We start from the raw sequence: 57671 nt of genomic DNA, 5'->3' as shown, positions 1-57671 counted from the left end.
CGGCAGGGATCCGGACGGAGTTCACGGTGACCGACGGCTGGCGTGCCGAGCACGCCTCCCGGCGGGCCTTCGTCCTGCTCTGGCGGCATCTCGTCGGCGTCTGGGCCCAACCATGGATGCGGTCAGAGGGCGACGAGACGGCGCGCCTCGCCGGCCTGCCGCCGTTCCGCGACGACACCGATCCCGAGGCCGTCTACGACGCGGTTGCCGCCCGGCTGGTCGACGACCCGGTCTATCCGCGCCGGGTGCTGGCGGCGGCCAACCTCGCCCGGTTCGCCACCAGCGACGATCCCGCCGACGACCTCTCGGCGCACCGCCTGCTGGCCGAGGACCCGTCGTTGTCAGGTCGGGTCGTGCCGACCTTCAGCCCGGACCGCTACCTCGACCCCGGCCACCGCGGTTGGCGCACCGACGCCGATCTGCTGGCCGAGGTGACCGGCATCGGTACGGAGGATCTCGACGGGTTCCTCGACGCCCTGCGCCAGCGTCGGCGGTACTTCCTCGACCGCGGGGCCGAGGCATCGGAGCATCACAGCAGCGACGTAGCCATCGCCAGGCTCGCGCCGTCCGACGCCGTGCGCCTGTTCGGCCTGGCCAGATCGGCGGAGCTGCTGCCGGCCGAGGCCCTTGCCCTGCAGGGCCATCTGCTGGCCGAGACGGGGCGGATGGCCGCCGACGACGGTCTGGCGCTACGGCTCTATCCTCCGGCCGGCTTCTCCGCCGGAACGGTCGACCGGCCGGCAGCCGACCGCGGCATCGTGGACCGGATCGGCCCGCTGCTGGCCGACGTCGGGTCGGCGCCCGGCTTCCGGCTGCAGCTGTTCACCATCGACACCGAGGCGTACGCGGCGGAGATGGTGCCCGCCGCGGCCGAGCATCCGGCACTGGCCGCGGTGCCGCCGACCCGGTTCGCCGACGATCCGGCCGCCCTGCGCGCGATCCGGGTGGCGGCGATCGGGGCCGAGGGGCCCGGCCGCTCGCTGGGGGTGGTGGACGACATGAGCGCGCCCTTCGCGCTGCCGGCGCGGCATCGCCTCGGCCGCCGGCTGGACGCGGGCGCGCTGGCGGAGCTCATCGTGTCGGGCCGGCTGACCGAGGACCAGGCGCATACTGCGCTGTCGGATGCGGTCGCGCAGAAGGGTGCGGTCGCCGACACCGGTGCGGTCGTCCGCAGCGGTTCGGGTCGTCCGGGCGGACCCTGAACCGGCCCGCCCGTTGCCGCCATCAGGCCTTGTGGTCCGGGGTGATGAAGTCCTCCGCCTTCTCGTCATGCTCGGTGAGGAGGGCGAGCTTGCGGGCCTCGGTCTCGTTGCGGATCTGCTTGAACCGGGCGTCGGTCAGCGGGTACCGGATGAAGATCAGCATTGCGATCAGCGCGGCCGCGGCGGGTAGCAGCCCGATGGTGGCCTTGATCGCGATGATCGCACTGTCGGGCTGGACCGGGCTCGGGTTCGCCGCGCTGGCGGCGATGTAGCCACCGATCGCCAACGCCCACGCACCGACCGCCCCGCCGATCGACTGGGTGACCTTGCGGGTGAAGGAGAACAACGCGTACGTCGCACCCTCGCTCCGCCGGCCGGTCTTCCACTCGCCGTACTCCACGGTGTCGGCCTCCAAACCGAACATCACCGTGTTGATCAGGCTCGCCCCGATCCCCTTGATCGCCAGCGTCACCAGCACCAACCAGAACAGGTTCGCCGGAGCCAGGAACAGACCCACCCCGCCCACGATCGTGAACAGCCCGCAGTACTGGAACACGTTCTTCTTCCCGAACAGATCGATGATCTTCGGAATGAACGGCGTGATCACCAGCGAGATCCCGGTGTTCACCAAGGTAATGATCCCCACCAACCCGATGTTGCCGAGCACGTACTGGGCATAGAACGCGGTCGTGCCACCGACCGCGAACACACCGATCAGATAGAAGAAACTCGACCCGCACAGGTACGCCAACGGCTTGTTCGACCGCAGCGTGCCGAACGTCTCGGCGATGCTGATCCGCGGCTGGGTCCGCACCACCCGCTCACGACACGCCCAGGCGGTGAAGAAGAACGCGATCGATCCGACCACGATGAACGCCAGCGTGACCTTGGTGAACACACCCTGCACCGCGGCCTGGTAGGCGACCAGATCCTCCGGACCCTTGATCAGCGCCTTCTGCCCCCGCAACTCACTGATGAAATGCCCCACCACGAACGTCAGCACCACACCCCCGATACCGGCGCCGAAAGCCCGAGCCGCGACCAACTTCGCCCGCTCGTGCACCGACTGCGTCACCGCCGACGCCAGCGAACCATACGGAATGTTCACCAACGAGTAGACCAGACCCAACACCGCATACGTCGCATACGCATAGAGCAGCTTCATCCCCGCGTCGAAGCTGGCCGGCACATGGAACACCAGGAAACTCATGAACAACAACGGCACCGCCCCGAACATGATGAACGGCCGGAACTTGCCCCACCGAGTCATCGTCCGATCCACCAACCGGCCCGCCAGCAAATCCGCGAACGCATCCCACAACCGCACCACCAAGAACATGGTGCCCACCGCAGCAGCCGAGATACCCGCCACATCCGTGTAGTAATACAACAAGAACGAGGTACTCAGACTGAACGCCAGATTGAACGCGAAATCACCGGCACCATAACCAGCCACCGTCCTCAACGGCAACCGCTCCATCGACCGGAGCTCTTCCACAGCAGCAGGGTTCGTCATCGATGCTCCTCAGGTATTCATGGCCGCTGTCGCTCGGCCCTGATGGAGGAAGTCAACGACCGGGCGGGCGGTCCGGGCGAGCACTTGCCACCTGTTGCCAAAATCGCCGGAGCGCCTGCCGCGTCACGGTCAGCCGGTACGGGGGCCGGTCGAGCCGCGCAGGACGAGCCGGGCCGGCAGCAGCACCGGTTCCCGTTGCTCGCTGTTCTGCGCCCGCCGCGATGCCAGGCGGGCGACCGCGGTCGAGCCGAGGCTGACCAGCGGAGCGGCGATCGAGGTCAGCCCGGGCTCGACCAGCTCGGCGTCGACGATGTTGTCGAATCCGATCACGCTGACATCGCGCGGCACGCTACGACCGCCCGCGATCGCCGCCTGCAGGAAGCCGATCGCCATCAGATCGTTGTACGCGATCACCGCGCTCGTCGGCCGCCCCAGCCAGTGCTCCGCCGCGTCCGCGCCGCCGCGCATGGTCGGCAGGAAGGGTCCGATCCGGCGGACCCGCAGATCGAGCTCGACGCCGGCCTCCTTCAGCCCGCGCCACCGCATCCCGTTGGCGTACGAGGCCTCCGGCCCGGCGAGGTAGCAGATCGAGCGGTGCCCCAGTCCGACCAGGTGCTCGGTCGCCTTCTTGATCGCCCGGACGTTGTCGCTGACCACCGACGCGACCTCGCCGACCACGCGGTTCAGCACGACGACCGACTTGCGCTTCGCCAGGGTCCGGATCGCCTGGTCCGGCAGCCGCGACGAGGCCAGCACGAACCCGTCGACAGTAGGCTCCAGCCGCGAGATCGCCCGCTCCTCTCCCTCCTGCGACTCTTGCGACTCCACGATCGCCAATGTCAGGCCGTGCTGGCCGGCCTCCCGCTCCGCTCCGCGGATCATGCCGACGAAAACCGGGTTGGCGATGTCCGCGACGATCAGGGCGACGACCCCGGTCCCGCGGGTCGACATCGGCAGCTCCATCCGCCCGGAGCGGTAGCCCAGCTCGGCCGCGACCCGGCGGACCTGCTCCGCCGTCCGGAAACTCACCCGGCCCGGCTTCGAGAGCGCCCGAGAGACCGTCGACGGCGCGACCCCGGCGGCCCGGGCGACGTCGTAGATCGTCGGCTCCGATCTGCCGGCGTCAGCCATGTCAGCCTCCTTGGCCGAAAACTAACAACTTCCGGCAACAAGTCGTTCGCCACCCGCCGCCGATGCATCAATAGAGCCAGCCCATCGAGCCCGAAACCGACGAAGGAGCCACCCCATCATGCTGCGGCCACAAGACACCAGCACCCGTGAGCGCAAGAACCTGAACGGGCTGTGGCAGTTCGTCCTCGACCCCGACCGCCGGGGCCGGGCGGCGGGCTGGCAGAGCGCCGCTCTCGTCGCGGCCCGGGGGATGCCGGTGCCGGCCAGCTACAACGACGTCGCGGCCGACGCGGCCGTTCGCGACCACGTGGGTCCGGTCTGGTATCAGCGCACCGTCTGGGTGCCGGCCGGCTGGGCCGGCCGGCGGATCGTGCTGCACCTGGAGTCCGCGACGCACCGGGCCACCGTCTGGGTGAACGACGCGGAGGTGGTCTCGCACGAGGGCGGCTACACCCCGTTCGAGGTCGACGTCACCGACCACGTGACGCCGGGCCGCCAGTCCCGGATCACCGTCGAGGTCGACAACACGCTGACGTTCCAGACCATCCCGCCGGGGCTGGTCGAGGAGACCGACCACGGCAAGCGGCAGCGCTACTGGCACGACTTCTTCAACTACGCCGGCCTGCATCGCTCCGTTTGGCTCTACAGCACCGATCCGGCCCATCTCAGCGACGTCACCGTGGTCACCGACCTGGACGGGACCGACGGCGTGATCCACTACGACGTGACGGCCGAGGCCGGTCCCGACACCCGGGTCACGGTCGTGCTCCACGACGCCGAGGGCAACCAGGTCGCGACCGGCGAGGGCGCCGACGGCACACTGACGGTGCCGCAGGTGCACCGGTGGGCACCCGGCGACGGCTACCTGTACGACCTCGAGCTCTTGCTGTGGCGAGGCGAGGATCTGCTGGACAGCTATCACCAAAGCGTCGGGGTGCGGACCGTCCGGGTCGACGGCATCCGGTTCTTGATCAACGACGAGCCCTTCTACTTCACCGGCTTCGGCAAGCACGAGGACGTACCGGTGATCGGCAAGGGCCACAACGACGCCTACCTGGTGCACGACTTCGAGCTGCTGGACTGGATCGGCGCGAACTCGTTCCGGACCTCGCACTACCCCTACTCCGAGGACGTGATCGACTACGCCGACCGGCACGGCATCGTGCTGATCGACGAGACGGCGGCGGTCGGCCTGAACATGGGGCTCGGCGGCGGGATCTTCGGCGCCCAGGGCTACACCACCTTCTCGCCGGAGACCGCCAACGAGGTCACCCAGCAGGTGCACGCCCAGGCCATCCGCGAGCTGATCGCCCGGGACAAGAACCATCCCAGCGTGGTGCTGTGGAGCATCGCGAACGAGCCCGAGTCCGAGACCGAGGCCGCGGAGCACTATTTCCGGCCGCTGTTCGACGTGGCGCGGGAGGCGGATCCGACCCGGCCGGTCGGCTTCGTCAACGTGATGCTGGCCCCGTACGGTACCTGCCGGGTCTCCCAGTTCGCCGACGTGTTGATGCTGAACCGCTATTACGGCTGGTACGTCCAGACCGGCGACCTCGACGCCGCCGAGGCGGCCTGGGAGGCCGAGCTGCGGGGCTGGGCCGGCGAGAACAAGCCGATCATCATCACCGAGTACGGCGCCGACACCTATCCCGGACTGCACTCGGTGGTGGCCAACTCACCGTGGACCGAGGAGTACCAGGTGGAGTACCTGGACATGAACCACCGGGTCTTCGACCGGATCGACGCCGTGGTCGGCGAACAGGTCTGGAACTTCGCCGACTTCACCACCAGCTCCGGCATCATGCGGGTCGGCGGCAACCGGAAGGGCGTGTTCACCCGCGATCGCCAGCCCAAGGCCGCCGCCCATGCCCTGCGCCGGCGCTGGCGCGGCGGCCGATGAGACCCTCCCGAGTCGTCAGTCGCTCCGTACCGGATCCGGGGCCGGACGGCTGGCAGCTCGCTTCCGGTTCCGGCTGGTCCGGTGCCGGATCAGCCAGGTGGACAGTCCGGTGATCGCCAGCAGCAACGGCGACAGGGCGAATGCGAGCCAGATCAGCCGCCACCAGCCGTTGACGATGTAGCCGGTGTGGACCGGGAAGTTGAAGGAGTCCCAGATGACCTGGGCAGTGGACTCGCCGGAGCTGCCGTAGACGACGGTCGCCGCGGCGGTGTGCCGCTCGACCACCACGCCCCGGTCGCCGGGATACTCCATCCGGCCGTACGGGTCGAAGCCGGCGCTGAGCCAGATGTAGTAGACACCGGTCGGATCGTCGGCAGCGGGAAGGTCGACCGACACCACCGGGTCGCCCGGCGAGACGCGCTGCGCGGCCGCGACGGCGGCGTCGATGCCGATGTCGGGCTGCTTGCTCTCGACCGAGACCGGGTCGGGTCGCTCCGGCACCGGACTGCCGGGGGTGAGGGCGTACCAGGCCTTCTGCACCGGCTCGAGCTCGAAGCCGGCGCCGGTGATCGCCCAGACCAGCAGCAGCGGGATGGCGACCATCCCCGCGACCTTGTGCAGATCGGTGTCGCGGGCGAACCGGCCACGCTTCCAGCGCACGGTCATCGACGACCGCCACCGCCGCGGGCGCGGGAACCACAACCACAGACCGGTCAGCGACAGATAGAGCAGCAACAGGCCGAGGATGCCGAGGACCAGCGAGCCGTAGGTGACCGCGCTGCCGTCGAAGCCGAGCCAGCCGGTGCCGGGCACCTCCGCGTTCAGGGCGGACACGAAGCCCGGCATTCCTTCGCAGGAGAGGAAGCACTCGTGGAGATTGTCCAGCCAGGCGATCGCGGTCGGTGTCTTCTCGACGTGTCCGAGGATCGCCCCGGTACTCGGGTCCACGGTCCAGAAGTCCTCGTAGTCCGCGTTGTGCACCTTGAGGATGCCGCTCTCGGCGACGACACCGGTCGGCGCGAAGTCCGGATGAGCCTCCCTCACAGTCTCGAACGCCCGGCTGAACGACACCGTCGCCGGCCCGCCCGAGGGGGAATAGGCCGCCGCGTTCAGGACATGGGCCAGCTCGGGCCGATAGAGCAGGAGGGCCCCACTGGTCGTGATCAGCAGCAAGACGAGGCCCAAGAGCAGCGAGGTCCAGCGATGCGTGACGATCATGAACCGCCGGACCGGTCTGCGATGCGTCCGCGTCCGCAGTCGCCGCGATCGCTGCGGCGCGGGCGTGCCGGCCACGCCGGCCTCGCCGGCCTCGCCGACCCTTACCTCCTTCTCGGGAGCATCGGTGGTCATCGGAGGACTCCCATCAGACAGCGGACGAGGGACGCCGCGGCGGCGAGCGTGACGGCGCCGGCGACGAACGCGTAGACGAAGCGGGCCCGATGGCCCAAGGACCACAAGGTGCGCGCACCCGATGTCGCGGTGATCGCGCCCAGCACTTGCAGCACCAGGCCGACCGGGCCGACGAACAGTCCGAGCGCACCGGCCGCCGGCGCGACGACGTAGGTCAGGAAACAGCGAGTGGCCGAGATCCAGATCCCGAGCCTGACCGCGGCGACGGCGTCGGCCGCTACCGGGGCCGACGGGAGCTCCGCGGTTGGGTCCCCGCGGTCGGCGGCCTGGTTCAACATGTAGGTGAGGCTAAGCTAACTAGAGCTTCTGCGGGAGATCGCGTCTCGGATGGAGAAACGCCATTCTGCAGACGGCGGCACGCCCGCTTCCGGGGGCGGTGGCCGGCTCAGATCGAACTACGCTGGTAGGGACACGGTTCCTGAGACTCGCAGCCGCGCGCCGGAGCCCTCAGGACCATGGTCCCTTTCCAACTGTTGCACCTTGTGCGATGCTGTGCAGGGAACGCAACGCGCATGAGGGTGTGGGGTTCGTGCGATCGGCACCGCACGCGACCGTCCCACCGCCTGAGGTTCGGGCGGCGGCCGTCGACACCCGTGGAGAGGACGGAATGACCCTGACGAACTCCGAGACCGGATCGAACCTCCAGTCTGTCGACCGCGCCCTGCAGGTGCTGGAGCTGCTGGCGGTGTGGGGGTCCGGTGGCGTGAGCGAGCTCGCCAACGAGATCGGGGTGCACAAGTCGACGGCGTTTCGGCTGCTGGGCGCCCTGGAGGCGCGGGAGATGGTGGAGCAGCTGAACGAGCGTGGCAAATACCGGCTCGGCTTCGGCTTGGTGCGCCTTGCCCGTCGGGTGAACGTGCAGCACGACCTCGCCGAGCAGGCCCGACCGTTGACCGACAAGCTCGCCGCGCTCGTGGGCGAGTCGATCAATGTTGCCGTGCTGCGTGAACACTTCGCCGTCAACATCGTGCAGTCGCGGGGTCAGGCCTCGGTCGTCAGCCAGAACTGGATCGGACAGCTGACCCCACTGCACGCCACCTCCAGCGGCAAGGTGCTGCTGGCCTACCTCGACGCGGGTCGTCGAGACGACCTGCTGGCGCGCGGCCTCGACCGCTACACCGGCGACACCCATACCGACACCGATGCTCTTCGCCGCGAGCTCACCCAGATCGCCGATCTGCGGTATGCCGTCAGCTTCGGCGAGCTCGAAGCCGGGCTGAACGCCGTCGCCGTCCCGGTGCGTGGCGAGGACGGTGCGGTGATCGCGGCCTTGAGCGCTTCGGGTCCGGCGTACCGGCTCGGCCCCGAGCGGGTGGACGAAGTGGTACGTCGACTGGACAGCGCCGCAGACGACCTGAGCCGACGAATGGGCTACTGGGGCGAGGACGGCTGAGTCAGCCGCGCACGGCGTTCAGCAGGCGGGACCGCCAGGCCTCGGTCTCGGCGATCTGGTTGAAGGTGAACACGTGCAGGCCCTGGACGAGACCCGGCGGAGTCTGCGTGGCGGCGCAGTCTCGGATGAACCGATCACCGGTGAAACCACCCGGCGTGGCCAGCCTGGCGAACAGGCCCTTGTTCTTGGTCAGGAAGCGGGTCGACTCCCCCACCCCGATCTTGGTCGCCATCGTCAACAGCTTGGCCCGCTCGGCCGGCCCGGGCACACCCAACAGCACCGGAGTCGTCACCCCGCGAGCCCGGAGTCGCTCCAGCCAGGCGCGAACAACTGCCGGGTCGAACGTCAGATTGCTCACGATGTGGGTGGCATGGACGCGCTTGTCCCACATCGCCTGAATGGTCACATCGTCGTGGATGCTGGGATGTGACTCCGGGTAGCCCGTGATGCCGACCTGGTCGAACGGGGCGCCCAGCATCCCGAGGTCGCGCAGGAGCCCGAGCGCATCGACGTAGTCGCCGACCGGGTCGGCGTCGCCGGCGGGCACGAAGATGCGGGTGACGCCGCTGCCCACCAGCCGATCGACCAGCTCCGCCAGCTCGGCTCGGTCACGGATCATGCGGGCCGCGAGGTGCGGCACCACCACGTAACCGGCGGTGGCGAGTCGCTCCGTCAGCGCCATGGTTGCCTCGAGTCCCTTGGCCGGCGAGGCGGTGATCGTGATCACCCTGTCCAGCGGAAGATGCTGCCGGACGAGCTCTTCGACGTTGCGGGTCGGGAGGATCTCGAAACGCGCACCCTGCAGCCAGGAGAGTTCGGTCTGTGTGGTGTCTCCGGGAGTCCGGCCCCGCTGCACCACCTCTAGGCCAGGTATTCCGGTTGCGGATGGCTCTTGTGAGCGTCATCGGCGCGGAGCGGCCGCTGGGACGCATCGAGCGCGGGCGGTGAGCCCATGGGCACCAGCTGGATGATCACCGACTTCGACGTGGGCGTGTTGCTGCCCAGCGCGGTGGAGTCCAGCGGAACCAGCGGATTGGTCTCGGGGTAGTAGGCGGCCGCCGTCCCCTGCGGAGTCTCGTATCCGATGATGCGGAAGGACGGGGCACGCCGCTGGTGCCGGTCGCCGGGCCAGTGGGTGACCAGGTCCACGACGTCACCTTCCTCGAAGCCGAGCCGGACGATGTCGGCCGGATTCACCAGCACCACCCGGCGGCCGCCGTCGATTCCTCGGTAGCGGTCGCTCAGCCCGTAGATGGTCGTGTTGTATTGATCATGGCTGCGCAGGGTCTGCAGCACGAGGTGGTTCGGCGGGATCTGCAGGGCCTGGATGCTCGAGGTGGCGAACTCGGCCCGGCCCGACGCGGTGTCGAAGCGCCGTTCGTCGCGGGGCGGATGGGGCATCACGAACCCGCCCGGCTGGGCGATCTTGGCCTCGTAGTCCTCGCAGCCGTGGACGACCTTGGAGATGTGGCGGCGGATCACGGCGTAGTCGTCGCGCATCGCGGCCCAGTCGATCCCGTGACGGCCGCCGAGGGTGGCCTCCGCGATTCCGGTGACGATGGCGACCTCGGACCGCAGCTGCGGGCTGGCCGGCGCCAACGGCCCTCGCGAGGCGTGGACGCTGCACATCGAGTCCTCCACCGTGACGACCTGCGGGCCACTAGCCTGCGCGTCTGTCTCGGTCCGGCCGAGCGTGGGCAGGATCAGCGCGGTCCGACCGCAGACCAGATGGGAGCGATTGAGCTTGGTGGAGACCTGCACGGTCAAGGATGCCTTGCGCAGTGCCGCCGCCGTCACGTCGGTGTCGGGTGCGGCCTGCACGAAGTTGCCGCCCAATCCGATGAACACCTTGGCCTTGCCGTCCCGCAGTGCCCGGATCGCATCCACCGTGTCGTAGCCGTGCTCGCGTGGTGGCTCGAACCCGAACTCGGCTGCCAGCGCATCGAGGAACTGTTCGGGCGGCCGTTCCCAGATGCCCATCGTCCGGTCGCCTTGGACGTTGGAATGACCTCGGACCGGAAGCAACCCCGCACCGCGCTTGCCGATGTTGCCCTGCAGGAAGGCCAGGTTGCACACCTCCTTGATCACCGCGACGGAGTTGTGGTGTTGGGTCAGACCCATGGCCCAGCAGTACACGGTGCCGGTCGAGCCGGCGATCATCTCGGCCGCCGCCACGATCTGGTCGCGGTCGAGCCCGGTGGTCTCGGTCACGAAGTCCCAGTCGAGGTTCTCGATGTGGCGCCGCCAGGACTCGAATCCTGTCGTGTACTGCGCGATGAACGACTCGTCGATCGCACCCCAGCTCACCAGCAGATGACCGAACGCCTGGAACAGGGCGAGGTCGCCGTTGATCTTGACCGGCAGGTGCAGGTCGGACAGGTCGGTGCCGTGCCCGACGACGCCGCGGGCGAGCTGTGGGTTACGGAAGTTGACCAAACCCGCCTCGCGCAGCGGGTTGATGGTCAAGATCTTGGCGCCCTTGCGTTTGGCGATCTCCAGGGCGCTCAGCATGCGCGGATGGTTGGTGCCGGGATTCTGGCCGGCCAGCACGATCAACTTCGCGCTGTAGATGTCGCTCAGGGTGACCGACGCCTTGCCGATGCCGATGCTCTCGGCCAGGGCGACGCTCGTCGACTCGTGGCACATGTTCGAGCAGTCGGGCAGGTTGTTGGTGCCGAACGCCCGCACGAACAACTGATAGGTGAAGGCCGCCTCGTTGGAGGTCCGGCCCGAGGTGTAGAAGAGCGCCTGGTCGGGGCTGGCGAGGTCGTTCAACTCGGCCGCGATGACGGCGAACGCGGCGGACCACTCGATCGGCTCGTAGCGGGTAGCGCCCGGTCTCTTGATCATGGGGTGGGTGATCCTGCCCTGTTGACCCAGCCAGTGCTCGCTGCGAGCATCGAGATCGACGATTCGATAGCGCTCGAAGAACTCCGGCGTCGCCCGGGCCGTCGTGGCCTCCTCGGCCACGGCCTTGGCCCCGTTCTCACAGAACTCCGCCGTGTGCCGATGCTCCGGATCCGGATCCGGCCAGGCGCAACTCATGCAGTCGAAGCCGTCGGCCTGGTTCAGCTTCAACAAGGTCCGGGCGGTGCGGGCCGGACCCATGTGGTGCAGCGCCCGGCCCATCGAGACCGCCACCGCTCGCACGCCCGCCGCGTGATCTTCCGGCGCCGTGACGGTCAGCTTCTCTTCGTCGACGTGATCGCGATGTGCTGGGTAGTGCCGCTTGGCCATCCAAGGACCTCTTCTTTCTCCTCGCGTGGGCCGTGAGGTCACCTGGGCCACCGTGAGGCCCCCGGTCCGGTTCGGCGCGGTCTCAGCTGACGTTGGCGCGTTCGGCGCCGATGGTGGTGTCGTCGCCGTGCCCGGTCTTGACGACCGTCTCGTCGGGCAGCGACATCAGCCGCTTGTTGATGGAGGTCACGATCAGGTCGTGGTCGCTGAACGAGCGGCCGGTCGCACCGGGCCCACCGTTGAACAAGGTGTCGCCGGTGAACACCGCCCCGAGGTCGGGAGCGAAGAAGCAGACCGCGCCCGGAGCGTGTCCCGGGGTGTGGATCACCTGCAGCGTGACGTCGGCGACCGGGATCTGCTGCCCGTCGGCCAGTTCACCGTCCGGCGGCGTGTCGTGGGTGAGCCGCCACACCGGCAGGTCGGCCGGGTGCAGCAGCACAGGTGCCTCCACCGCCCGGCCGAGCTCCGGCGCGACCCGTACGTGATCATCGTGCGCGTGGGTGCACAGCACCGCCACCACCCGGCGACCACCGACGATCTCCACGATGGTCGCGATGTCGTGCGGCGCGTCGATGATCACGCACTCCTCGTCGTCGCCGATCACCCAGACGTTGTTGTCGACGTCGAAAGTCTGCCCGTCCAGGGAGAACGTGCCGGAGGTGATGGTGTGATCGATCCTGGCGCGAGTCCGGGCGGTTGCCCCGGGCATCAGAGCTTCACCACGGAGCGGAGCACGTCTCCGCCGTGCATCTTGGCGAATGCGGCGTCGATGTCGTCGATGCCGATGATCTCGGTGACGAAGGCGTCCAAGGGCAGCCGGCCCTGCAGGAACAGGTCGATCAGCAGCGGGAAGTCCCGGCTGGGCAGGCAGTCGCCGTACCAGGACGACTTCAGCGACCCGCCGCGGCCGAACACGTCGAGCAGGGGCAGCTCCAGCTGCATCGCCGGGGTCGGCACCCCGACGAGCACCACGGTGCCGGCGAGGTCGCGGCCGTAGAACGCCTGCTTCCAGGTTTCGGGCCGGCCCACCGCGTCGATCACCACGTCGGCACCGAAGCCACCGGTGAGGCTCTGGATGCCCTCGACGGCGTCGACCTCCCGCGAGTTGATGGTGTCGGTCGCGCCCAGCTCGACGGCCTTGGCCAGCTTCCGGTCGTCGATGTCGACCGCGATGATGGTGGCGGCGCCGGCGAGCCGAGCACCGGCGACCGCTGCGGCGCCGACCCCGCCGCAGCCGATCACAGCGACGCTGTCGCCCCGCCCGACGTTGCCGGTGTTGATGGCGGCACCCAGACCGGCCATCACCCCGCAGCCGAGCAGACCGGCGACCTCCGCCGGTGCCGCCGGATCGACCTTGGTGCACTGGCCGGCCGCGACCAGCGTCTTGTCGATGAACGCACCGATGCCCAGGGCCGGAGAGAGCTCGGTGCCGTCCTCCAGCGTCATTCGCTGGGTGGCGTTGAAGGTGGCGAAGCAATACCACGGCCGGCCCCGCTTGCAGGCGCGACAGCTGCCGCACACCGCGCGCCAGTTCAAGATCACGTAGTCGCCCGGCTCCAGGTCGCGGACGCCGGCACCGACCGACTCCACCACGCCGGCGGCCTCGTGACCGAGCAGGTAGGGATAGTCGTCACCGATGCCACCCTGGACGTAGTGCAGGTCGGTGTGGCACACCCCGCACGCCTGGACCTTGACCACCGCCTCGCCCGGACCGGGATCGGGCACGTTGATGGTCACCAGCTCGACGGGAGCATCCTTGGCTCGCGAGATGACTCCCTGGACCTGCTGCGGCACGTTCTCCTGCTTTCGTCGGATGAGATGGGTATGGGGGGCGGACGCGGCTCAGCCGGCGATGGCCGACGCCGTCCAGTTCTGGAAGTCGGCGATGTGGTGCTCGCTGGGCACCAGGACGCCGCCGTGCTCGTACTTCTTGGAGTTGGTCACCGACTGACACAGCTCACAGGCTTCGAAGTCCTGCCGGTTGACCAGGTCGAAGAGCTTGATCGACTTCTCCAGGTCGACCCCGGACTCGACCACCTCCGGCAGGAACAGCCAGTCGCACTCCACGATCGTACGGTCATGGGCGACGGGGAACATCCGGTGGAAGATGACGTGGTCGGGAACGAGGTTCACGAACACGTTGGGACGGACCGTGACGGCGTAGTAGCGACGGTCCTGGTCGTCGGTGACACCGGGGATCTTCTCCACCCCCTCGGACCCGTCGACGGTGAAGCCCTTGACCTCGTCGCCGAACACGGCGCCGTGGCCGACGAAGTACTGCGCGGCGAAGCCGTCGGCGAACTCCGGCAACACCTCGGTGAGCTCGGGGTGGATGGTGGCGCAGTGGTAGCACTCCATGAAGTTCTCCACGATGAGCTTCCAGTTGGCCTTGACGTCGTAGACGATGCGCTTGCCGACGACGAGATTCTCGACCTGATAGTGATCGATGGACTCGATGTCTCCGAGCCGGCTGCGCACCGCGCCCATCACCGTGTCCTCGAACGACGGAGGCTCGTCGGCCAGGCACACCCAGATGTAGCCGAGCCACTCGCGAACGTGCGCCTGGTGCAGGCCGTACTCCTCGCGGCCGACGTCCGGCATCTTGGTGAGGTTGGGAGCGGCGATGAGCTTGCCGTCGAGGTCGTAGGTCCAGGCGTGGTAGGGGCACTGGAACGAGCGCTTGCCGCTACCGCTTTCCTCACTGCACACCCGGGCCCCGCGGTGCCGGCAGATGTTGAAGAAGGCGCGCGGCTCCTTCTTGCGGTTGCGACTGATGATCAGGCTCTCCTTGCCGATCTGCACCGTCTTGAAGTCACCCGGCTTGGCGAGGTCGCTGCCGCGCGCGGCGCACAACCACATCTTCTCGAAGATCTTCTCCTGCTCCCGGGCGAAGATCTCCGCAGACCCGTAGGCGTCGCCGGGCAACGTCCGCAGCAGACTGTCGGAGATGTGCTCACCGGCGGGCTCGAAGATCGAGGGGTCCGGCGTCGGGGCGTGGTCGTCGGTGAGAGTGCTCATGCGGAAGCTCCTTCGGCGGGGGTGGGTACGGCGACGGAAACGAGCCGGCGCCGGACGGCGGCGAACTGGCGCGGCTGATCCAGTGACAAGACGGCGACGGGGTCGCCGGAGCGGCGAAAGACCGCGGTGAAGCTGCCGTCGCCGATGCTGCCGGAGTCCAAGGTGTGTTCCGGGCCCGGTGGATGGTCCGCGAGGTCGCGGTAGCCGGCCAGCTGGAGCTTCTTGCCGTAGAGGTCGGACCACACGTACGGCGGGCGACACGTGGGGATGCGCTCGGCGTCCAGCAGCCGCGCGGCCACTACGGCACCGCGTTCCTTCGCGGACGTCCAGTGCTCGATCTGGTAGTGGTACCCCAGTCCCGGGCTGTGCCAGGCGGCGCAGTCGCCGACGGCGTAGACACCCTCCAGATTGGTTGCTCCGTGCTCGTCACAGCGGACGGCTTCCGCGCCGGTGCCGAGATCGATGCCGGAGTCGGCGAGCCAGCCGACGGCGGGTACGGCGCCGATCCCGACCACGACCGTGGCGGCGGGGATCTGGTCGCCGCTCTCCAGGATGACCTCCAACCCGGCGGCGCCGCCGCGGACAGCCTGCACCCGGGCGTTCGCGCGAACGGTCACGTCGTGGGCGGCATGGAGGTCGGCCACGGCGTCGGCATACGGCCCGAGCGCCGCACGCAGCGGCACGTCGTCGGGCACGACCAGCGTCACCCGACAACCCAGCTGGCTGGCGGTGGCCGCGACCTCGGAGCCGATGAAGCCGCCTCCCACGACGACCACGGGCCGTCCGCTGGCGACGGCGTCGTGCAGATCTCGTCGCAGCCGCACGGCGTCGTCGAGGGTTCGCAGCAGGTGCACCCCCGGCAGCCCCAGGCCTGGGATCCCGCAACGGGCCGAGGCACCGGTGGCGATGACCACCCGGTCTGCGCTGACCGTCCCGCCGTCCTGCAGGTGGATGGTCGCGCCCCCGTCAGGGCGATGCTGCAGGCTGCTGGCCCGCTCGCCCAGCCGCCAGGTGACGTCCAGGTCCTCGCCGTCGGCCTCCAGCGAAAGCTCGAGCTGGTCGGCGATCGAGGCGAGGAACTCCTTGGACAGGGGCGGTCGGTCGTAGGGGCGGTGGACCTCGTCGCCGATGACCGTCACCTGGCCGGTGAAGCCCTGGCCGCGGAGGGCTCGAGCGGTGGAGAGCCCGGCCAGCGAGGCGCCGACGACGACCACGTGGTGGGGAGTCGTGCTCATGCGAGAGCGCCCGGGACGACCCCGGGAGGCAGGTTCGGCACCTGGTCGGACATCGTCACGAAGACGGTGTCCGCGCTCACCGTGACCGCGTGGGTGCGGATGGGACGCTTCGCCGGCGGTGCGTCGACCGCTCCGGTGCGCAGGTCGAAGCGCGAGGCGTGCAGCGGGCATTCGACCTCACACCCCTCCAGCCAGCCGTCGGCCAGCGAGGCGTCTTGGTGGGTACAGGTGTCGTCGACGGCGAAGAACTCCCCGTCCTCGGTCTGGAAGATGGCGATCGGGACACCCGCGGTCTCGGGACCGTCGAAGCGCAAGGCTTCACCAGGCTCGATCGCCGATCGCGGACAGGCGGCGAACATACGGAGGCTTCTCCTCGGGTCGAGTGGGATCAGCGTGCCTGTGGACGCATGAACCCTCGCTGCTTGATGGGGATCAACGATGAAGGATCGTTGCATCAGATGCAAGAGTGTGCGCTATGCGCAACTCTGACGCAGAGGTGCCGATGCCGTCAAGAGCGTTCGAGGATTGTCACCGAGCGACGTCGAGCAGTTGACGGATCTCCTCCCCCGACGGTAATCTCCGCTGATATATCAATCCGATATGACTCATCCACTAGGAGTGTGTGTTGTCTGCCGTCGACTCCGCCACCGAGCCGTTCGCCGTGTCGGCGCCGCGCTCCGCCGATGCTGGCGTCCACACCCGCGGCGCACGCGTCCGGTCACTGGGCGTGCTCACCTTGACCTGCCCCGAACGCCCGGGCATCGTGCAGGCGGTCACCAGCTTCTTGCTGGCCCACGGGCTCGACATCGTGGAGCACCACCAGTTCGACGACAGCGAGCGGGAGGTGCTGTTCCTGCGCACGGCGTTCGCCGCCGAGCAACCGTTCGACCTGGACCGGCTGATCGCCGACTTCTGGGCCACCGCGGAGCAGTTCGACATGAGCTTCTCCTTTCATGACGAGTCCCAGCCACGGCTGCTGGTGATGGTGTCGAAGTTCGCCCACTGCCTCAACGACCTCATCTTCCGCTGGCGAGCCGGCACCCTCGCCGGCCAGATCGCGCTGGTCGTGTCCAATCACGAGGACCTCCGCCAGATGGCCGAGGCTGCGGGGCTGCCGTTCATCCACGTGCCGGTCACGCCGTCCACGAAGCCCGAGGCCGAAGCCCGCCTGCTGCAGCTGGTCGACGAGTACGACATCGACCTCGTCGTGCTGGCCCGCTACATGCAGGTGCTGTCCGATGACCTGTGCCGGCAGCTGGAAGGACGGGCGATCAACATCCACCACTCCTTCCTGCCCGGCTTCAAGGGCGCCAAGCCCTACCACCAGGCCTACCACCGCGGCGTGAAGCTGGTGGGTGCGACGGCGCACTACGTCACGGCGGATCTGGACGAGGGTCCGATCATCGAGCAGGAAGTCATCCGGGTCGACCACACCTACCACCCGCGCACCCTGTCCACGGTGGGCCAGGACGCCGAGTGTCTCGCCCTGTCCCGCGCGGTGCGCTGGCACTGCGAGCACCGCATCCTGCTGCACGGTGCCAGCACCGTCGTCTTCCGCTGACCGCCCGATCCACCGAGAGGCATCCCCATGGGCTCCACCCAACGTGTCGTGATCATCGGCGCCGGCATCGTCGGCGTCAATCTCGCCGACGAGCTGGCCTCACGCGGCTGGTCCGACATCACCGTCGTCGAGCAGGGCCCGCTGGAGATGCCGGGCGGCTCGACCTCGCACGCACCCGGCCTCGTCTTCCAGACCAACCCGTCGAAGTCGATGACCCTCTTCGCCAAGTACACCGTGGAGAAGCTCCTGTCGATCGACTGTTTCAACCAGGTCGGAGGTCTCGAGGTCGCCACCACCCAGGCCCGGCTGGCGGAGCTGCAGCGCAAGCACGGCTGGGCCACCTCGTGGGGGATCGAGACCCACCTGCTCGACGCGGGAGAGTGCCTCCGCCGCTATCCCCTGCTGGACCGCGACATGGTGCTCGGCGGTCTGCACATCCCCACCGACGGCCTCGCTCTGGCGGCGCGAGCCACCCAGCTGCTGATGCAACGCAGCGCGGCCGCGGGCGTCAGCTACCTGGGCAACACACCGGTCGTCGGCATCGACCGGGCCGACGGGCACGTCACCGGCGTGGTCACCCCGACGGCCACCATCCCGGCCGACATCGTCGTCTCCTGCGCGGGCTTCTGGGGAGTCGAGGTCGGTGCCATGGTGGGCCTGACCGTTCCGCTCGTGCCGCTCGCGCACCAATACGCCAAGACCTCCGTCGTGCCCGGACTCGCCGGACGCAACGAGCTCCCCAACGGAGCAGGTCTGCCGATCCTGCGGCACCAAGACCAGGACCTCTACTACCGCGAGCACGGTGACCGGTACGGCATCGGTTACTACGGTCACAAGCCGATGCCGATCGTCGCGGCCACGCTCGGCGTCACCGGCGACCACGTCGACGAGCACAACATGCCGTCGCGGCTGGACTTCACCCCCGAGGACTTTGCCACCGGTTGGAAGGCCTCCCAGGAGCTGCTGCCCGACCTGCGTGACTGCGAGATCGCCGATGGGTTCAACGGCATCTTCTCCTTCACCCCCGACGGCGGCTCGCTGGTCGGCGAATCACCCGAGGTGGCGGGGTTCTGGGTTGCCGAAGCGGTCTGGGTGACCCACTCCGCCGGCATCGCCCGCGCGCTCGCCGAGGTGCTGACCGACGGTCGCTCGCAGATCTGCCTGGCCGACTGCGAGATCTCCCGATTCGAGGAGATCCAGTTCGCGCACAGCTATGTCCAGGAGACCTCCCAGCAGAACTTCGTGGAGATCTACGACATCCTGCACCCGCTGCAGCCGAAGGAGTCCCCTCGCAACCTGCGCGTCAGCCCCTTCCATGCGCGTCAGCGAGAGCTCGGCGCGTACTTCCTGGAAGGAGGCGGCTGGGAGCGGCCCTACTGGTACGAGGCCAACGCCGGCCTGCTCGACCGGCTGCCCGAGGAATGGCGCTCCCCCGAGCGTGACTCCTGGTCGGCGCGGTTCTATTCCCCCATCGCTGCCGCGGAGGCCTGGAAGACCCGCACCGCCGTGGCCATGTACGACATGACCCCGCTGCGTCGCCTCGAGGTGTCCGGGCCCGGCGCGGTCGACCTCTTGCAGCGACTCACCACCGGCGACGTGTCCAAGAAGCCCGGCGCGGTCACCTACACCTTGCTGCTCGACCACGCCGGCGGGATCCGCAGCGACATCACCGTCGCCCGGCTCGACGAGGAGACCTTCCAGGTCGGTGCGAACACCCCGGTCGACCTGGTCTACCTCAGCCGCGAGGCCGATCGGCTGCGGCACGAGTCGCCGCAACGGTGGGCGCAGGTCCGCGACATCACCGGCGGCACCTGCTGCATCGGGCTGTGGGGACCCCGGGCCCGCGACGTGCTGAGCTCGATCAGCAGCGACGACTTCAGCAACGACGGCCTGCGTTACTTCCGCGCCAAGAGGGCCACCATCGGCGGCGTACCGGTGACCGCGATGCGGCTCTCGTACGTGGGCGAGCTCGGCTGGGAGATCTACACCGGTGCCGACAACGGCCAGCGGCTGTGGGACGTGCTGTGGGAGGCCGGTCAGCCGCACGGCGTGATCGCCGCCGGCCGGGTGGCGTTCAACGCGTTGCGGTTGGAGAAGGGCTACCGCTCCTGGGGGGCCGACATGTCCACCGAGCACGATCCCTACGAGGCCGGCGTCGGCTTCGCGGTGAAGCCGGCCAAGGAGGACTTCGTGGGCAAGGCGGCCCTCGAGGGTCGCTCGGAGGCGACCGCCAGCCGGCGGCTGCGCTGTCTCACCGTCGACGACGGACGCTCGGTCGTGCTGGGCAAGGAGCCGGTGCGCTATGCCGGCGAGGCCGTCGGCTACGTCACCAGCGCCGCCTACGGCTACACCATCGGGCGGCCGATCGCGTACGCGTACCTGCCCGCCACCATCGGCGAGGGCGACCACGTCGAGATCGAGTACTTCGGCCGCTCGATCGCCGCCACCGTCGCCGCCGAGCCTCTGGTCGACCCCGAGATGAAGCGGCTCCGCGGGTGATTGCCAGCCAGTCGGTCGACCGCTATCTGGACCGGCTCGCCTCCGGCGACCCGACCCCCGGGGGCGGCGCCGCGGCAGCACTGCATGCCGCGCAAGGCGCCGCCCTGGTCGCGATGGTCGCCCGCTTCACGACCGGCGCCAGGTTCGCCGACCGGCATGACCAGGTGGCCGAGATCACCGCTGCCGCAGACGACCTCCGGGCGCGCGCCATCCAGCTCGCCGACGCGGACGAAGCCGCCTTCCAGACCGTGATCAGCGCCTACCGCCTGCCCAAGGCGTCCCCCGAGGAGAAGGCGAGCCGCTCCAGCGCGATCCAGGAGGCGCTGGCGACGGCCGCCGGCCCGCCGCAGGACCTGGTCGTGATCGCCGCAGCCGTCGTCGCGTTGGGTGACCGGCTCGCCGGTATCGCCAACCCCAACGTGATCAGCGACGTCGCCGCCGCCGCCGAGGCGGCGCGAGCCGCAGCGACCACCGCCCGGGTCAACATCGAGATCAACCTCGCCGGACTCACCGACCCCGAACGGACCGCACCGTTGCGGCAGTCGGTGAACGACGCCGGCACCGTCGTCGACACCGCCGACGCCCTGGCCGCAACGGTCCGACGACAGATCAACCGATGACCGCCACGCCCTTGCCAGGCGGACGCCTGGCCGCCGAGATCAAGGCGCAGGTTGCCGCGCTCGCGGAAGACTGGCGCCGCAGCGGCCGGCAGGCCGTGCTGGCGGTCGTCGTCGCCACCGCCGACGAGTCGACGCTGTGGTACGTCCGTTCGCTCGTCGCGGCGGCGGACAAGACCGGGATCGACTGCCGGCTGGTCGACCTCGGCGCGACGGCGACCGAACCCGAGATCGCCCGGCACCTCGACGACCTCAGCGCCGATCCGCAGGTGCACGGCATCTTGTTGCAGACGCCACTGCCGCCAGGGATCGCGGCGGCGCGGCTGGTCGAACGCATCGTCCCCAGCAAGGATGTCGACGGGGCGAACCCGAGCAGCCTCGGACGTCTTCTCGTCGGACAGCAGGCCTTCGCGCCGGCCACGGCGCGCGCTGTCGTGGAACTGCTCGACTACCACCAGATCCCGCTCGCCGGCCGGCACATGGCTGTGGTGGGCCGGTCGGCGGTGGTCGGCAAGCCCTTGCTGCATCTGCTGCTGCACCGCGACGCCACCGTGACGATCTGCCACTCCGCCTCGAAGCCTCTGGCGCGGTTCACCCGGCCGGCCGACATCGTCGCCGTCGCCGTCGGCCGGCCAGGGCTGATCACCGCGGACCACATCGCGCCCGACACCGTCGTGGTCGATGTCGGCACCAACGTCGCCGAGGACGGCCGTCTGGTCGGTGACGTCGACCCCGACACGGTGGCCCCGGTGGCGGCCGGCCTGACCCCGGTACCTGGCGGCGTGGGTTCGGTGACCACGGCACTCCTGCTCTTGCACACCCTCGACGCCGCGCGCGCCAGCTTCGCTCGCGACGCCGTCGCGATCAGCTGACCCGCCGACGACCCGATTGCCCGGCGGCGCCGGCAGACGGCCGCCGGGCCCGGGCTCAGCACTCGATGACGTTGACGGCCAGTCCGCCGCGCGAGGTCTCCTTGTACTTGATCTTCATGTCGGCGCCGGTCTCCCGCATGGTCTTGATGGCCTTGTCCAGTGACACCTTGTGGCTGCCGTCGCCGCGAATCGCGATCCTGGCGGCGTTGATGGCCTTGTTGCTGGCCATGGCGTTGCGTTCGATGCAGGGGATCTGCACGAGCCCGCCGACCGGGTCGCAGGTCAGGCCGAGATTGTGCTCGATGCCGATTTCGGCAGCGTTCTCGACCTGCTCAGGGGACCCGCCGAGCACTTCGCACAGCCCACCGGCCGCCATCGCACAGGCCGATCCGACCTCGCCTTGACAGCCCACTTCGGCGCCGGAGATGGAGGCGTTCTCCTTGAACAAGATCCCGACGGCGGCCGCGGTCAGCAAGAAGCGGACCACACCGTCGTCGTCGGCGCCGGGGATGAACTTGTCGTAGTAGTGCAACACGGCGGGGACGATGCCGGCGGCGCCGTTGGTGGGGGCGGTGACGATGCGGCCGCCGGAGGCGTTCTCCTCGTTCACCGCCAACGCGAACAGGTTCACCCAGTCCATCGCCCGGATCGGATCGGTCTCGTCGTCGGTGGCCTCGAGGGCAGCCAGCAGCTTCGGCGCTCGCCGAGGCACTCGCAGCCCGCCGGGCAGGACCTTCTCGGTGCGCGTGCAGCCGTTGTGCACGCACTCCTTCATCACCGCCCAGATGTGCAGCAGCTCGGCTCTCAGCTCGGCCTCGGTCCGCCAGGACAGCTCGTTGGCCAGCATCACGTCGCTGATCCGCAGGTTCTCGCGCCGGCAGATGGCCAGCAGCTCAGCGCCGGTGGTGAACGGGTAGCGCACCGGCGTGGAGTCCTCGACGATCTTGTCCACCCCGGCGGCGTGCTCGTCGACGACGAACCCGCCCCCGACCGAGTAATAGGTACGCTCGCGCAGCAGCTCGGTCGCCGGGCCCAAGGCCCGGAAGACCATCCCGTTCGGGTGCGCGGGCAGGCTGCGCCGACGATGCATAACCACGTCGTCGGCGCGGGAGAAGTGGATCGCGCGGCCGCCGGCGAGGACGAGCCGGCCCGTCTGCGATGCCACCCGAACCTGATCGTCGGCGGTCGCGGTGTCGACGGTCTCCGGCCGGTTGCCCTGCAGCCCGAGGATGACGGCCTTGTCGGAGCCGTGTCCGTGACCGGTGGCGCCGAGCGAGCCGAACAGCTCGACCTGCACCCTGTCCACGGAATCCAGCAGCCCGGCCTCGCGGAGCCCCTCGGCGAACTGCACCGCGGCTCGCATCGGCCCGACGGTGTGGGAGGACGATGGACCGATCCCGACCGAGAACATGTCCAGCGCACTGAGAGCCATCAGACCTCCGCGACGGTCGGCCGCGGGGGCCGGGACGTCGGCCCTGCCAGCCCGGACGTCGTCCGTTGCGGCCGGGACGGGCGGTCGTTGGCCACGGTCAGGGAACCTCGGGGGCGGCGAACTCGGCCATCGCGTCGATCAGCCAGCGGCCGAGGAAGTCGGCGAACGAAGAGCGAGGCAGCACCCGGTACGTCTCGGGCCCGGTCTTCCACAAGATGACCGGCACCGCCCCGACGTTGGTCACGAACGCGGCGCCGGTCTGGAAGCTGCGAGGATGCAGGTCCAGCGGGCAGCCCTTCTCCAGCACGGCGCGCGCCGAGGGACCGGCGAGCTCGAAGGTCGTCCGGTTGGCCGACAGGTCACTCACCGACCCTGGCTCCGCGTCCAGCGCGTCGACGAGTTCCGCGACCAGCCCGGCGGCCGGCCGGTCCGCAACGATCAGGAACTCGTCCGGGGACAGCCAGACGATGTGCTCCCCGCCGCCGCTCTCGATCACGGAGCCGCACGAGGTCGGCAGCGACGCCGCGAGTCTCGCGGCGATGCGCGCCCCGGACCCGGAGGCCGGCGCCACCCGGATGCCGATCATCGGCACGAAGGGGATCTCACGAAGGCGCACGCCGCGCGGCCCGGCGACCTCGGCCGCGGCGAAGCGGTCGGCGAGGTGGGCGGCGGGACTGACCGCTCCGCGAGCGGCCGGGCTGGTGGGCGCCTCCGGCGACCAGGTGAGGGCTGACTCAACCATCGCGGCGGCTTCCTTCGGGGTCGTAGAGGACGGTGTCGGCGACCACGACGTCGACCAGCTGGTCGTCGAACGCTGCGGTCAGGGTCTGTCCGATCAGGTTGCGGCCGTTCTTGATCAACGCCAGGGCGAACGAGCGACCCAGGGCGGCGCTGTGGTAGCTCGACGTCAGGTGACCCAGCATCGGCACCGGCCGAATGCCGGCATCGACCCCTCCGGCTCCGTCGGAAGGTGCCGTCTGGCCGATCAGCTGGGCCCCCTCGGGCAGCCGCAGGGTGCGGTCCACCGGCAGCACCGAGACCAGGTGCTTGCGGTCGGTGCGCGCGGTGTCGCTGCGCAGGTAGGAGCGCTTGCCGATGAAGTCCTTGACCTTGGAGACGACCCAGCCCATGCCGGCGTCGTCCGGGGTGACGCTGCCGTCGGTGTCCTGCCCGACGATCGGGTAACCCTTCTCCGCCCGCAGGACATGCATGGTCTCGGTGCCGTACGGGGTGATGTCGAGCTCGCGGCCGGCGTCGTGGATGGCTTCCCACACGGCCTGGCCGTACCAGCCGGAAACGTTCACCTCGAAGGCCAGCTCACCGGAGAAGGAGATCCGGCAGATGCGAGCAGGGATGCCGCCGGCCAGGACCGTCTCGCGGAAGGTCATGAACGGGAACGCCTCGTTGGTCACGTCGAGATCGGGGGCGATCTCGGCGATCACGGTGCGCGCCTTCGGCCCCACCACGGCGATCGTGGTCCACTGCTCGGTGACCGAGGTCATCGCGACGTCCAACGCCGGCCACTCGGTCTGGTGCCACTCCTCCAGCCAGTCCAGCACCCGGGCCGCGCCGCCGGTCGTGGTGGTCATGAAGTAGCGGCCCTCGTCGAGCCGGAGGGTCACGCCGTCGTCGAACATCATCCCGTCCGGCGTGCACATCACCCCGTAGCGGGCCGACCCGACCGGCAGCTTCTTGAACGCATTCGTGTAGATCCGGTTGAGGAACTCGCCTGCATCGGCGCCCCAGATCTCGATCTTGCCGAGCGTGGTGGCGTCCATCATCCCGACCGAGGTGCGCACCGCGACGCACTCACGCCGGACCGCGTCGTCGAGCGACTCGCCCGCCTGCGGGTAGTACCAGGGCCGCAGCCACTGCCCCACCAACTCGAACTCCGCGCCGTGGGCGACGTGCCAGGGGTGGATGGAGGTCAATCGAGCCGGATCGAACAGCTCGCCTCGGTCGCGTCCGGCCAGCGCGGCGAACGCGACCGGGGCGTAGGGGGCGCGGTAGGTCGTGGTGCCGACCTGGCCGGGTGTCGCGTCTCCGTTCAGCGCGACGGCGATCAGTCCGATGGCGTTGACCGCCGACGTCTTGCCCTGGTCGTTGGCGGTGCTGATCGAGGTGTACCGCTTGATGTGCTCGACACTCCGCATCCCGGCATCGGTGGCGCGCAGCACGTCGGAAACGGTCTGGTCACGCTGCAGATCGATGAAGTGCCGGTCCAGACCGGCAAGCTCGCCGTCGGCTCCGGGCACCACCCACAAGGCACGGGTGTCGCCGTCCGGTCGGGGATCGGCCGCCGGCGCGGACAGAGCGTGGTCGCCGCCTCGACTGATGAATCCGGCATAAAAAGAGGCGACGGCACCGGCCCGCGAGCCCTCGGCCAGGCAGCCGTCGAGGGTGTGGGTGCCGCGCGCGGAGCCGACGATCTGTTGACCGTCCACGGCATCGGCCGGTACGAACGCGACCAGGCGGTCATCCCAGCGCAGCTTCCCCTGCCGCTGGCTGTGCAGGTGAACCACCGGACTCCACCCGCCGGACACGGCGACCAGGTCGCAGTCCACCCGAGTGGGCTCGGCGATCGGGACACCGGTCTCGTCGATCACGGCGACGAAGGCCGCACTCACCCGGGGGTCTCCGGCGGTGCCGACCACGGTCGTCGAGGGCACCACCTCGATGCCAGCACCCTGGGCTGTGCGCGCGGCAGACGACAGCGTCGTACGGGCGTCGGCCACCAGGGCGATCTCGACCCCGGCTCTCTGCAACTCGGCCAGCATCGGATAGACGCTGTCGTTGGTGGTGGCGACCACGACCCGGCTTCCGGCAGCGACACCGTAGCGGTTGAGGTAGGACCGGACCGCGGAGGCGAGCATGATGCCCGGCCGGTCGTTGTCGGCGAAGACCAGCGGCCGCTCGTGGGCGCCGGTGGCCACGATCACCTGCTGGGCTCGGACGTGCCACAGCCGTTGTCGGGACACGCCGGCCAGCTCGTCGGCGGCCGAACCGAGATGGTCGAGCCTGCTCTGGAGGGCGATGAGGTAGTTGGCGTCATAGCTGCCGAAGGCGTTGGTGCGGGTGAGGATCGTGACCTCGGGACGGCTGCGGAGCTGGGCCTCGATCCGGCTCAGCCACTCGCTGGCCGGGATTCCGTAGACGGTGGCTGCGGGATCCGACAACAGCGAGCCACCGAGCTCCGGCTGGTCGTCGATGACGATGACCCGGGCACCGGTCGCCGCCGCCTCCCAGGCGGCGGTGAGACCCGCGGGGCCCGCGCCGATGACCACGACATCCGCGTGGACGTACTTCTTGTCATAGCACGACGTGTCCTCGGCCGGATCCAGCTCGCCGACCCCGGCGAGGAACGTGGCGTGGAGCCCGTCGACCAGCTCGACGGTGGTCGCGGGCACCATGGGCTCGACGACCGACTGTCCGGGTCGGCGCAGGTTGACCAGCGCGTTGGGTTCCTCGACACCGGCGGCCACGATGCCGCGCGGTCGGCCCATATAGATGGAGGGTCCGCACTCGATCCGACCGGCGGCGAGCAGCGCCGACGCCAGCGTGTCTCCCGGATGCCCGACGTAACTCTCGCCGTCGACGGTGAACGTCAGTTCGGTGGCGCGATCGATGCGGCCGCCGCTCGGCAGGCGGCGTGGCTGGCTGCTCACTGGGGTGCTCCCGGGGTTGGGGCAGGCGGTGTCGGGGATGGGGGCCTAGGCGTGGGGGGCGGTGTCGCCGTCGTCAGGCTGGGTCGGGGGTCGTCGAGCCGGTAGACGGTGTCGATCCGGTAGGTGGCGGTGTCACGGATGACGTTGAACCACTTCCGGCAGCCGCCGGAGTGGACCCAGCGTTCGGCGAACAGCCCCTTCGGGTTGTTGCGGTAGAACAGGTAGCGGCCCCACTCCTCGTCGCTCAGCGCGGCCGGGTCCTCCGGGTAGGCGACGTGGGCCTCACCGCCGTAGTGGTACTCGGTCTCGTCGCGCGGACCGCAGTTCGGGCACTGGATCAAGATCACTGGAACGTTCCTCTCGTGCTACGTCTCAGTGGGCCACACCGGCGGCGCCGTGCTCGTCGATGAGCGCTCCGCTGACGAACCGTTCGAGGGAGAAGGGGGCATTGAGCGGGTGCGGCTGGCCGGTGGCGATCGTGTGGGCGAACGTCCAGCCGGCGCCCGGTGTGCCCTTGAACCCACCCGTGCCCCACCCGCAGTTCACGTACATCCCCTCGACCGGTGTCGAGCTGACGATCGGCGACGCGTCCAGCGTGACGTCGACGATGCCACCCCAGGTCCGCAGCAGATGGGCCCTCGCGAAGATCGGGAACAGCTCGACCGCGGCCGCCATCTGGTGCTCGATGACGTGGAAACCGCCGCGCTGCCCGTAGCCGTTGTAGGAGTCGATCCCGGCGCCCATCACCAGCTCGCCCTTGTGAGCCTGCGACACGTAGACATGCACGTGGTTCGACATCACCACCGTCGGGTGGACCGGCCGGTGCAGCTCGGAGACCAGTGCCTGCAACGGGTGGGACTGGATCGGGAGATCGAATCCGGCGAGCTTGGCCAGCACGCTGGAGTGACCCGCCGCGGACAAGCCCACCCGTTCGGTCGCGATCCGACCACGGCTGGTCTCGACCCCGACGACCCGGTCACCGTCTTTGACGAAGCCGGTGACCTCGCAGTTCTGGATCAGGTCGACACCCAGCTCGTCGGCCTTGCGGGCGAAGGCCCACGCGACGTGGTCATGCTTGGCGATTCCGCCGCGGGGCTGGAAGGTGGCACCCAGCACCGGGTAGCGGATCGAGTCGCTGATGTTGATGATCGGACAGAGCTCCTTGACCTGCTGCGGGTCCAGCCACTCCGCGTCGATCCCGTTCAGCTTGTTCGCGCTGACCCGGCGGACCGAGTCCCGCACATCTTGCAGCGTGTGCGCGAGATTCATCACCCCGCGCTGGCTGAACAAGAAGTCGTACTCCAGCTCGGCCGGCAGGCCCTCCCACAACTTGAGCGAGTGCTCGTAGATGGCCGACGACTCGTCCCACAGGTAGTTGGAGCGGATGATCGCAGTGTTGCGGGCCATGTTGCCGCCGGCCAGCCATCCTCGCTCCAGCACAGCGATGTTGGTCAGCCCGTGGTTCTTGGCCAGGTAGTAGGCGGTCGCCAGCCCATGGCCGCCGGCTCCGACGATCACCACGTCGTAGGAAGGCTTCGGGTCGGGGTTGCGCCACAAGAAGTCGGGGTGCTCGGGCAACAGGTCGGCCATCAGCGGGACCCGTGGCTGTCGAGATCGGGATACAGACTGTCGAGATCGGGATACAGACTGTCGAGGTCGGGGTACAGGGGGAACCGATCGGCCAGAGCCGCCACCCGCTTGCGCAGGAGGTGCTGGATCTCCTCGTCGAAGTCGGCCTTCAGCGCGGTGGCGATGATCTCGGCGACCTCGGCGAACTCGTCGTCGCCGAAGCCGCGGGTCGCCAAAGCCGGCGTGCCGATGCGCAGTCCGGAGGAGACCATCGGCGGCCGCGGGTCGAACGGCACCGCGTTGCGGTTCACGGTGATGCCGATCGAGTGCAGCCGGTCTTCGCCTTGCTGGCCGTCCAGGTCCGAGTCACGCAGGTCGACCAGCACCAGATGCACGTCGGTGCCACCACTGACCACCGATACGCCGGCCGCCGCGACGTCGTCGGCCAGCAGCCGCTCGGCGATGATGGTGGCGCCGCGCAGCGTGCGCTGCTGCCGCTCCCGGAAGTCCGGCTCCGCGGCCAGCTTGAACGCGACCGCCTTGGCTGCGATCACATGCTCCAGCGGGCCGCCCTGCTGGCCGGGGAACACCGAGGAATTGACCTTCTTGGCAATGGCCGGGTCATTGGTCAGGATCACCCCACCGCGCGGACCGCCCAACGTCTTGTGGGTGGTGGTGGTCACCACGTGGGCGTGCGGCACCGGGTTGGGATGCAGGCCGGCGGCCACCAGCCCGGCGAAGTGCGCCATGTCCACCATCAGATAGGCGTCCACCAGGTCCGCAATCCGCCGGAACTCGGCGAAGTCGAGCTGGCGGGCGTACGCCGACCAACCGGCGATGATCACCTTGGGCCGATGCTGTAACGCCAGCCGCTCGACCTCGGCCATGTCGACCAGCATGTCTTCCTTGCTCACCTCGTACGGGACGACGTCGTAGAGGCGGCCGGAGAAGTTGATCTTCATGCCGTGGGTCAGGTGGCCGCCATGGGCCAGAGACAGGCCCAGGATGGTGTCGCCGGGCTGCAACAGCGCGAACATCGCCGCCGCGTTGGCCTGGGCGCCGGAGTGAGGCTGCACATTGGCGAAGCCGGAGCCGAACAGGGTCTTCACCCGGTCGATGGCCAGCTGCTCGATGACGTCGACGTGCTCGCAGCCGCCGTAGTAGCGGCGCCCCGGGTAGCCCTCGGCGTACTTGTTGGTCAGCACCGAGCCCTGCGCCTGCATCACCGCGAGCGGAGCGAAGTTCTCCGACGCGATCATCTCCAGCGTCGACTGCTGGCGCCTCAGCTCGGCGACGATCGACTCGTGCACGTCGCTGTCGGCGACTGCCAGCGGTTGGTTCAGCACCTGGGTCACGTCTCGTCCTCTCCTCGGTCGCATGGTATGTCACTAATATATCAACCGAGGGTCAGTAGTATCCTGATTGCGTGTGACGATGTCAACCTGCTAGCGAGGGAGAGCACCGTGGTCATCGACCAGGTACAGACCGCAGCCGACGAACGCGGCCAAACCGCGTCCCTGGCGTCGATGGCCTATCAGCAGATCAAAGACCGTCTCATCATGCTCGACATCCGCCCCGGTGAGCCGATCAACGACGTGGGACTCGCCGCCGAGCTGGGCGTCGGCCGCACACCGGTGCGCGAGGCGCTGAAAAGGCTCGAGACCGATCATCTCGTGGTCTCCTACCCGCGACGCGGGACCTTCGCGACCGTCGTGGACGTCACCGAACTCGGGTCGATCTCCGACCTCCGGCAGTTGCTGGAGCCGCACGCCGCCCGCCGAGCAGCCGAGAACGCCACCCCGGCGGCTCGTGCGGAGCTGCGCGAGACGGCTGCCGCCATCCGTCACCTGCGGGTCGTCGACGGTGACCGCACCACCTTCATCGGCGAGGACATGGCGGTTCACAAGCTCATCTACCGCTGCACCGGCAACGCCCACCTGGAGGACGTGCTGATCCGCTACGACAACCTGGCCACCCGGATCTGGTGCCTCGTGATCGACAAGCTGCCCGATCTGGGCGACCACGTCAAAGAGCACTCCAGCCTTCTCGAGGCGATCGCAGACGGTGACGCCGAGACCGCCGCCGGCCTCGCGCGCGACCACGTCATCGGCTTCGAGCAGGCCATTCGCCGGGTCCTGTAGACCTGCCGCCCGGTCGACCGCGCTGCTGCACACGGCAAGCTCGACCGCGTCGGGCGGTGCACCGACGCCACTTCGGACGGCGTAACAACTTCGTCACGTCCGACCCTTGACGCCTACGGGACTCTCGGTGCATTGTTCTTCACAGCACATCTTGTCGCGCTATACGCAACAGAGGAGAGTCCTCTGGGCGACACCGTCCGGTGGCTCACCTGGCCGAGTCACCAGTTCGCAGACCCCCACCCGCCAGGCGCCCTGAGAGATCCCGCCCGTCACCGCCGGTGACCGGGCGAGCCCACCAGGCGGTCGCCTTCCCACCACCACGGGAGCGACCGGCGCCGACCACCACAGGAGGGAGGCCGTCCCCAGCGATGGCCGAAGACGTCAAGCCGGCAGGCGCCGCCCACGGGAACGAACATCCGGGCGGCGGAGCCGCTCCCCCGTTCGAGCCACCCTCGATCGCGAAATACTCCGACGAGCACTACCACTTCCCCACCGACAAGGTGGTCTTCGGCATCGCAGCAGCGCTCGTGCTCGGCCTCCTCGCCTGGGGTCTGATCAGCTCCAAGACCCTCACCGCCGTCGCCAATGCCGTCCTGGCCGGTGTCATCGCCGGTGGCGGGTGGGGCTTCGTCCTCGCGGCCAGCGCCTTCGTGCTGTTCGCCTTGTGGCTGGCCGTCAGCAAGTACGGCAAGATCCCGCTGGGGCGCGACAACGAGCGTCCCGAGTTCCGGACGGTCTCCTGGATCGCGATGATGTTCAGCGCCGGCATGGGCATCGGCCTGATGTTCTACGGTGTCGGCGAGCCGCTGGCACACTTCACGTCCCCTCCCCCGGGCACGGTCGAGGCCGGCTCCCCGCAAGCCATCGACGTCGCGATGGCCACCACCTTGTTCCACTGGACGCTGCATCCGTGGGCGATCTACGCCGTCGTCGGTCTGGCCATTGCCTACGGCACCTTCCGGAAGGGGCGTCGACAACTCATCAGCTCGGCGTTCCAGCCGCTTCTCGGCGCCAAAGGGACCGAGGGCGTCTTCGGTCGCGCGGTCGACATCCTGGCCATCTTCGCGACCCTCTTCGGATCGGCCGCATCACTCGGGCTGGGCGCCCTCCAGATCGGTGGTGGGCTGATCGCCGGCGGCTTCATGGACTCGGTCGGGACCACGTTCCTGGTGGCCATCATCGCCATCCTGACCATCGCGTTCGTGGCGTCCGCGGTGTCGGGCGTGGCCAAGGGCATCCAGTGGCTCTCCAACATCAACATGGTGCTCGCCGCCGTCTTGACGGTGGTGGTCTTCATCGGCGGACCCACCATCGTGATCCTCAATCTGATCCCGGCCATGATCGGCGACTACTTCAGCCAGCTGACCGAGATGGCGTCGAGGACCGCCGCCACCGGCGGCGACGGCACCGCTGCCTGGCTGTCCGGTTGGACGATCTTCTATTGGGCCTGGTGGATCTCCTGGACGCCGTTCGTCGGCATGTTCATCGCCCGGATCAGCCGCGGCCGCACCGTCCGCGAGTTCGTGTCCGGCGTGATCCTGATCCCCAGCACCGTGACCCTGATCTGGTTTGCGATCTTCGGCGGCGCGGCGATCACCGCCCAGCAGAACGGAGTCGACCTGGCGTCTCGTCCGATCGAGGGCCAGCTCTTCGGCCTGTTGCAGACCCTGCCGCTCGGTGGGCTGCTGGGAGTCATCGCGATGACCCTGGTGGCGATCTTCTTCGTCTCCGGCGCCGACGCGGCATCGATCGTGATGGGCACCCTGTCACAGCGCGGCACCATCCACCCCTCCAAGCGGATCGTCGTGTTCTGGGGCGTGATGATGGGCGCGATCGCCGCCTTGATGCTGGTGGTGGGCGGCAGCGACGCGCTGTCGGGTATCCAGAACATCACGATCATCATGGCCGCGCCGTTCGTGATCGTCATGGTGATCATGTGCGTCGCGCTGTACAAGGATCTGAGAAGCGACCCACTCATCCGGCGGGGTCAGCGCAGCGAGGTGGCGCTGGAGCAGGCCGTCGAGTTCGGCACCAGGACCTATGGCGACAAGTTCTACGTGCCGGTGAAGCCACACAAGGAGAACGCCAACGGCAGCAGTCACGCCTCGACCGTGGCGACCAACGGACATCGGACGGATCCACCCCTGGAGACTGCCGCCTCGACGCCGGCGGACGAGCCCGCCGGGCAGCCTGCTCCGGCAGGCGAACAGGCCTAGGAGCGAAACCCGGTGGTGTGCCGCCGATCGGAGGCACACCACAGGTCCGCGGGCCCAACACGCCCGAGGTCGGTACCTGCCCTTTCCACCCGGCAGGCGTACGGGAGGCAATGACCCACCGCTATGGATGTTCATCTGTACACCTGGATCTGCACCGTCGTCGTGATGATCGCCGTGCTCGGCGTCGACCTGTTCGTGATCGGACGCAGGCCGCACGAGCCCTCGATGAAGGAGGCCGGCATCGCGGTCGGCATCTTCGTCGGACTGGCCATCGTGTTCGGGCTGGGCGTCTGGGCGACGTCGGGCCCGAAGTACGCCGGAGAGTTCTTCGCCGGCTGGCTGACCGAGTACAGCTTGTCGATCGACAACCTGTTCATCTTCGTCATCATCATGGGCGCGATGAAGGTGCCGCGGCACCTGCAGCAGTTCGCGCTGATGGTGGGCATCGTCCTCGCTCTGGTCTTCCGCGGCATCTTCATCGCGCTGGGCGCCGCGGCCATCAATCGCTTCACCTGGGTGTTCTTCCTGTTCGGCGGCTTCCTGATCTACACCGCGATCAAGCTGGTCATCGACTACCGCAACCACGACGACGAGTCCGACGAGATGCCGGACAACGCGATGATGCGGTTCGCTCGGCGGCGGTTCAACGCGGTCGACGAATACCACGGCACCACGTTGACGCTGAGGATCGACGGTAAGCGGGTGATCACGCCGATGCTGATGGTGATCATCGCGCTCGGCTCGACCGATTTGCTGTTCGCGCTGGACTCGATCCCGGCGATCTACGGTCTGACCCAGGAGCCGTACCTGGTGTTCACCGCGAACGTGTTCGCGCTGATGGGTCTTCGACAGCTGTACTTCTTGATCGGCGGACTGCTGAAGCGGCTGGTGTACCTGTCGCTCGGTCTGTCGGTGATCCTGGCGTTCATCGGGGTGAAGCTGGTGCTGCACGCGCTGCACCACTACCACCTGGCCGATTGGGCGCCGTGGGACGGTGAGATCCCGATCTGGGTGTCGCTGACGGTGATCGTGGTGACCCTGGTCGTCACCACGATCGCCAGCCTGATCAAGAGCCGGTACGACGATGATGCGGCCCGGCAGGAGCCGGGCGCCGAAGAAGCAGACGGGCGCGCCACAGTGCCGGGACCCGGCCGCACCTGAACCCGCCCGGGACGCACCCGGTATCCCACCACTTCGAGAACGGAGGCTTGTCATGAGCATCGTCGTCGGGCTCCAGCCCTCGGCCATCGGTCGCTTGGCCGTGCAGGAAGCAGCGCATGAAGCTCACCTTCGTGCGACGTCCCTGCTGGTGATCCACGTGTCGGAGGTCGTCGATGTCGACCTGCTCGCGCAGCAGGAGGCGAACCTGCGGGAGGAAATCGCCGACCTGCTGTTCGAAGCCGACCTCGGCGAGGTCGACTGGACCCTCCAGGTCACCAACGGCGCCGACGTCGCCGAGGAGATCCTCCACCTCGTTCCCGACGATGCGGACCTCCTGGTCATCGGCGCCCGTCGACGCAGCCCGGTCGGAAAGCTGATCCTCGGCAGCGCCACTCAATCCCTGGTCCTGCGCGCAGAGCTGCCGGTGCTGGTGGTCAAGACAGCGCCGCGGACCGGTCCCAAACCGTCAGCGCCGACCCGGCCGAGCACGCGCTAGCCAGCGCCTCATGACCATGGATCATCACCCGACACCCGGCGAACCCGAGGCAACCGCTCTCGGTCGTCCAACGCGCAGCGCTACGCGCACCAGTCCCGCGGTCTAGGACCGCCTCACCCGAAGGAGATGCGATGGGTGCACCCACCACAGAGTTGAAGAAAGGCCTCAGCCAGCGACATCTGACGATGATCGCCATGGGTGGGGTCATCGGGGCCGGACTGTTCGTCGGCTCCGGAGTCGTGATCGGCGAGACCGGGCCGCCTGCTTTCATCAGCTACGCCTTGGCCGGATTCTTGGTGATCATGGTCATGAGGATGCTGGGCGAGATGGCGGTGGCCAACCCGTCGACGGGCTCCTTCGCCGATTATGCCCGCACCGCTCTCGGCGGCTGGGCCGGGTTCTCGGTGGCGTGGCTGTATTGGTACTTCTGGGTGATCGTGATCGGCTTCGAGGCCGTGGCGGGCGCCAAGGTGGTCCAGTTCTGGCTGCCGGACGTGCCACTGTGGCTGCTGTCGCTGATCCTCATGTCACTGATGACGGCGACGAATCTGTTCTCGGTCTCCTCGTTCGGTGAGTTCGAGTTCTGGTTCGCGGGGATCAAGGTGGCCGCGATCATCTTGTTCCTGGTCCTCGGGGTGCTCTTCATCTTCGGCCTGTGGCCGGGTCGCTCGATGGACTTCAGCAACCTGACAGCCTATGGCGGGTTCTTCCCCAAGGGTGTGGGTGCGGTCTTCGCCGCGATCCTCGTGGTGATCTTCTCGATGACCGGGGCCGAGGTCGCCACGATCGCTGCGGCCGAGTCCGAGGACCCGGGTCGGGCCATCCGCAAGGCGACGAACTCGGTCATCGGTCGGATCGCGATCTTCTACGTCGGCTCGATCTTCCTGATCGTGACCATCGTCCCGTGGAACTCCAGCAGTCTGGCGGCGTCGCCGTACGTGGCGGCTTTCGAAGCCATGCACATCCCGTACGCCGATCAGATCATGAACGCCGTCGTGCTCACGGCCGTGCTGTCCTGCCTGAACTCAGGTCTGTACACCTCGTCGCGGATGCTCTTCGTGCTCGCGGCCCGTCGAGAAGCACCCATGGCTTTGATGCGAGTGAACAAGAAGGGAGTCCCGGTCGGCGCGATCCTGGCGTCATCGGTGGTCGGTTTCCTCTGCGTCATCGCGGCCGCGATCTCACCCGACAAGGTCTTCTTGTTCCTGCTCAACTCATCCGGCGCGATCATCATGTTCGTCTACCTGCTGATCTGTATCTCGCAGATCGTCCTGCGCCGTCGGACCCCACCGGAGAAGCTGATCGTGAAAATGTGGCTCTTCCCCGTGCTGTCGATCCTGGTGGCCGCCGGAATCCTGGGGATCCTGATCCAGATGGGATGGCTGGAAAGCTCGCGATCGCAACTGATCCAGAGTCTCGGCGCATTCGGCTTGGTCGTGGTGATCTACTTCATCACCACCCGCTTCCGCGAGCGGACCCCCGCCGTCGTGCCCGTCGTCGAGCCGAAGGCCCCGGTCACGAAGGTGCTCGTGCTGGCCAACGAGACAGTCGAGGGCCGAGAGCTGTTCGACGAGCTGCGATCGATCCAGGGGGCAGGGCGCGCCTCGTACTACGTCTGCGTGCCGGCCAATCCGATCGATACCGGAGCGGCGATGCACAAGGGTGCCGTGTACATGTGGGACGAGACGGCCAAGGCGGCCCAGCTGCGCCTCGATCGAACCCTGACGCTGCTCCACCAGGAGGGGTTGGAGGCAACGGGCGCGCTCGGCAACTACAAGCCGATGCAGGCACTTGCCGACGCGGTCGAGCAGTTCGGCCCGGACCAGCTCGTCATCTGCACGCTTCCCGAGCAGCAGTCCGCGTGGCTTCGATTCGATCTGGTCGATCGGGTGCGGGAGACCTACCAGCTCCCGGTGCGTCACGTCGTCGTCGAGCCCGAACCGGTGCCCGCGGGAGAGCTCGCGTGACGATCCTGGCCGGCCTCGCACCCGGCCGCAAGGGTCACGCGGCGCTGCACCTCGGTGCCATGCTCGCCAGGTCCTCCGGTGAAGATCTGCTGCTGGCCAGCGTCGTGGGTGAGCCGTGGCCACCCAACATCGGCGGTGGCGACTCGGAGTATCTGGCGCTGCGGGACAAGATCGCTCGGCAGGCCCTCGCCGAGGCGGACGAGATGATCCGGGCGAGCGTTCCCCGGGTTGAGACCATCTGCCGGCGCGCCTCCTCGATCACCTCCGGGCTGCTCGGCATCGTCTCCGAGCGGGAGATCAGCATGGTTGCGCTCGGCTCCTCGCCGTCGAGCGTGCTCGGCCTGGTCGGCCTCGGCGGCGTCGCCGAGCGGGTGCTGCACGGCTCGTCCGTGCCGGTGGCGGTCGCCCCCCGGGGCTTCCACGCCCCCGGAGCCCGGGTCGGCAGGGTCACCGTCGCGGTCGGACGCGCCGACCAGGACGGAGGGCTCGTTGCGAGCGGCGCGGCTCTGGCCGACCGGCTGTTCTCGTCCCTCCATGCCGTCTGCTTCGCCGTGCGTCCGGGCGCCCTCGGATTCACGGCGACGCCAGGAGTCGAGACCAAGGTCGCCGACGAGTGGCGGCAGCAGCTGGAGGCGGATCTGGCCGCCGCGGCGGACCTCCCGGCGGCACGCCCGGCCGATCCGACCGGACGGCGTACCGTGCGGGTCGAGCTCGGCGTCGGAGGAACCTGGGCGGATGCCATGCTGGACGTCACCTGGACAGGTGGCGACCTGCTGGTCGTCGGCACGAGTAGCGGGCCGTTCAGCCGGTTCTACGTCGGTTCCCACGCGGCAAAGATCATCCGCAACTCGCCGGTGCCGGTTGTCCTCATGCCGCGCGTGGACCGCCGGTCCCAGCCGATCGACGACTCGCCCTGACCTGGGGCTGGCAGGGTCACGCCTGGTCGCCACCGCCGAGACCGGCGGTGGCGATCCGGCGTTCGTGGTCAGGCCGAACCTTGTCGAGCGGTCCCGCGGACCACTGCCGGTCGCAGTGACTGATGGAGTAGCCCCGACGGGATTCGAACCCGCGCTACCGCCTTGAGAGGGCGGCGTGCTAGGCCGCTACACAACGGGGCCCTAGCTGTTGATCATCCTCGATCTCGTCGGACGACCGACGCGGAAGCCTACCAACTCCGACCGGCTTGGTCGAATCGACTTCATCGCTGGGGTACTAGGACTCGAACCTAGACTAACTGAACCAGAATCAGTCGGGCTGCCAATTACCCTATACCCCAAAGGTTCCGGCCCGTCCGGGCCGACTGACTACTCTACTGCACTGTCGCCGTGTCGCTCAAACCGACCTCCGGGACGTACGCCACGAGAGCGCAGTTCTTCTTCACCAGCTCGCTGCGCACCGTGTTCCCGGTGCGCCGATCGATCAGGTCGCGCCAGATCTCGTTGCGCCGGAACCAGCGGTCGTCGCGCGCGAAGAAGCTCTCGTGCCGCGCATAGACCCGGTAGGAGTGCGGGATCGGCCGGTCGGCCCGGAGCTCACCCTCCAGATAGCGCTCCCCCACCCGTACTCGCAGCTGGAAGGTCGCGTCGGTGTCGTTGCGGAACCGGAAGTCGACGTAGTTGTAGTAGATCGTGCAGCCCACGCCCCAGGGCAGCACCCGGCCGTTGTCGGGGAACGGGTCGAACGAGTGTTCGGACCGGTCGGTGACCACCAGCGGGCTGTGCAGGACCATCCAGTGCAGCAGGTTCGCCAGCTGGCAGATCCCGCCGCCGATGCCCGGCGACGCCTCCCCGTTGTCCAGCAACATGCCCTCGATGTAGCCGCGGCGGCGGCTGGTCCGGCCGACCGTGCGGCAGAAGGAGAACTCCTCGCCCGGCCTGATCAGCAGCCCGTCCAGCGCCGCGCAGGCCAGCCGGAGGTTGTGCACCTTGTTGTGCTGCAGCCACATCTCCGAGTCGCCGAGGGTGCGCAGCAGCAGCGACTTGTGCGGCTTGACCCGCACGGGCAGGTCGTCGGTCGAGCGCTCGGAGGCCACCCTCGTGCGCGACAGCAGCCACCGGACGTGCCCGCGCAGCCGGAGCAGCTCCACCGCCGCCGGGTACAGCGCGGGGAACCGCTCGGTCAGTCGGCGGCGCCGAGGTCTGAGCGCCGGTGGTACGTCGTCGAGCTCCGACTGTTGCGCCGTTGCCGAGGTCATCAGACAGCGCCTCCCTCCCGAGTGAGAAACCTCGGTCAGCATGGCATCGGCCGGGCCGGCCGGCGCGGCAACGCGCGGCTATGCCTGAGAACCGGGGCCACTCGCGCCAGGCAGCGCCACCCGGGTCGCCGGCTTCAGCTTCACCGCGACCAGCAGCGCGAGCGCGCCGAACACGGCGAACCCGCCGACGTCGAAGACGGCGTCCAGCCAGCCGATCTCCCGGATCGCCTTCACCGCGGCGATGGAGGTGGTCAGCCCGGCGATGACGTACGCGAACACGTTGTTGACGACGTGCGCCGCAACCCCGGCCTCGATTCCGCCGGTCCGCCACACCAGGACCGCCGCCAGCAGGCCGAACGCGAACCGGTCGATGAACAGCGGCAGGTTCTGGGCGCCGTGGAAGAAGGCGAACACCCCGGCGGAGAGCACGATCCCGATCCAGGGCTGGGCGAACAGGCTACCGAGCGCTTGTAACAGATACCCGCGGAAGAAGAACTCCTCCGCCGCGGCCTGGATCGGCGAGGTGAGCAGGATCACCACCAAAAAGCCCCAGAAGCCCGGCTGGAGAGCGAAGGTGGTCGAGCCGTGCGCCAGCATCGACAAGGCGAGCACGCCGTTCAGCGCGATCACCGCGACCCCGAGACAGGCCCAGAAGTACGGCCAGCGGACCCTCGCCGGCACCGACAGCAGCCAGGACGGCTTCATCCGGTGCAGCAGCATCATCAGCACGCAGGCCACCGGGATCAGCGTCGCAATGCCCAGGTTGGCCGCGAGCATGCCGCTCGGCCGCTCGAACGCGTACGCCGCGGTGAAGTAGTCCCGATAGACCTCGCCGGAGGCGAACAGCGCCCAGGACACGAAGACCACCAGCTGGCTGATCAGGTTGGTGAGCAGGACGAAGAACGACAGCCCCATCAGCACCCCGACGATCGAGCGCCACGGCGCATAGTCCTGGGTGCGCAGGATCTGGGGATAGGCGACGCCGTTCAGCGGCAGCATCGGCTCGGGTGCGACCGTGGCCGGCCGCGGTCTGCCGGCGGCCGACCGCGACCCGCGCCCACCGCTCTTGTTCGAGCCGCGCGGGCCGCGGGAGCCCTGCGCCGACGGCGGCCGGGGCTCGGGCTTCGGCTGGCCGGCGCGGACGGCCGGATTGCCGGACCGGTCCGGGCGGCTCTGCTTGCCCGGTGGGTTGTCGGAGCGGGCCACGGCGTCAGGCGTCCCCGCGGACCGCGGCGCCGTCGATGCTCGCGGCGGCGGCCGCGATCCGGGCCAGTGCGGAGGTGCGGCCGAGCAGCTCCAGCGACTCGAACAGCGGCGGCGAGATGCGCTTGCCGGTGACCGCGGCGCGGACGGGTGAGAAGGCGAACTTGGGCTTCAGGCCGAGATCGGCGATCAGCGCCTGGCGCAACGCGGCCTCGATCTCGGTGTGGGCGAACGGCTCGACCTGCGCGAGGGCGTCGGCGGCCGCCGACAGCACCGGCGCGGCATCGGCACCTGGGGCGACCGCGGGGTCGACGGTGAGTTTCTCGTCGGTGACGAACAAGAACGCGAGCATGTCGACGGCCTCGGACAGGGTCTGGATCCGCTCCTGCACCAGCGGCGTCGCGGCGGCCAGCTTGGCGGCCTCGTCCGGCAGCGGCGGGTCGCTGACCAGACCCGCGGCGACGAAGAACGGCACCAACCGCTCGGTCAGCTCGTCGGCACTGATCGACCTGATGTGCGAGGCGTTGATCGCCTCACACTTCTTCGGGTCGAACCGGGCCGGGTTGGCGTTCACCCGGCGGATGTCGAAGGCGTCCACCATCTCGTCCAGGGTGAAGACGTCCCGGTCGTCCGCGATCGCCCAGCCGAGCAGCGCCAGGTAGTTCAGCAGACCCTGCGGCAGGTAGCCGCGTTCCATGTACTCGGCCAGACCGCTGCCCTTGTCCCGTTTGGAGAGCCGCCGGTTGCCCTCGCCCAGCACGGTCGGCAGGTGGCCGAAGATCGGAATGGAGCCGTCCCCCATGCCGAGCGCGTTCAGCGCCCGATAGACCACGATCTGGCGTGGCGTCGAGGGCAGCAGGTCCTCCCCGCGAAGCACGTGGGTGATCTTCATCAGCGAGTCGTCGACCGGGTTCACGAGCGTGTACAGCGGCTCGCCGTTGCTGCGGACGATCACGAAGTCGGGTACGTGCGCGGGCTCGAAGGTGACCTCGCCGCGGACCAGGTCCGCGAACGTGATCGGGTCCTCGCCGACCCGCATCCGGACCACGAACGGGGTACCCGCGGCCTGTTTCTCGGCGACCGTCTCGGCGGGCAGGTCGCGGCAGAAGCCGTCGTAGCCCGACGGCGCACCCTGGGGCCGGGCCGCCTCGCGGGCCTCGATCTCCTCGCGGGTGCAGAAGCAGCGGTAGGCGTGACCGGCGTCCAGCAGCTTCGGCACGATCTCGGCGTAGGTGTCCAGCCGCTCGGTCTGCAGATAGGGCCCGTACGGGCCGCCGACCCCCGGGCCCTCGTCCCAGGTCAGGCCGAGCCAGTTCAGCGAGTCGTAGACGACGTCGTAGGCGGCGTCGAGGTTGCGCGCGGCGTCGGTGTCCTCGATCCGCAGCACGAACGTCCCCCCGTAGTGCCGGGCGAAGACCCAGTTGAACAGGGCGCTCCGGACGTTGCCGACGTGCAAGTTGCCCGTCGGCGACGGTGGGAAGCGGACCCGGACCTGTTCGGGTGCGATTCCGCCGAGGACGTCTTCTTCGTTCACGAGCTCCCTGTTCTGCGAGGACCGGCCGTGCTCACAGCCGGGTGACCAGATTGGTCAGCGTACCGATGCCGTCCACGGTGACGCTCACTTCCTGGCCCGGCAGCATCGGCCCGACTCCGGCCGGCGTCCCGGTCAGGATCACGTCGCCGGGCAGCAGCGTGGTGAAGCTGGAGATGTAGACCACCAGCTCGGTGATCGAGCGGACCATCAGCGCAGTTGAGCCGTGCTGGCGGACCTCGCCGTCGACGGTTGTGGTGATGGTCAGGTCGCCGGCCTCGGCCAGCGTGTGGTGGGTGCTGATCCACGGCCCGAGCGGGCAGAAGCCGTCGTACCCCTTCGCCCGCGCCCACTGGCCGTCCGACTTCTGCAGGTCCCGCGCCGTCACGTCGTTGGCCACGGTGTAACCGAAGATCACCTCGGCAACCCGCTCGGCCGGCACCTCCTTGCAGATCCGGCCGATCACGACCGCGAGCTCACCCTCGTAGCTCAGCTCGTTGGTGGTCGGCGGGTAGCCGATCGGGTCGCCCGGCCCGATCACCGACGTATTCGGCTTGAAGAAGATCAGCGGGGTGGCCGGCACCTCGTTGCCCAGCTCGGCGGCGTGAGCGGCGAAGTTGCGGCCCACCCCGACCACCTTGCTCCGCGGGATCACCGGCGCCAGCAGCCGGACGCTGTCCAGCTCGCGCCGCTCCCCGGTCAGCTGCACGGGCCCGGCGAGCGGATCGCCGGTCAGCGCCGACACCGTCTCCGGGTGCGAACCACCGTCCTCGGCGAGCTCGACCACGCCGTACTGCGGGTCACCTCCGGCCACGGCATACCTCGCTACACGCACGCCCTCAACTTAGTCGGCGGACAGCACGGAATACTCGTGGCATGAGTCACGAGCCGTACAGCGTCGTCGAACTGATCACCGCGAAGCGGGACGGCGGGACGCTTTCCGGGGAGCAGGTGGACTGGCTCATCGACGCGTACGTCCGCGGCGTGGTCGCCGACGAGCAGATGTCCGCGCTGGCCATGGCGGTGTTCTTCCGTGGCCTGGAACCGGCCGAGCTGGCGCGCTGGACCGCGGCCATGATCGCCTCCGGCGAACGGCTGGACTTCTCCGGGCTGTCCCGGCCGACCGCCGACAAGCACTCCACCGGCGGGGTCGGCGACAAGATCACCCTGCCGCTGGCTCCACTGGTGGCCGCCTGCGGCGTCGCGGTGCCCCAGCTCTCCGGCCGCGGGCTCGGCCACACCGGCGGCACCCTGGACAAGCTGGAGTCCATCCCGGGCTGGCGCGCCGAGCTCTCCAACGCCGAGATGATGGCCCAGCTCGAGAGCGTCGGCGCGGTGATCTGCGCGGCCGGGGCCGGGCTGGCGCCGGCGGACAAGAAGCTGTACGCCCTGCGCGACGTGACCGGCACGGTCGAGTCGATCCCGCTGATCGCCTCCAGCATCATGAGCAAGAAGATCGCCGAGGGCACCGGCACGCTGGTGCTGGACGTGAAGGTCGGCTCCGGCGCGTTCATGAAGTCGCACGAGCACGCCGACGCGCTGGCCCGGACCATGGTCGGGCTGGGCACCGACGCCGGGGTGAGGACGGTCGCGCTGCTGACCGACATGTCCACTCCGCTCGGGCTGACCGCCGGAAACGCGCTGGAGGTCGCCGAGTCGGTCGAGGTGCTGGCCGGCGGCGGGCCGGCCGACGTGGTGGAGCTGACGCTGGCCCTGGCCCGGGAGATGCTCGCTGGGGCCGGGCGGGACGACGTCGACCCGGCGGAGGCGCTCGCGGACGGCCGCGCGATGGACGTCTGGAAGGCGATGATCCGGGCCCAGGGCGGCGATCCCGACGCGGCCCTGCCGACCGCCCGGGACACCGAGACGATCACCGCCGAGGCCGACGGCGTGCTGACCAGGCTGGACGCGCTCGCCGTCGGGGTCGCCGCCTGGCGGCTCGGCGCCGGACGGGCCGCCAAGCACCACACGGTCCAGGCCGCCGCCGGGGTCGAGCTGCACGCGAAGCCTGGCGACCGGGTCCGGGGCGGTCAGCCGCTGCTGACTCTGCACACGAACACGCCGGAGCGGTTCGGACCGGCGCGGGAGTCGCTGGCTGGGGCGTACGAGATCGCCGACGCGCCGTCGGAGGCACGTCGGTTGATCCTGGACCGGATCAGCTGACCGGCTTCGCCGCAGCACCATCAGCTGAGCGGCTTCGCCGCGGAGACCCACCCGGCCAGCTGGTCGACGTAGGCCGCCTGGGTGACGTAGTCCATCGCGGTCGACAGCCACGGGTGCACCTGGCCGGCCTTGGCCGCCGGTGTCGCCGCGAAGGTGGGCTGCTTCATCAGCCGGGCCTTGTCGAAGCCCTCCGGCGAATACAGCACGAGGTCGCCGCCGATGCTGTCGTAGTCCTCCCAGCTGACGATGTCCCAGTAGTAGTTCTTCGTCTTGGGCTCGACGAACCGCAGGCCCAGCGAGGCGTAAAGGGTCAGCGTCGGATCGTCGCCGGCCTTGGCGACGTAGACATTGCCCGCCTCGGCGTACATGGTTTGAACGGTGACGCCATTGGCGGCGGCCGCGGTCAGCTTCGCGGTCGCGGCGTCGTACGCCCGCTTGCCGTCGGCGAGCGGGCCGGCGTCGGCTGACGCGCCGAGCGCCACGATCAGGTCGGCCGTCCGCTCGATCACCCGGGCACCGTTGCCGACTATCGCGATGGTGACGATGGGGGCGATCTTGGCCACCTTGTCCTGCTGGGCCAGGTCCGCGAAACCGTAGAGCGGGGCAGAGCCGTCGACCGCACCGCCGGTCTTGCTCGGGTAGCCCTGGGTGACGATCAGGTCCGGCGCCATCGCGGCCAGCTTCTCCAGGTCGATGTCGCCGTAGCTCGCGTCGACGTCGGTGATCCCGGCGACATCGAAGCCGGTGAAGCGCTGATCGGTGTCCAGGTTGGTCCGACCGAACACGCCGGCGGGCCGGACACCGTAGGCCAGCATCGACACCGCGACATCGGTCAAGGCGACGACGGTGGCCGGCCGGTGGTCGAGGGTGACCGTCTTGCCCAGGTCGTCGGTGAAACTCCACGGGCCGTCGGCGACACTGCCGGTCGCAACCGGCGGCGAGGAGCTCGGTGTGGACGCGGCACAGCCCGCGGTCAGGGTCGGGCCGGCGCTCGCCAGCAGGGCGACGAGCAGTGTGAGCAGGCGGGTCGTGCGGGCAGGCATGACACTCTCGCTTTCGAGTTAGGTTCGCCTACCCTAACAATAGCCGCCGCGAGCCCGCGCCGGGGCGGAGCCGAAATCCGGCCATGGATGGAAAGTGTTGCTTGCGAAGCCGCGCCGGACCACTAATTTCCCGCCGCGGCCGGATACTGCGCTCCGGGCGCAACGGCCCGAACGGTCGTCAGACGCCGGCCGGCACCGGTTGCGCGGGAGCCGTCGGCGACGACGCCAGCTGAGCTGCGACCCGGGCGTCGGTGTGCAACAGGCCGTAGACGTACGACTCGACCAGGGCCTCCCAGGAGGCCTCGATGATGTTCTGCCCGACCCCGACCGTGGTCCAGCCACGACGGCCGTCGCTGGTGGTGATCAGCACCCGTACGGTCGCGTCCGTGCCGTGCCCCTGGTCCAGAATTCGCACCCGGTAGTCGACCAGGGTCAGCTTCTCGATCATCGGGTACGCCGGGGCCAGGGCCAGCTGCAGGGCGTGGTCGAGGGCGTTGACCGGGCCGTTGCCCTCGCCCACCACCCGCTGGCTCTGACCCCGGGCCGTGATCTTGACCGTGCACTCGGTGTCGGTCTGCTGATCATGGGTCAACTGCGTGAACACCCGCCACGAGTGCACCGTGAACAGTTCGGGGAGATCCCCCAGCTCACGGCGCAGCAGCAACTCGAAGCTGGCGTCAGCGGCCTCGAACGTATAGCCGGCTGCCTCGGCCTCCTTCACCTTCTCCGTCACCCGAGCCGCGAGGTCGCGGTCGGACAGGTCGAATCCCAGTTCCTCGCCCTTGAGCTGGATGTTGGCCCGGCCGGCCATGTCCGAGACCAGCATCCGCATGTCGTTCCCGACCACGGCGGGATCGATGTGCTGATAGAGGTTGGGATCCACCTTGATCGCGCTGGCGTGCAGCCCCGCCTTGTGGGCGAAGGACGACAGACCAACATAAGGTTGACGAGCGCTGGGTGGCACGTTCGTCACCTCTGCGATGGCGTGCGCGAGGCGGGTGGCCTCTTGCAGCGCGCCGGCCGGGAGAAGCGGCCAGCCGTACTTGAGCTCGAGATTGGCAACCACCGAGACGAGGTCGGCGTTGCCGGTGCGCTCGCCGTAGCCGTTCACGGTGCCCTGAACATGCATGGCGCCCGCGTCGACCGCGGCAAGGGTGTTGGCGACCGCGCAGCCGGTGTCGTTGTGGCAGTGGATGCCGAGCTGGACGCCCAGCTCGGACACCTCGGCGACGATCTCGCCGACCCACGGCGGCAGCATCCCGCCGTTGGTGTCGCAGAGCACGACCACCTCGGCGCCGGCGCCGGCGGCGGCCGCGACGCACTCCAGGGCGTAGCTGCGGTTCTCCAGGAACCCGTTGAAGAAATGCTCGCAGTCGACGAACACCCGCTGGCCCTCGGCCCGGAGGTGGCTGACCGTGTCGGTGATCATGTCCAGGTTCTCGGCGAGCGTGGTCCGCAGCGCCTGCTCCACGTGCCGGTCGTGGCTCTTCGCGACGACGCAGGCCACCGGCGCGCCGGAGTCGCGCAGCGCGGCGGTCAACGGGTCGTCGGCCGCCCTCATGCCGACCCGGCGGGTGAAGCCGAATGCCACTAGGGTCGCGTTGCGGAGCACCAGGTCTCCGTGTGCCATGGCCTGGAAGAACGAGGTGTCGCTCGGATTGGCACCGGGCCAACCGCCCTCGATGAAGCTCACCCCCAACTCATCCAGATAGCCGGCGATGGTGAGCTTGTCGGTCACCGAGAGGTTGAGGCCCTCCTGCTGCGAGCCGTCACGCAGGGTGGTGTCGTAGACGTGGAACTCTGCGGGTTTCGGCCTGAGGCGGAGGGGCATCGGGTTTCCTTAGTCTGGGGAAAGTTCCTGGTCATGAAAAAACCTCTCGCGTGGACACGAGAGGTTTGCGCGCTGACCGGTGCTCAGCGCGCTACGAAATAATCACCGCCAGGAACTGCACGGGCCCATTGTTACCCAGACATTTCCGAAAAGCCAGAACGTTAGGACGCGCGAGTTGTTTCCCGCGTCGCGCTGCGCCGCGCCCACGGCGCCGCAGGCAACTCGGGGTACGTTGGTCGCGCTTCACGCGTGCGGCTCGACGAGCGACGTGGGTGGAACTCGCCCGAAGACGGGCCCGCCCCCCAGGACCGCAGCCGTCTGCCGCGGCTCGCCCTCTCGGGCCGTCTTCGCGCGCTTTGACCCCATTTCGCGCGACCCGCTCGACGAGCGAAGTAGGTGGAACTCGCGCGAAGACGGGCCCGCCGCAGGACTGCGGCCGGCGGCCGCACTCGCCCCTTGCCGCCCAGGACCGCGACCCGATACCGCGGCCCGCCCCCGCTCATCTCCGCGCGCTTTGACCCCACTCCGCGCGACCCGCTCGACGAGCGAAGTAGGTGGAACTCGCGCGAAGTGGTCCATAGCGCAGGGTGCGGGCGAACTCGCGCGAAGTGGTCGACCGCGAGCGAAGACGGGCGAAGCGTTTCGACCGCGGCACGACCGTCCCGCTGCGGGCTGCGGGCGCGGGCGCGCGGAAGCCCGGCCCGGAGGCCGCCACAGCCCGAGACTCAGAGCACGCGGGTGAGCCAGCCGCGGCTGTCCTCCGCGCGGCCGTACTGGATGTCCAGCAGGGTGTTCCGCAGCGCGGTAGTGATCTCGCCGGTGCCGCCGCCGGCCACCGTGTAGACGTCGTCGCGCAGGTGCAGCTCGCCGATCGGAGTGATCACCGCCGCGGTCCCGCAGGCGAACAGCTCGGTCACGAAGCCGCTACCGATCCCCTCCAGCAGCTCGGGCACACTCACCCGGCGCTCCACCGGTGTCAGCCCGAACTCCTTCGCCAGATCGAGGATCGAGTCGCGGGTGACGCCTTCGAGGATGGAACCGGACAGCTCCGGGGTGATCAACTCGTGGTCGGCGGTGATCAGGTAGACGTTCATCCCGCCGAGTTCCTCCAGCCACTGGTGCTCGGCGGCGTCGGCGAACATCACCTGGTCGCAGCCGTGCTCCGCGGCCTCCTGCTGGGCGATCAGGCTGGCGGCGTAGTTGCCACCGCACTTCGCCGCGCCCGTGCCGCCGGAGGCGGCCCGGGTGTACGTCATCGAGACCCAGATCTTGACCGGGTTCACCCCGCCGGCGAAGTAAGGCCCCGCCGGGCTGGCGATGCAGCAATAGGTCACCCGACGCGCGGCCCGGACACCGAGGAACGCCTCCGAGGCGAACATGAACGGGCGCAGATACAGGCTCTGTTCGCCGGTCGAGGGCACCCAGGCCGCATCCGCGGCGACCAGCGCCTCGATGCTGCCGAGGAAGTCGTCGGGCTCGAGCACGGGCAGGGCCAGCCGGTTCGCCGACCGGACGAACCGTTCGGCGTTCTTCTCCGGCCGGAAGAGCCAGACGCTGCCGTCCGCGTGCTGATAGGCCTTGAGGCCCTCGAAGACCTCCTGCGCATAGTGCAGGACGGCAGTCGCGGGGTCGATGCTGAACGGGCCGTACGGCACGATCGCGGAGTCGTGCCAACCGTCGGCCGAGGTCCAGGTCGCCACCGCCATGTGATCGGTGAAGTTGAGCCCGAAGCCGGGGTCCGCCATGATCGCCGCCCGCTCGGCGTCGCTTCGCGGACGGGGATTGGCGCGGAGTTCGAACGGCAGGCTCATGGCCGGATTATAGGACGTCCTACTAACTGCGGTCCGCCCTTGCCCGGGCACCGGACGCCCCGCGCGAACCGCGTGACCGCGGTGACCGGCGGGACGCATGAGACCTCAGCGGCCCGGGCGATCCGCCCGACCGCCACGCCCGGTGCCGACGGACCGGGCTCTGGTCGGCGCCGAAACGGCAGGGAGTCGCGTAGCGGATCACCTCCGCCTCGACGAACTCCTGCCCGAGCCGATGGGCCAGCGCCACCCGATGATGACCATCGGAGACGAAATAGAGCCCACCCAGCTCGAACAGTGACACCGGCGGGAAGTCCCCGCTGGGATAGGCGTCCTCGAGCGCGGCCAGCCGGCGGCTCAGGCCCAGCCGCTGCGGCCGGAACCGGCGGTCGAAGTCGCACGGCCGATCAACCGATCCGACGATCCGGCTCAGAGCGACGACCTGGGTTGCGGCGAACGACCTACCCGCGGCGTGCAGTTGACCGACCGCATCGTCCAGGGCCGGGATGTACTCAGATCCGAACACGACACCCTCCTCTCTCTCATTCCCGGCGCCGCGCCGGCCCTCCATCCGGACCAAGCGGTGGAGGACTCGGCGCGACGACGCGGCGGGCGGGACTACGCGGCCTCGACGGTCAGCTCGTACAGCTCGTCGGCCGGATGCCCGGCTCGGGCGTGGATCCGCTCGACCGCCTCCCGGCTCGGCCCGCTGACCAGGCAGAACACCTTGCCCGCGACCGGATCCAGCCAGGCGCGCTGATAGCTGACGCCCTCCTCGGCCTGGATCGCGACGTCGAGCTGGTGCGCGGCGTCGAACTGCTCCTGGGTCACTCCGTGAAATCCGGCGTGGACATCCATGAACATGGGCATGTTCGGACTCCTTCTGTTGTTGTACGTCGGCAGCTGGTGGCCGACACCGCCGCTGTGGCGGTTCGAGTTCCACTATCGGCACGGAGACGGCGGCACACCATGATCGATAGACCGCGCGGGATGATCGAGACGACGGATTCGGTCCGGAGCGTTCCGGGCGCCGCCGACTGCCGGCCGGAGGACCCGTTGTCGGTGCTGCCGCAGGTGCTAGGCATGGTGCGGCTCAGCGGCGCGATCTTCTTCCGGGCGGATTTCCACGCTCCCTGGGGCTACTGGTCGCCGCCGACGGTCGAGCTGGAGCGGGCGCTGCCGCCCGGTCGCGGCAGCCTGGTGATGTTCCACATCGTCGTCGAAGGGACGTTCTGGATCACCATGCAGGACGGCACCCGCGCGTTGGCCGTTCCGGGCGACGTGGTGGTGATGCCGTACGCCGACGCGCACACGATGCGCTCGGCCGACGACACCGACCTGGTCTCGATCGCGAGTCTGCTGCCGCCGATGCCGTGGACCGAGTTCCCCCGGATCGACTACGGCGGCGACGGCGCCCCGACAGCACTGGTGTGCGGCTTCCTGCGCGGCGACGCGGTGCTGTTCGATCCGGTGCTGCGCGCCCTGCCGTCGATGTTCGTCGTGCATCCGACCGGGCCGGCGGCCAGTTGGGTCTGCGCCAGCGTGGACTACGCGATGCATGCGACCGGAGCCCTGCCCCGGGTCGGCAGCCAGGACCAGCGGCTGTCGGAGCTGGTGTTCACCGAGGTGCTGCGGATCTTCCTGACCGAGTGCGACGCGCTCGAGCTGACCGGCTGGCTGGCAGCTCTCCGCGATCCCGTGGTCGGACCGGCTATCGCCCTGATCCACGCCGCACCGGCCCGTGCCTGGACCGTCGAGGGTCTCGCCCGGGCCGCGATGACCTCGAAGACCGTGCTCGTCGAGCGCTTCAACTCCCTGCTCGGACGGCCGCCGATCCGCTATCTCACCGAGTGGCGGCTGCGGCTGGCCTCGGGCCTCCTCCGGACCACGACGTTCAGCGTCGCCGAGGTCGGCGCCCAGGTCGGCTACTCCTCGGAGGAGGCGTTCAGCCGGGCGTTCAAACGAGCGCTCGGCGCGGCACCGACCAGGTGGCGGTCGGAAGCACCGCCCACCGGCTGGTAGCACTAGCATGCGCGGATGACCACAGCGCCCCAAGACAGCCCCGCCGAGCGAAGCTCGTACGACCTGGCCGTGATCGGCGGCGACGGTATCGGGCCCGAGGTGGTGGCCGAGGGGCTGAAGGTGCTGGAGGCGCTCGACCTGCCGGCCAAGTTCTCGATCACCTCCTACGACCTGGGCGCGGAGCGCTGGCAGCGGACCGGCGAGGTGTTGCCGGACTCGGTGCTGTCGGAGCTCGCCGCCGCCGACGCGATCCTGCTGGGTGCGGTCGGTGCCGCGCCGGGTGGCAAGACGGTGCCGAGCGGGCTGCTCGAGCGCGGGCTGCTGCTCAAGCTGCGGTTCGCGTTCGACCACTACGTGAACCTGCGGCCGAGCAAGCTCTATCCCGGCGTGCCGACTCCGCTCGCGGACGGCGTGGTGAAGGACAAGGACGTCGACTTCGTCGTCGTCCGGGAGGGCACCGAGGGGCTGTACGTCGGCAACGGCGGCGTCGTCCGGGCGGGCACTCCCGCGGAGATCGCGACCGAGGTGAGCATCAACACCGCGTACGGCGTCGAGCGAGTGGTGCGGGATGCCTACGAACGAGCCCGCAAGCGCCGCGGCAAGCTCACGCTGGTGCACAAGCACAACGTGCTGGTGCATGCCGGCGGCCTGTGGCGCCGCTGCTTCGAGACCGTCGGCGAGGAGTTCGGCGACGTCACGACCGACTACCTGCACGTGGACGCCGCGACCATCTTCTTGGCCACCGACCCGGCGAGGTTCGACGTGATCGTCACCGACAACCTGTTCGGCGACATCCTGACCGACCTGGCGGCGGCGGTCACCGGCGGTATCGGGCTGGCCGCCTCCGGCAACATCAACCCGAGCGGTGCGTATCCCTCGATGTTCGAGCCGGTGCACGGCTCTGCGCCGGACATCGCCGGTCAGGGCAAGGCCGATCCGACCGCGACGATCCTGTCGGTCGCCTTGCTGCTCGACCATCTCGGGCTGAACGACGCCGCCCGCCGGATCGAGCAGGTGGTCACGGCCGACATCGCGGCACGACCGGGGCTGGCCGGCCCCCGCTCGACCACCCAGGTCGGCGACGCGATCGCCGCGGCGGTCTGACGATTCGCGGAGCCGCGATCTGAGTAAAACCCGACCCGAGAATCGGCCCTGGCCCGACCGCTGAGCGTGGGAAGCCCGCCTGAGGCCATTCGAGTGTCGAGAATTACTCAGAACAGTGCTGCGATGGCGATCATGACCTCGTCGCGGAGCAGGCGGGCGCAGGTGCTCGAGCCGTTGTGCGGCCATGGAGCCGTCACGCTCCGAGATCGTCGCGCCACCGGCTCCATCGCTACGCTCCCGCCAGTCACTATCGCGTGTTCGCGAGCCGAACGGTTACCGCACCGTCAGCAGAATCTCCTGACCGGGTGCGGCCTGGGCGAGCCGATCGACGTCCGCCGCAGCGATCACGCCGACCACCGGGTAGCCGCCGGTGACCGGATGATCGGCGAGGAACAGCACCGGCTCCCCCCCGCTCGGGATCTGGATCGCGCCGCGGACGACGCCCTCGCTGGGCAGGTCGGCGCCCTGCTTGTCCGAGCGGTACCGCACCTGTCCCCCGGTCAGCCGGACTCCGACCCGGTCGCTGTCCGAGCAGACGGTCCAGCGCGTCCGGGTGAGCTCGGCGAGGTCGGCCAGCCAGTCGTCGCGAGGTCCCGGGATGACGTGGAGTCGCAGCGGAGTGCCGGCGATCGGCTCGACCGGCGCCTGGTCGACTGACGGAAACGCCGCGGGCGCCGGACCGATTGGCAGCACGTCGCCGGCTTCGAGCCGGGCGGGACCGAGCCCGGAGAGTACGTCGGTCGATCGCGAGCCGAGCTCGGCCGGGACGTCGATCCCGCCACGGACCGAGAGATAGCTCCGCAACCCGGAGGTGGGGCTGCCCAGAGTCAGCGTCTCCTTGTGCCGCAGTCGGAAGGGCGCATCGAAGCCGATGCCTCGCTCCGAGCCGCCCTTCGCGTGGACGGTTGCCGGCGCCGGCGCGCCGGTGAGAGCGACCAGCAAATCCCCGCCGGCCCGCACACTGAGGCCGCCGAAGGTCACCTCGATCGCAGCGTACGTCTCGTCCTGGGCGAGCAGCCGCGCACCGAGCGCGAAGGAGCGCCGATCCGCCGCGCCCGATCGGCTCACCCCGAGGTCTGCCAGACCTGGCCTGCCGGTGTCCTCGACGAGCGCGAGCGGACCAGTTTCCAGCACATCGAGGCGCCGGCGGGTCATCCGGGGCTCGCGTCGACGAAGCGGACCCGTGCACCTGGGGCCAGCAGCGCGGCCGGGTCGCGGCGGGTGTCCCAGACCTCGAGCTCGGTCCGGCCGAGCAACTGCCAGCCACCGGGCGAGGACCTCGGATAGACCGCACTGAACTCACCGGCGAGCGCGACCGAACCTGCGGGCACCGCCGTGCGCGGCGAGTCGCGCCGCGGCACCCGCAGCCGTTCGTCGCCGCCGACCAAATAGGCGAAACCGGGGGCGAACCCGCAGAACGCGACCTGCCAAGGCGTGCCCGTGTGCGCCGCGATCACCTCGGACTCGTCCAACCCGGTTCGCGCGGCAATCTCGGCCAGATCGTCGCCGTCGTAGTGCACGGGAATCTCGATCGGATCGCCGTCGTCCGTGGTCCGATCGGCATCCGCGGCGAGATCCACGGCCACCAGCGCCCGGCGGAGCCGGTCCAGGTCGTCTGCACCGCACCGGTCGGCCAGCCCGACCAGCACCGTGCGCGCGGCGGGCACGACGTCGACGACCCGGGCAAACCCAGGCTCCGCGTTCCCGACGGCTGCCCGAATCCACCTGGACGCCGCCATCACCTGACCCAGGTCGGCCAGCTCGACCAGCACCGCGCGCTCGCCGCAGCTGCGCAGCACGGGACCGCTCACCTGGCGAAGCTCCGTACCTCGACCCCCGCGGCCAGCAGCCGGTCACGGACCGCGATCGCCATCGCTACCGCGCCCGGGGAGTCGCCGTGCACGCACACCGATCCCGCGCTGACCTCGACGTCGGTTCCCTCCGCCGAACGGACGACGCCGGAATCGACCATCCGCAGCACCCGGTCGGCGACGTCGTCCGGGTCGGTCAGGAGCGCTCCCGACTGCGAGCGCGGGACGAGCGTCGCCGAGGCCGTGTAGCCGCGGTCCGCGAACGCCTCGCCGACCGTCGACAGGCCCGCCTCGGCAGCCAGCCCGAGCCAGGCCGAACCGGGCAGCCCGAGCACCGGGAGCGTACGGTCGTAGGCCAGCACGGCCGCGACCACCGCAGCGGCCTGCTCTTCGTCGTGCACGATCCGGTTGTAGAGCGCGCCGTGCGGCTTGACGTAGCGCACCGCCGAGCCGGCGATCCGGGCGAACGCGTCCAGCGCGCCCAGCTGATAGAGCACGTCGTTGGTCAGGCTGTCCGCCGGTACGTCGATCGAGCGCCGGCCGAAGCCGGCCAGATCGCGATAGCTGACCTGAGCCCCGATCACCACCCCTCGCTCGGCGGCCCGGCCGCAGACCCGGCGCAGGATGTCGGGATCGCCGGCGTGGAACCCGCAGGCCACGTTGGCGCTGGTGACCACCTCCAGCAGGGCGTCGTCGTCACCGAGCCGCCAGATCCCGAAGCCCTCGCCGAGGTCGCTGTTGAGGTCGATCGTGCGTCCCGCCGTCACCGGGGAGCCGCCTCGGCGCTCAGGTCGGCCTTCGAGGTCTCCGGCGCGACGAACACGCAGACGATGGTCACCAGCAGCATGGCGACCGCATAGATCGAGACCACGACGGAGGTGTCGAACCGGTCCAGCAGGGCGACCGAGATGATCGGGGCCAGGGCGCCGCCGAGGATTCCGGCCAGCTGATAGCCCATCGAGGCGCCGGTATAGCGCACCTGGGTCGGGAACATCTCGGCGATGAACGCGGCCTGTGGGCCGTACATCGCGGCGTGGAAGATCAGCGCCACCACGGCGGCGAGCATGATCAGCACGAACTGGCCGGTGTCGATCAGGGCGAAGAAGACGAACACCCAGACCGCGGCACCGATCGCGCCGGCCAGATAGACCGGCCGGCGCGCGATCCGGTCGGAGAGATGGCCGAAGAACGGGATGGCGACCACCTGGATGGCGGCCGCGATCAGCACGGCGTTCAGCGCGTACTCCCGGGGCAGGCCCAGATAGGTCGCGATGTAGGTGGTGATGAACAGCACGAACGTGTAGAACGCGACGTCGACGCCGATCCGGGCGCCGATCGCCAGCAGCACCTGCTTCGGATAGCGGCGCAGCACCTCCACCACCGGAGCGTCGGCCTTCGCCTCGCTCGCCTCCACGGCCGCGAACATCGGGCTCTCCGCGATGGTCAGGCGGATCCACAACCCGACCAGCACCAGCAGCCCGCTGAGCAGGAACGGCACCCGCCAGCCCCAGGACAGGAACGCCTGCTCGGAGGTGATCGCACCCATCACCGACAGCACTCCGTTGGCCAGCAGCAGCCCGATCGGCACGCCCACCTGCGGCCAGCTCGCGTTCAGCCCGCGGCGATCGGACTGCCCCGACTCCAGCGTCATCAGCACCGCGCCGCCCCACTCCCCGCCCAGGCCGAGCCCCTGGACGAATCGGAGCAGCACGAGCAGCAGGGGCGCGCCCACCCCGAGCACCGCGTACGTCGGCAGCAGCCCGATCGCGAACGTCGAGATGCCCATCAGCAGCAGGGTCACCACCAGCACGTTCTTGCGGCCGAGCTTGTCGCCGTAGTGACCGAAGACCACACCGCCCAGCGGCCGGGCGATGAAGCCGACGGCGTACGTGGTGAACGCCAGCAGCGTGCCGACCAACGGTTCGAAGCTGGGGAAGAACAGCTTGTTGAACACCAGCGCGGCGGCGGTGCCGTAGATGAAGAAGTCGTACCACTCCAGCGAGGTGCCGATCAGGCTGGCGACGACGACCTTGCGCACCGACGACGGTGCCGGAGTTGCCGCTGGGCTGCCGGGCTCGGACATCGCTGCCTCCCGATCGGATCCGAGCGCGGCTCAGACGAACAGCGGTTCCAGGCCCCAGGCTCGTTCCAGCTCGGTCATCTCCGCCTCGCCGGGCCGGTGCTCGAACCGTTCGGCGGCGTCGACGACCTTCGGCAGCAGCCGGATGTCACTGGCGGTGTTGAGGAAGACGCCCGGCCGGCCGAGCACCCAGTGCACGGCGAGGTCGATCGCGCTCTGGTCCTGCAGCGGCTCGTACCAGGTCGTGGTGGTCTGCTCCTTGTCACCCCAGGGCGCGCGGGTGATCGACTTGATCGTCTGGACCGCGACCCGGCGCTCCTCGCAGATCTCGACCAGCTCCTCGAAATCGGCCAGGTACTTGTCGTTGCGCGTCATCGGGTAGTTGTACGGCAACAGCACCGAGGCGAAGTCGAACTCCGCCAGGGAGCGGATGTGCTGCCGGGCGACCGTGACGCCGTGGCCGGTGACGCCGATGTTCGTGGCCAGGCCCTCGTCCCGGGCCCGGACGACCGCCTCCAGCGCGCCACCCGGCGCATAGACCGTCTGCCACTCGTCCTCGTCCACCAGATTGTGCAGCTGGATCAGGTCGACGTGATCGGTCCGCAACCGCTCCAACGACCGGTTGATCTCGGCCCAGGCCGCCTCGCTGGTCCGCTCGCCGGTCTTCGTGGCCAGGAAGAACTGGTCCCGATGCTGCTCGACGAACGGCCCGAGCCGGAGCTCGGCATCGCCATAGCTCGCCGCGGTGTCGATGTGGTTGATCCCGCGCTCGGCGACGTAGGCCATCGTCTCGTCGGCGTCGCGCTGGTCGACAGCGCTGAACGCGGCCGCGCCGAAGATGATCCGAGTGCTGTCGTGGCCGGTGCGTCCGAAAGGCTGGAGGGGGATCATCACGCCATTGTGCTACGCGGTGTTTCCGGACTCGCATCCGCACCGCGCCCCGCCCGGGGATCAGGAGCGGTCGTCGGCCTTGGACTGCTCTTCGTGGGCGAGGATCACGGCGGGTACGACCGAGTGCGGCTTGCGGGCGCGGCGGCGCGGCTGGTCCTCGCCGGTGGGGCGCTGACGAGCGGCTTGCTCGTCCGTCCAGGCATCGGGGTACATCTCGTACATGATCTTCATCCACGGTCGTCGGAACTGGGTCGAGAAAATACTAGGACGCACGACTATTCGGCGCGATCGAGTTTCCGGCGAGGTCTTACATCGTGGACATGGTGTCCACGAACGGCGTATGTGACAGACCCTGCTGGGGTGAGCGCACCGCCCGAGCTTCCCCCGCTGGTGGTCCGCGCGCTGCGGATGTCGCTGGAGCGGGGGTACGTCCAGACCTCGCGCAGCGAGACCGGCCGGCTGCTCGCCACCCTCGCGGCGACCCGGGCCGGGACCATCGCGGAGTGCGGCACCGGCTGCGGCGTCGGCGCCGCCTGGCTGCGCAGCGGGGCACCCAAGGACACCCGGGTGATCACCGCCGAGCTGGATCCGGAGCTCGCCCACGGCGTGATGGTGATGTTCGCCGACGACGACATCGACGTCATGCACGCCGACTGGACCAGCCTGGCCCAGCACGCCCCGTTCTCGCTGATCTTCTTGGACGCCGCCAGCGCCAAGTCCTGGCCGCGCGAGGACATCATCGACCTGGTCGAGCCCGGCGGGATGATCGTGCTCGACGACTTCGTACCGTCGGCGGGCTGGCCGCCGATCGCCGGTGGCCGGGTGGACGTCGTCCGCCAGCAGTGGCTGGCCGACGACCGCTTCACCAGCGTCGACGTGATGGTCGCCGAGGACACCTCGGTGATCATCGCCGTCCGGCGCTGACTCTGCCCCGCCCTTGCCAGCCGCGCCCGTCGTCATTGCCGGCTGCGCCCCGGCGCCGTGGCTACCCATCTTCGCGCTCTTTGCCCCCACTTCGCGCGGCTAGCTTCACGCGCGAAGCAGGTCGAAGGCGAGCGAAGATGAACCCGGCGAGTGCTCGACGTCGCCGGACGACAAGTCGCGAACGCACGAGGCGGAGGGCGCGGGCAACATAGGGTGGGGCTCATGTCTCTCCCGAAGCCCGCCCGCGTGCTGATCGGGATCGTCGCCATGGCCGCGTTCGTCGGGGTGGTGCTGCTCGTGCTGGTCCGGCACGCCGGCGGCTGGGGCGTGCCGTATTTCTCCTTCACCTCCGACCGCGGGTCGCCGTGCAAGAACACGCTGACCGGCTATGTCTGCACCCCGCTCGACCTCGCCGACGTGGAGTACTGGGCCGATGTCGAGCTGCCCGGATCGACGGTGGTGAAGGAGGGGACGTACACGGCGACGCACGACTACCAGCTCAGCGCCTCGCTGCTCGTGCCGGCCGCCGACGCCGACGCCGCGCTCAAGTCGCTGCAGGCCTCGTTCGGCAAGTGCGGGTCGGCCCCCTCACCGATCGACACGACGGGGCTCAAGTCGGTCTGCGTGATGGCCAACGACGACGCCGTCACCCAGTCCGACCAGGCCAGCAGCCGGCTCTGGGTGGTCGGCACCGGCCGGACGGCCGACGGGAACCTGGTGGTCGGGATGACCATCAAGTCCCGCTGACCCCTGATCACGGGGCCACTAGTGGTGTGTCTGTGAATTAGCAAGGTATTCTTGGTAGACTGGCCGTGTGGTGGCTACGGC

The 57671-nt window shown here is 69.2% G+C and carries 50 protein-coding genes and 2 tRNA genes (1 of these 52 running past the window's edge); 18 read left to right on the top strand and 34 right to left on the bottom strand.

The genetic code is table 11. The features are described from left to right. A protein-coding gene (locus ABD747_RS25375; protein WP_344809943.1) for a glucuronate isomerase crosses the window boundary here: on the top strand, nucleotides 1–1202 show its 3' portion. Its footprint begins 217 nt before the window's first position; only the last 1202 of its 1419 coding nucleotides appear in the window; its start codon lies beyond the left edge, outside the window; it ends in the stop codon at nucleotides 1200–1202. 22 nt (nucleotides 1203–1224) lie between these two features. Here the strand turns inward: ABD747_RS25375 and ABD747_RS25370 are convergent, their stop codons facing one another. After that, nucleotides 1225–2718, bottom strand: a complete 1494-nt coding sequence (locus ABD747_RS25370) for a glycoside-pentoside-hexuronide (GPH):cation symporter (RefSeq protein WP_344809942.1) — start codon at nucleotides 2716–2718, stop codon at nucleotides 1225–1227. A gap of 129 nt (nucleotides 2719–2847) precedes the next feature. Beyond that, entirely contained in the window at nucleotides 2848–3849 is a 1002-nt protein-coding gene (locus ABD747_RS25365; protein ID WP_344809941.1) for a LacI family DNA-binding transcriptional regulator, read from the bottom strand. Between the two features lie 115 nt (nucleotides 3850–3964). Between ABD747_RS25365 and uidA the strand changes: the two genes are divergently transcribed. Then, the gene (uidA, locus tag ABD747_RS25360; protein WP_344809993.1) at nucleotides 3965–5749 is read left to right on the top strand and encodes a beta-glucuronidase; all 1785 of its coding nucleotides are present in this window, start codon (nucleotides 3965–3967) and stop codon (nucleotides 5747–5749) included. A 15-nt stretch (nucleotides 5750–5764) separates the two neighbouring features. On the opposite strand, the gene ABD747_RS25355 is transcribed toward uidA, so the two are convergent. Both ABD747_RS25355 and ABD747_RS25350 read right to left on the bottom strand, forming a co-directional pair. Then, complete coding sequence (locus ABD747_RS25355) at nucleotides 5765–7099, bottom strand: PepSY-associated TM helix domain-containing protein (RefSeq protein ID WP_344809940.1); 1335 nt, start codon at nucleotides 7097–7099, stop codon at nucleotides 5765–5767. After that, entirely contained in the window at nucleotides 7096–7437 is a 342-nt protein-coding gene (locus tag ABD747_RS25350; protein WP_344809939.1) for a hypothetical protein, read from the bottom strand. Before ABD747_RS25350 ends, ABD747_RS25355 begins: the two co-directional genes overlap by 4 nt. Before the next feature lie 329 nt (nucleotides 7438–7766). Between ABD747_RS25350 and ABD747_RS25345 the strand changes: the two genes are divergently transcribed. After that, complete coding sequence (locus ABD747_RS25345) at nucleotides 7767–8552, top strand: IclR family transcriptional regulator (RefSeq protein WP_344809938.1); 786 nt, start codon at nucleotides 7767–7769, stop codon at nucleotides 8550–8552. Nucleotide 8553: 1 nt separating this feature from the next. Here ABD747_RS25345 and ABD747_RS25340 read toward each other — a convergent pair whose 3' ends face one another. The 7 genes from ABD747_RS25340 to ABD747_RS25310 all read right to left on the bottom strand — a co-directional run bounded on the left by ABD747_RS25340 (nucleotide 8554) and on the right by ABD747_RS25310 (nucleotide 16401). Then, a complete protein-coding gene (locus ABD747_RS25340; RefSeq protein WP_344809937.1) occupies nucleotides 8554–9279 on the bottom strand; it encodes a methylenetetrahydrofolate reductase in 726 nt (241 codons plus the stop codon). Nucleotides 9280–9413: 134 nt separating this feature from the next. Continuing rightward, nucleotides 9414–11789: an FdhF/YdeP family oxidoreductase gene (locus ABD747_RS25335; protein WP_344809936.1), complete on the bottom strand. Its 2376-nt coding sequence runs from the start codon at nucleotides 11787–11789 to the stop codon at nucleotides 9414–9416. Nucleotides 11790–11871: 82 nt separating this feature from the next. After that, nucleotides 11872–12498, bottom strand: a complete 627-nt coding sequence (locus ABD747_RS25330) for an MBL fold metallo-hydrolase (protein WP_344809935.1) — start codon at nucleotides 12496–12498, stop codon at nucleotides 11872–11874. After that, nucleotides 12498–13583, bottom strand: coding sequence for an S-(hydroxymethyl)mycothiol dehydrogenase (locus ABD747_RS25325; RefSeq protein WP_344809934.1), 1086 nt, complete (start codon nucleotides 13581–13583; stop codon nucleotides 12498–12500). Before ABD747_RS25325 ends, ABD747_RS25330 begins: the two co-directional genes overlap by 1 nt. Before the next feature lie 48 nt (nucleotides 13584–13631). Then, a complete protein-coding gene (locus ABD747_RS25320) occupies nucleotides 13632–14807 on the bottom strand; it encodes an aromatic ring-hydroxylating oxygenase subunit alpha (RefSeq protein ID WP_344809933.1) in 1176 nt (391 codons plus the stop codon). Further along, a complete protein-coding gene (locus ABD747_RS25315; protein ID WP_344809932.1) occupies nucleotides 14804–16042 on the bottom strand; it encodes an NAD(P)/FAD-dependent oxidoreductase in 1239 nt (412 codons plus the stop codon). Before ABD747_RS25315 ends, ABD747_RS25320 begins: the two co-directional genes overlap by 4 nt. Further along, complete coding sequence (locus ABD747_RS25310) at nucleotides 16039–16401, bottom strand: bifunctional 3-phenylpropionate/cinnamic acid dioxygenase ferredoxin subunit (protein ID WP_344809931.1); 363 nt, start codon at nucleotides 16399–16401, stop codon at nucleotides 16039–16041. The genes ABD747_RS25315 and ABD747_RS25310 overlap by 4 nt, the downstream gene beginning before the upstream one ends. Nucleotides 16402–16667: 266 nt before the next feature. Between ABD747_RS25310 and purU the strand changes: the two genes are divergently transcribed. Genes purU through ABD747_RS25290 form a run of 4 tightly spaced genes read left to right on the top strand, consistent with a single transcriptional unit; the run spans nucleotide 16668 to nucleotide 21591 of the window. Further along, on the top strand, nucleotides 16668–17603 hold the full coding sequence (purU, locus tag ABD747_RS25305; protein ID WP_425562583.1) for a formyltetrahydrofolate deformylase: 936 nt from the start codon (nucleotides 16668–16670) through the stop codon (nucleotides 17601–17603). A gap of 27 nt (nucleotides 17604–17630) precedes the next feature. Next, nucleotides 17631–20102, top strand: coding sequence for a GcvT family protein (locus tag ABD747_RS25300; protein ID WP_344809930.1), 2472 nt, complete (start codon nucleotides 17631–17633; stop codon nucleotides 20100–20102). Next, nucleotides 20099–20722, top strand: coding sequence for a cyclodeaminase/cyclohydrolase family protein (locus ABD747_RS25295; RefSeq protein ID WP_344809929.1), 624 nt, complete (start codon nucleotides 20099–20101; stop codon nucleotides 20720–20722). The genes ABD747_RS25300 and ABD747_RS25295 overlap by 4 nt, the downstream gene beginning before the upstream one ends. Further along, the gene (locus ABD747_RS25290; RefSeq protein ID WP_344809928.1) at nucleotides 20719–21591 is read left to right on the top strand and encodes a bifunctional 5,10-methylenetetrahydrofolate dehydrogenase/5,10-methenyltetrahydrofolate cyclohydrolase; all 873 of its coding nucleotides are present in this window, start codon (nucleotides 20719–20721) and stop codon (nucleotides 21589–21591) included. The genes ABD747_RS25295 and ABD747_RS25290 overlap by 4 nt, the downstream gene beginning before the upstream one ends. Nucleotides 21592–21646: 55 nt before the next feature. On the opposite strand, the gene ABD747_RS25285 is transcribed toward ABD747_RS25290, so the two are convergent. The 6 genes from ABD747_RS25285 to glyA form a co-directional block, all read right to left on the bottom strand. Continuing rightward, entirely contained in the window at nucleotides 21647–23023 is a 1377-nt protein-coding gene (locus ABD747_RS25285; protein ID WP_344809927.1) for an L-serine ammonia-lyase, read from the bottom strand. A 97-nt stretch (nucleotides 23024–23120) separates the two neighbouring features. After that, a complete protein-coding gene (locus ABD747_RS25280; protein WP_344809926.1) occupies nucleotides 23121–23765 on the bottom strand; it encodes a sarcosine oxidase subunit gamma in 645 nt (214 codons plus the stop codon). Continuing rightward, on the bottom strand, nucleotides 23758–26688 hold the full coding sequence (locus tag ABD747_RS25275; RefSeq protein WP_344809925.1) for a 2Fe-2S iron-sulfur cluster-binding protein: 2931 nt from the start codon (nucleotides 26686–26688) through the stop codon (nucleotides 23758–23760). The genes ABD747_RS25280 and ABD747_RS25275 overlap by 8 nt, the downstream gene beginning before the upstream one ends. Next, the gene (locus ABD747_RS25270; protein WP_344809924.1) at nucleotides 26685–27035 is read right to left on the bottom strand and encodes a sarcosine oxidase subunit delta; all 351 of its coding nucleotides are present in this window, start codon (nucleotides 27033–27035) and stop codon (nucleotides 26685–26687) included. The genes ABD747_RS25275 and ABD747_RS25270 overlap by 4 nt, the downstream gene beginning before the upstream one ends. Nucleotides 27036–27060: 25 nt before the next feature. Next, nucleotides 27061–28278 (bottom strand): sarcosine oxidase subunit beta family protein, encoded by a 1218-nt coding sequence (locus ABD747_RS25265; protein ID WP_344809923.1) that lies wholly within the window; start codon nucleotides 28276–28278, stop codon nucleotides 27061–27063. Next, nucleotides 28278–29612 (bottom strand): serine hydroxymethyltransferase, encoded by a 1335-nt coding sequence (gene glyA, locus ABD747_RS25260; protein ID WP_425562582.1) that lies wholly within the window; start codon nucleotides 29610–29612, stop codon nucleotides 28278–28280. The genes ABD747_RS25265 and glyA overlap by 1 nt, the downstream gene beginning before the upstream one ends. Here glyA and ABD747_RS25255 point away from each other — a divergent pair. The 6 genes from ABD747_RS25255 (at nucleotide 29562) to ABD747_RS25230 (ending at nucleotide 37155) form a co-directional block, all read left to right on the top strand. Beyond that, nucleotides 29562–30398 carry a GntR family transcriptional regulator gene (locus ABD747_RS25255; protein WP_344809921.1) on the top strand — a complete coding sequence of 279 codons (837 nt, stop codon included), beginning with the start codon at nucleotides 29562–29564 and terminating at the stop codon, nucleotides 30396–30398. The genes glyA and ABD747_RS25255 overlap by 51 nt on opposite strands. Nucleotides 30399–30766: 368 nt before the next feature. Next, nucleotides 30767–32614, top strand: coding sequence for a BCCT family transporter (locus ABD747_RS25250; protein WP_344809920.1), 1848 nt, complete (start codon nucleotides 30767–30769; stop codon nucleotides 32612–32614). A 123-nt stretch (nucleotides 32615–32737) separates the two neighbouring features. Continuing rightward, nucleotides 32738–33775, top strand: a complete 1038-nt coding sequence (locus tag ABD747_RS25245) for a TerC family protein (RefSeq protein ID WP_344809919.1) — start codon at nucleotides 32738–32740, stop codon at nucleotides 33773–33775. 52 nt (nucleotides 33776–33827) lie between these two features. Continuing rightward, complete coding sequence (locus tag ABD747_RS25240; protein WP_344809918.1) at nucleotides 33828–34271, top strand: universal stress protein; 444 nt, start codon at nucleotides 33828–33830, stop codon at nucleotides 34269–34271. A gap of 131 nt (nucleotides 34272–34402) precedes the next feature. Further along, complete coding sequence (locus ABD747_RS25235; RefSeq protein WP_344809917.1) at nucleotides 34403–36238, top strand: amino acid permease; 1836 nt, start codon at nucleotides 34403–34405, stop codon at nucleotides 36236–36238. Continuing rightward, nucleotides 36235–37155, top strand: coding sequence for a universal stress protein (locus tag ABD747_RS25230; protein ID WP_344809916.1), 921 nt, complete (start codon nucleotides 36235–36237; stop codon nucleotides 37153–37155). Before ABD747_RS25235 ends, ABD747_RS25230 begins: the two co-directional genes overlap by 4 nt. Before the next feature lie 128 nt (nucleotides 37156–37283). Here ABD747_RS25230 and ABD747_RS25225 read toward each other — a convergent pair. The 6 genes from ABD747_RS25225 to ABD747_RS25200 all read right to left on the bottom strand — a co-directional run bounded on the left by ABD747_RS25225 (nucleotide 37284) and on the right by ABD747_RS25200 (nucleotide 42001). Continuing rightward, nucleotides 37284–37356 (bottom strand) — tRNA-Glu (locus ABD747_RS25225). An 86-nt stretch (nucleotides 37357–37442) separates the two neighbouring features. Then, a tRNA-Gln gene (locus tag ABD747_RS25220) sits at nucleotides 37443–37514 on the bottom strand. 33 nt (nucleotides 37515–37547) lie between these two features. Continuing rightward, nucleotides 37548–38432 carry a VanW family protein gene (locus ABD747_RS25215; RefSeq protein ID WP_344809915.1) on the bottom strand — a complete coding sequence of 295 codons (885 nt, stop codon included), beginning with the start codon at nucleotides 38430–38432 and terminating at the stop codon, nucleotides 37548–37550. A 78-nt stretch (nucleotides 38433–38510) separates the two neighbouring features. Next, the gene (locus ABD747_RS25210) at nucleotides 38511–39638 is read right to left on the bottom strand and encodes a CPBP family intramembrane glutamic endopeptidase (RefSeq protein WP_344809914.1); all 1128 of its coding nucleotides are present in this window, start codon (nucleotides 39636–39638) and stop codon (nucleotides 38511–38513) included. Nucleotides 39639–39642: 4 nt separating this feature from the next. Next, a complete protein-coding gene (gene gltX, locus ABD747_RS25205; RefSeq protein ID WP_344809913.1) occupies nucleotides 39643–41169 on the bottom strand; it encodes a glutamate--tRNA ligase in 1527 nt (508 codons plus the stop codon). 31 nt (nucleotides 41170–41200) lie between these two features. Then, complete coding sequence (locus ABD747_RS25200) at nucleotides 41201–42001, bottom strand: fumarylacetoacetate hydrolase family protein (RefSeq protein WP_344809912.1); 801 nt, start codon at nucleotides 41999–42001, stop codon at nucleotides 41201–41203. 41 nt (nucleotides 42002–42042) lie between these two features. Here ABD747_RS25200 and ABD747_RS25195 point away from each other — a divergent pair, with 41 nt between their 5' ends. Next, nucleotides 42043–43329 (top strand): thymidine phosphorylase, encoded by a 1287-nt coding sequence (locus ABD747_RS25195; RefSeq protein ID WP_344809911.1) that lies wholly within the window; start codon nucleotides 42043–42045, stop codon nucleotides 43327–43329. A 20-nt stretch (nucleotides 43330–43349) separates the two neighbouring features. Here ABD747_RS25195 and ABD747_RS25190 read toward each other — a convergent pair whose 3' ends face one another. From ABD747_RS25190 to ABD747_RS25170, 5 genes are all read right to left on the bottom strand, one after another. Beyond that, on the bottom strand, nucleotides 43350–44372 hold the full coding sequence (locus ABD747_RS25190; RefSeq protein ID WP_344809910.1) for an ABC transporter substrate-binding protein: 1023 nt from the start codon (nucleotides 44370–44372) through the stop codon (nucleotides 43350–43352). A gap of 178 nt (nucleotides 44373–44550) precedes the next feature. Next, complete coding sequence (cimA, locus tag ABD747_RS25185; RefSeq protein ID WP_344809909.1) at nucleotides 44551–46203, bottom strand: citramalate synthase; 1653 nt, start codon at nucleotides 46201–46203, stop codon at nucleotides 44551–44553. Between the two features lie 725 nt (nucleotides 46204–46928). After that, nucleotides 46929–48014 carry a branched-chain amino acid aminotransferase gene (locus ABD747_RS25180; protein ID WP_344809908.1) on the bottom strand — a complete coding sequence of 362 codons (1086 nt, stop codon included), beginning with the start codon at nucleotides 48012–48014 and terminating at the stop codon, nucleotides 46929–46931. Nucleotides 48015–48036: 22 nt separating this feature from the next. After that, on the bottom strand, nucleotides 48037–48537 hold the full coding sequence (locus ABD747_RS25175) for a hypothetical protein (protein WP_344809907.1): 501 nt from the start codon (nucleotides 48535–48537) through the stop codon (nucleotides 48037–48039). 92 nt (nucleotides 48538–48629) lie between these two features. Continuing rightward, a complete protein-coding gene (locus ABD747_RS25170) occupies nucleotides 48630–48881 on the bottom strand; it encodes an SCO4226 family nickel-binding protein (protein WP_344809906.1) in 252 nt (83 codons plus the stop codon). 120 nt (nucleotides 48882–49001) lie between these two features. Here ABD747_RS25170 and ABD747_RS25165 point away from each other — a divergent pair, with 120 nt between their 5' ends. Both ABD747_RS25165 and ABD747_RS25160 read left to right on the top strand, forming a co-directional pair. Then, a complete protein-coding gene (locus ABD747_RS25165; RefSeq protein WP_344809905.1) occupies nucleotides 49002–50033 on the top strand; it encodes an AraC family transcriptional regulator in 1032 nt (343 codons plus the stop codon). Between the two features lie 15 nt (nucleotides 50034–50048). Further along, nucleotides 50049–51137, top strand: coding sequence for a 3-isopropylmalate dehydrogenase (locus tag ABD747_RS25160; protein WP_344809904.1), 1089 nt, complete (start codon nucleotides 50049–50051; stop codon nucleotides 51135–51137). A gap of 273 nt (nucleotides 51138–51410) precedes the next feature. Here the strand turns inward: ABD747_RS25160 and ABD747_RS25155 are convergent, their stop codons facing one another. From ABD747_RS25155 to ABD747_RS25130, 6 genes are read right to left on the bottom strand one after another with little or no spacing between them, the layout of a single operon-like run. Further along, on the bottom strand, nucleotides 51411–52292 hold the full coding sequence (locus ABD747_RS25155) for a 5-oxoprolinase subunit C family protein (protein ID WP_344809903.1): 882 nt from the start codon (nucleotides 52290–52292) through the stop codon (nucleotides 51411–51413). Further along, nucleotides 52289–52948, bottom strand: a complete 660-nt coding sequence (locus tag ABD747_RS25150; RefSeq protein ID WP_344809902.1) for a 5-oxoprolinase subunit B family protein — start codon at nucleotides 52946–52948, stop codon at nucleotides 52289–52291. Before ABD747_RS25150 ends, ABD747_RS25155 begins: the two co-directional genes overlap by 4 nt. Then, on the bottom strand, nucleotides 52945–53715 hold the full coding sequence (locus tag ABD747_RS25145) for a LamB/YcsF family protein (RefSeq protein WP_344809901.1): 771 nt from the start codon (nucleotides 53713–53715) through the stop codon (nucleotides 52945–52947). Before ABD747_RS25145 ends, ABD747_RS25150 begins: the two co-directional genes overlap by 4 nt. Then, nucleotides 53712–55031, bottom strand: a complete 1320-nt coding sequence (locus ABD747_RS25140) for an MFS transporter (RefSeq protein WP_344809900.1) — start codon at nucleotides 55029–55031, stop codon at nucleotides 53712–53714. The genes ABD747_RS25145 and ABD747_RS25140 overlap by 4 nt, the downstream gene beginning before the upstream one ends. A gap of 30 nt (nucleotides 55032–55061) precedes the next feature. Then, entirely contained in the window at nucleotides 55062–55919 is an 858-nt protein-coding gene (locus tag ABD747_RS25135) for an aldo/keto reductase (RefSeq protein WP_344809899.1), read from the bottom strand. A 60-nt stretch (nucleotides 55920–55979) separates the two neighbouring features. Beyond that, nucleotides 55980–56141: a hypothetical protein gene (locus ABD747_RS25130; protein WP_344809898.1), complete on the bottom strand. Its 162-nt coding sequence runs from the start codon at nucleotides 56139–56141 to the stop codon at nucleotides 55980–55982. A 138-nt stretch (nucleotides 56142–56279) separates the two neighbouring features. Between ABD747_RS25130 and ABD747_RS25125 the strand changes: the two genes are divergently transcribed. Then, nucleotides 56280–56843, top strand: a complete 564-nt coding sequence (locus ABD747_RS25125; protein WP_344809897.1) for an O-methyltransferase — start codon at nucleotides 56280–56282, stop codon at nucleotides 56841–56843. A gap of 222 nt (nucleotides 56844–57065) precedes the next feature. Further along, nucleotides 57066–57590, top strand: a complete 525-nt coding sequence (locus tag ABD747_RS25120; RefSeq protein ID WP_344809896.1) for a hypothetical protein — start codon at nucleotides 57066–57068, stop codon at nucleotides 57588–57590. Nucleotides 57591–57671: the final 81 nt, after the last annotated feature.

Origin of the sequence: Microlunatus ginsengisoli (assembly GCF_039537205.1) — a bacterium.
GTDB lineage: Bacteria > Actinomycetota > Actinomycetes > Propionibacteriales > Propionibacteriaceae > Microlunatus > Microlunatus ginsengisoli.
The sequence above is the reverse complement of the archived record's forward strand: the minus strand, read 5'-3'. Positions and strand labels throughout refer to the sequence as shown.

Excerpts from the sequence above, each read along its gene's own strand:
- ABD747_RS25215 (WP_344809915.1), bottom strand. The coding sequence starts at position 38,432 with ATGACCTCGGCAACGGCGCAACAGTCGGAGCTCGACGACGTACCACCG.
- ABD747_RS25265 (WP_344809923.1), bottom strand. The coding sequence starts at position 28,278 with ATGGCCGACCTGTTGCCCGAGCACCCCGACTTCTTGTGGCGCAACCCC.
- ABD747_RS25170 (WP_344809906.1), bottom strand. The coding sequence starts at position 48,881 with ATGCCCATGTTCATGGATGTCCACGCCGGATTTCACGGAGTGACCCAG.
- ABD747_RS25130 (WP_344809898.1), bottom strand. The coding sequence starts at position 56,141 with ATGTACGAGATGTACCCCGATGCCTGGACGGACGAGCAAGCCGCTCGT.
- ABD747_RS25285 (WP_344809927.1), bottom strand. The coding sequence starts at position 23,023 with ATGGCTCTCAGTGCGCTGGACATGTTCTCGGTCGGGATCGGTCCATCG.
- ABD747_RS25330 (WP_344809935.1), bottom strand. The coding sequence starts at position 12,498 with ATGCCCGGGGCAACCGCCCGGACTCGCGCCAGGATCGATCACACCATC.
- ABD747_RS25165 (WP_344809905.1), top strand. The coding sequence starts at position 49,002 with ATGATCGAGACGACGGATTCGGTCCGGAGCGTTCCGGGCGCCGCCGAC.
- ABD747_RS25180 (WP_344809908.1), bottom strand. The coding sequence starts at position 48,014 with ATGAGCCTGCCGTTCGAACTCCGCGCCAATCCCCGTCCGCGAAGCGAC.
- ABD747_RS25235 (WP_344809917.1), top strand. The coding sequence starts at position 34,403 with ATGGGTGCACCCACCACAGAGTTGAAGAAAGGCCTCAGCCAGCGACAT.
- ABD747_RS25310 (WP_344809931.1), bottom strand. The coding sequence starts at position 16,401 with ATGTTCGCCGCCTGTCCGCGATCGGCGATCGAGCCTGGTGAAGCCTTG.
- ABD747_RS25290 (WP_344809928.1), top strand. The coding sequence starts at position 20,719 with ATGACCGCCACGCCCTTGCCAGGCGGACGCCTGGCCGCCGAGATCAAG.
- ABD747_RS25355 (WP_344809940.1), bottom strand. The coding sequence starts at position 7,099 with ATGACCACCGATGCTCCCGAGAAGGAGGTAAGGGTCGGCGAGGCCGGC.
- ABD747_RS25345 (WP_344809938.1), top strand. The coding sequence starts at position 7,767 with ATGACCCTGACGAACTCCGAGACCGGATCGAACCTCCAGTCTGTCGAC.
- ABD747_RS25300 (WP_344809930.1), top strand. The coding sequence starts at position 17,631 with ATGGGCTCCACCCAACGTGTCGTGATCATCGGCGCCGGCATCGTCGGC.
- ABD747_RS25315 (WP_344809932.1), bottom strand. The coding sequence starts at position 16,042 with ATGAGCACGACTCCCCACCACGTGGTCGTCGTCGGCGCCTCGCTGGCC.
- ABD747_RS25245 (WP_344809919.1), top strand. The coding sequence starts at position 32,738 with ATGGATGTTCATCTGTACACCTGGATCTGCACCGTCGTCGTGATGATC.
- cimA (WP_344809909.1), bottom strand. The coding sequence starts at position 46,203 with ATGCCCCTCCGCCTCAGGCCGAAACCCGCAGAGTTCCACGTCTACGAC.
- ABD747_RS25320 (WP_344809933.1), bottom strand. The coding sequence starts at position 14,807 with ATGAGCACTCTCACCGACGACCACGCCCCGACGCCGGACCCCTCGATC.
- ABD747_RS25250 (WP_344809920.1), top strand. The coding sequence starts at position 30,767 with ATGGCCGAAGACGTCAAGCCGGCAGGCGCCGCCCACGGGAACGAACAT.
- ABD747_RS25370 (WP_344809942.1), bottom strand. The coding sequence starts at position 2,718 with ATGACGAACCCTGCTGCTGTGGAAGAGCTCCGGTCGATGGAGCGGTTG.
- ABD747_RS25160 (WP_344809904.1), top strand. The coding sequence starts at position 50,049 with ATGACCACAGCGCCCCAAGACAGCCCCGCCGAGCGAAGCTCGTACGAC.
- ABD747_RS25120 (WP_344809896.1), top strand. The coding sequence starts at position 57,066 with ATGTCTCTCCCGAAGCCCGCCCGCGTGCTGATCGGGATCGTCGCCATG.
- ABD747_RS25365 (WP_344809941.1), bottom strand. The coding sequence starts at position 3,849 with ATGGCTGACGCCGGCAGATCGGAGCCGACGATCTACGACGTCGCCCGG.
- ABD747_RS25135 (WP_344809899.1), bottom strand. The coding sequence starts at position 55,919 with ATGATCCCCCTCCAGCCTTTCGGACGCACCGGCCACGACAGCACTCGG.
- ABD747_RS25190 (WP_344809910.1), bottom strand. The coding sequence starts at position 44,372 with ATGCCTGCCCGCACGACCCGCCTGCTCACACTGCTCGTCGCCCTGCTG.
- ABD747_RS25140 (WP_344809900.1), bottom strand. The coding sequence starts at position 55,031 with ATGTCCGAGCCCGGCAGCCCAGCGGCAACTCCGGCACCGTCGTCGGTG.
- ABD747_RS25350 (WP_344809939.1), bottom strand. The coding sequence starts at position 7,437 with ATGTTGAACCAGGCCGCCGACCGCGGGGACCCAACCGCGGAGCTCCCG.
- ABD747_RS25195 (WP_344809911.1), top strand. The coding sequence starts at position 42,043 with ATGAGTCACGAGCCGTACAGCGTCGTCGAACTGATCACCGCGAAGCGG.
- ABD747_RS25335 (WP_344809936.1), bottom strand. The coding sequence starts at position 11,789 with ATGGCCAAGCGGCACTACCCAGCACATCGCGATCACGTCGACGAAGAG.
- ABD747_RS25280 (WP_344809926.1), bottom strand. The coding sequence starts at position 23,765 with ATGGTTGAGTCAGCCCTCACCTGGTCGCCGGAGGCGCCCACCAGCCCG.
- ABD747_RS25240 (WP_344809918.1), top strand. The coding sequence starts at position 33,828 with ATGAGCATCGTCGTCGGGCTCCAGCCCTCGGCCATCGGTCGCTTGGCC.
- ABD747_RS25155 (WP_344809903.1), bottom strand. The coding sequence starts at position 52,292 with ATGACCCGCCGGCGCCTCGATGTGCTGGAAACTGGTCCGCTCGCGCTC.